This window comes from Streptomyces sp. LUP47B (assembly GCF_001746295.1).
Taxonomy (GTDB): domain Bacteria; phylum Actinomycetota; class Actinomycetes; order Streptomycetales; family Streptomycetaceae; genus Streptomyces.
In genome coordinates this window covers 230,687-286,842 of sequence record NZ_MJAH01000007.1, presented here as the reverse complement: position 1 = coordinate 286,842, position 56,156 = coordinate 230,687, and the positions used below count along the sequence as shown (strand labels likewise).

General features: G+C 70.3%; 51 protein-coding genes and 1 pseudogene (2 of these 52 running past the window's edge). 27 read left to right on the top strand and 25 right to left on the bottom strand.

The window, feature by feature from the left end; translation table 11 throughout:
* Window positions 1-609 carry the 5' portion of an IclR family transcriptional regulator gene (locus BFN33_RS23665; protein WP_069762116.1) on the bottom strand. Its footprint begins 171 nt before the window's first position, so only the first 609 of its 780 coding nucleotides appear in the window; the start codon lies at window positions 607-609; the stop codon falls past the left edge of the window.
* Window positions 610-756: 147 nt separating this feature from the next.
* Between BFN33_RS23665 and BFN33_RS23660 the strand changes: the two genes are divergently transcribed.
* From BFN33_RS23660 to BFN33_RS23635, 6 genes are all read left to right on the top strand, one after another.
* Window positions 757-1,956 carry an FAD-dependent monooxygenase gene (locus BFN33_RS23660; protein WP_069762115.1) on the top strand — a complete coding sequence of 400 codons (1,200 nt, stop codon included), beginning with the start codon at window positions 757-759 and terminating at the stop codon, window positions 1,954-1,956.
* A gap of 203 nt (window positions 1,957-2,159) precedes the next feature.
* Window positions 2,160-3,857, top strand: a complete 1,698-nt coding sequence (locus BFN33_RS23655; RefSeq protein WP_079140977.1) for a thiamine pyrophosphate-binding protein — start codon at window positions 2,160-2,162, stop codon at window positions 3,855-3,857.
* Window positions 3,858-3,891: 34 nt separating this feature from the next.
* A complete protein-coding gene (locus tag BFN33_RS23650) occupies window positions 3,892-4,710 on the top strand; it encodes an SDR family NAD(P)-dependent oxidoreductase (RefSeq protein ID WP_069762113.1) in 819 nt (272 codons plus the stop codon).
* Window positions 4,711-4,731: 21 nt separating this feature from the next.
* Window positions 4,732-5,283: a VOC family protein gene (locus BFN33_RS23645; protein WP_069762112.1), complete on the top strand. Its 552-nt coding sequence runs from the start codon at window positions 4,732-4,734 to the stop codon at window positions 5,281-5,283.
* Between the two features lie 214 nt (window positions 5,284-5,497).
* Window positions 5,498-6,829 carry a sensor histidine kinase gene (locus BFN33_RS23640; protein ID WP_256122848.1) on the top strand — a complete coding sequence of 444 codons (1,332 nt, stop codon included), beginning with the start codon at window positions 5,498-5,500 and terminating at the stop codon, window positions 6,827-6,829.
* Window positions 6,830-6,836: 7 nt separating this feature from the next.
* Window positions 6,837-7,517, top strand: coding sequence for a response regulator transcription factor (locus tag BFN33_RS23635; RefSeq protein WP_069762111.1), 681 nt, complete (start codon window positions 6,837-6,839; stop codon window positions 7,515-7,517).
* Window positions 7,518-7,607: 90 nt separating this feature from the next.
* On the opposite strand, the pseudogene BFN33_RS54510 reads toward BFN33_RS23635, so the two are convergent.
* From BFN33_RS54510 to BFN33_RS23600, 8 genes and pseudogenes are all read right to left on the bottom strand, one after another.
* A pseudogene (locus BFN33_RS54510) lies at window positions 7,608-7,934 on the bottom strand (phosphatase PAP2 family protein); the annotation flags it as partial.
* A 371-nt stretch (window positions 7,935-8,305) separates the two neighbouring features.
* Window positions 8,306-9,244 (bottom strand): dioxygenase, encoded by a 939-nt coding sequence (locus tag BFN33_RS23630; RefSeq protein ID WP_176742455.1) that lies wholly within the window; start codon window positions 9,242-9,244, stop codon window positions 8,306-8,308.
* Window positions 9,245-9,255: 11 nt separating this feature from the next.
* A complete protein-coding gene (locus BFN33_RS23625) occupies window positions 9,256-10,311 on the bottom strand; it encodes a maleylacetate reductase (RefSeq protein WP_069762109.1) in 1,056 nt (351 codons plus the stop codon).
* Window positions 10,308-10,907, bottom strand: coding sequence for a nuclear transport factor 2 family protein (locus tag BFN33_RS23620; protein WP_069762108.1), 600 nt, complete (start codon window positions 10,905-10,907; stop codon window positions 10,308-10,310). The genes BFN33_RS23625 and BFN33_RS23620 overlap by 4 nt, the downstream gene beginning before the upstream one ends.
* A 237-nt stretch (window positions 10,908-11,144) precedes the next feature.
* Window positions 11,145-12,635, bottom strand: a complete 1,491-nt coding sequence (locus BFN33_RS23615) for an aldehyde dehydrogenase (protein WP_069762107.1) — start codon at window positions 12,633-12,635, stop codon at window positions 11,145-11,147.
* A gap of 143 nt (window positions 12,636-12,778) precedes the next feature.
* Window positions 12,779-13,183 (bottom strand): nuclear transport factor 2 family protein, encoded by a 405-nt coding sequence (locus BFN33_RS23610; protein ID WP_069762106.1) that lies wholly within the window; start codon window positions 13,181-13,183, stop codon window positions 12,779-12,781.
* On the bottom strand, window positions 13,180-14,142 hold the full coding sequence (locus BFN33_RS23605; protein ID WP_069762105.1) for a PDR/VanB family oxidoreductase: 963 nt from the start codon (window positions 14,140-14,142) through the stop codon (window positions 13,180-13,182). The genes BFN33_RS23610 and BFN33_RS23605 overlap by 4 nt, the downstream gene beginning before the upstream one ends.
* A 9-nt stretch (window positions 14,143-14,151) precedes the next feature.
* Window positions 14,152-15,450: a Rieske 2Fe-2S domain-containing protein gene (locus tag BFN33_RS23600; RefSeq protein ID WP_069762104.1), complete on the bottom strand. Its 1,299-nt coding sequence runs from the start codon at window positions 15,448-15,450 to the stop codon at window positions 14,152-14,154.
* A gap of 271 nt (window positions 15,451-15,721) precedes the next feature.
* Between BFN33_RS23600 and BFN33_RS23595 the strand changes: the two genes are divergently transcribed.
* Together BFN33_RS23595 and BFN33_RS23590 are read left to right on the top strand one after the other, a co-directional pair.
* Window positions 15,722-16,363, top strand: a complete 642-nt coding sequence (locus BFN33_RS23595) for a TetR/AcrR family transcriptional regulator (protein ID WP_069762103.1) — start codon at window positions 15,722-15,724, stop codon at window positions 16,361-16,363.
* Between the two features lie 134 nt (window positions 16,364-16,497).
* The gene (locus BFN33_RS23590; RefSeq protein ID WP_069762102.1) at window positions 16,498-16,920 is read left to right on the top strand and encodes a heme-binding protein; all 423 of its coding nucleotides are present in this window, start codon (window positions 16,498-16,500) and stop codon (window positions 16,918-16,920) included.
* A 244-nt stretch (window positions 16,921-17,164) separates the two neighbouring features.
* Here the strand turns inward: BFN33_RS23590 and BFN33_RS55580 are convergent, their stop codons facing one another.
* Window positions 17,165-17,299, bottom strand: a complete 135-nt coding sequence (locus tag BFN33_RS55580; protein ID WP_370743309.1) for a hypothetical protein — start codon at window positions 17,297-17,299, stop codon at window positions 17,165-17,167.
* Window positions 17,300-17,861: 562 nt separating this feature from the next.
* On the bottom strand, window positions 17,862-18,743 hold the full coding sequence (locus BFN33_RS23580) for a LysR substrate-binding domain-containing protein (protein ID WP_069762101.1): 882 nt from the start codon (window positions 18,741-18,743) through the stop codon (window positions 17,862-17,864).
* A 71-nt stretch (window positions 18,744-18,814) separates the two neighbouring features.
* Between BFN33_RS23580 and BFN33_RS23575 the strand changes: the two genes are divergently transcribed.
* The 6 genes from BFN33_RS23575 (at window position 18,815) to BFN33_RS54505 (ending at window position 23,263) form a co-directional block, all read left to right on the top strand.
* Complete coding sequence (locus BFN33_RS23575; protein ID WP_069762100.1) at window positions 18,815-20,020, top strand: thiolase family protein; 1,206 nt, start codon at window positions 18,815-18,817, stop codon at window positions 20,018-20,020.
* Window positions 20,017-20,712: a 3-oxoacid CoA-transferase subunit A gene (locus BFN33_RS23570; protein ID WP_069762099.1), complete on the top strand. Its 696-nt coding sequence runs from the start codon at window positions 20,017-20,019 to the stop codon at window positions 20,710-20,712. The genes BFN33_RS23575 and BFN33_RS23570 overlap by 4 nt, the downstream gene beginning before the upstream one ends.
* Window positions 20,709-21,371, top strand: coding sequence for a 3-oxoacid CoA-transferase subunit B (locus BFN33_RS23565; RefSeq protein WP_069762098.1), 663 nt, complete (start codon window positions 20,709-20,711; stop codon window positions 21,369-21,371). The genes BFN33_RS23570 and BFN33_RS23565 overlap by 4 nt, the downstream gene beginning before the upstream one ends.
* 77 nt (window positions 21,372-21,448) lie before the next feature.
* A complete protein-coding gene (locus tag BFN33_RS52695) occupies window positions 21,449-21,745 on the top strand; it encodes a hypothetical protein (protein ID WP_141757992.1) in 297 nt (98 codons plus the stop codon).
* Window positions 21,746-21,752: 7 nt separating this feature from the next.
* The gene (locus tag BFN33_RS23560; protein WP_069762097.1) at window positions 21,753-22,535 is read left to right on the top strand and encodes an IclR family transcriptional regulator; all 783 of its coding nucleotides are present in this window, start codon (window positions 21,753-21,755) and stop codon (window positions 22,533-22,535) included.
* Between the two features lie 344 nt (window positions 22,536-22,879).
* Window positions 22,880-23,263, top strand: coding sequence for a ferredoxin reductase (locus BFN33_RS54505; RefSeq protein WP_069762095.1), 384 nt, complete (start codon window positions 22,880-22,882; stop codon window positions 23,261-23,263).
* Window positions 23,264-23,280: 17 nt separating this feature from the next.
* On the opposite strand, the gene BFN33_RS54500 is transcribed toward BFN33_RS54505, so the two are convergent.
* The gene (locus BFN33_RS54500) at window positions 23,281-23,538 is read right to left on the bottom strand and encodes a dioxygenase (protein ID WP_256122847.1); all 258 of its coding nucleotides are present in this window, start codon (window positions 23,536-23,538) and stop codon (window positions 23,281-23,283) included.
* A gap of 217 nt (window positions 23,539-23,755) precedes the next feature.
* Between BFN33_RS54500 and BFN33_RS23540 the strand changes: the two genes are divergently transcribed.
* Window positions 23,756-27,436 carry a family 78 glycoside hydrolase catalytic domain gene (locus BFN33_RS23540; RefSeq protein ID WP_256122846.1) on the top strand — a complete coding sequence of 1,227 codons (3,681 nt, stop codon included), beginning with the start codon at window positions 23,756-23,758 and terminating at the stop codon, window positions 27,434-27,436.
* 103 nt (window positions 27,437-27,539) lie between these two features.
* Here the strand turns inward: BFN33_RS23540 and BFN33_RS23535 are convergent, their stop codons facing one another.
* Window positions 27,540-28,748: an MFS transporter gene (locus BFN33_RS23535; protein ID WP_069762093.1), complete on the bottom strand. Its 1,209-nt coding sequence runs from the start codon at window positions 28,746-28,748 to the stop codon at window positions 27,540-27,542.
* 98 nt (window positions 28,749-28,846) lie between these two features.
* Between BFN33_RS23535 and BFN33_RS23530 the strand changes: the two genes are divergently transcribed.
* Together BFN33_RS23530 and BFN33_RS23525 are read left to right on the top strand one after the other, a co-directional pair.
* Window positions 28,847-29,401, top strand: a complete 555-nt coding sequence (locus BFN33_RS23530; protein WP_069762092.1) for a TetR family transcriptional regulator — start codon at window positions 28,847-28,849, stop codon at window positions 29,399-29,401.
* A 221-nt stretch (window positions 29,402-29,622) separates the two neighbouring features.
* Window positions 29,623-30,279 carry a hypothetical protein gene (locus tag BFN33_RS23525; protein ID WP_069762091.1) on the top strand — a complete coding sequence of 219 codons (657 nt, stop codon included), beginning with the start codon at window positions 29,623-29,625 and terminating at the stop codon, window positions 30,277-30,279.
* A 469-nt stretch (window positions 30,280-30,748) separates the two neighbouring features.
* Here the strand turns inward: BFN33_RS23525 and BFN33_RS23520 are convergent, their stop codons facing one another.
* Complete coding sequence (locus BFN33_RS23520) at window positions 30,749-31,324, bottom strand: hypothetical protein (protein ID WP_141757991.1); 576 nt, start codon at window positions 31,322-31,324, stop codon at window positions 30,749-30,751.
* Window positions 31,321-32,346, bottom strand: a complete 1,026-nt coding sequence (locus tag BFN33_RS23515) for a DUF4232 domain-containing protein (protein ID WP_069762089.1) — start codon at window positions 32,344-32,346, stop codon at window positions 31,321-31,323. Before BFN33_RS23515 ends, BFN33_RS23520 begins: the two co-directional genes overlap by 4 nt.
* Before the next feature lie 209 nt (window positions 32,347-32,555).
* Here BFN33_RS23515 and BFN33_RS23510 point away from each other — a divergent pair, with 209 nt between their 5' ends.
* On the top strand, window positions 32,556-33,155 hold the full coding sequence (locus tag BFN33_RS23510) for a hypothetical protein (protein WP_069762088.1): 600 nt from the start codon (window positions 32,556-32,558) through the stop codon (window positions 33,153-33,155).
* A 108-nt stretch (window positions 33,156-33,263) separates the two neighbouring features.
* Here BFN33_RS23510 and BFN33_RS23505 read toward each other — a convergent pair whose 3' ends face one another.
* Complete coding sequence (locus BFN33_RS23505) at window positions 33,264-33,914, bottom strand: peroxiredoxin-like family protein (RefSeq protein WP_069762087.1); 651 nt, start codon at window positions 33,912-33,914, stop codon at window positions 33,264-33,266.
* A 270-nt stretch (window positions 33,915-34,184) separates the two neighbouring features.
* Between BFN33_RS23505 and BFN33_RS23500 the strand changes: the two genes are divergently transcribed.
* Together BFN33_RS23500 and BFN33_RS23495 are read left to right on the top strand one after the other, a co-directional pair.
* Window positions 34,185-34,790, top strand: coding sequence for a TetR/AcrR family transcriptional regulator (locus BFN33_RS23500; RefSeq protein ID WP_069762086.1), 606 nt, complete (start codon window positions 34,185-34,187; stop codon window positions 34,788-34,790).
* A gap of 275 nt (window positions 34,791-35,065) precedes the next feature.
* The gene (locus tag BFN33_RS23495) at window positions 35,066-35,635 is read left to right on the top strand and encodes a hypothetical protein (protein WP_079140975.1); all 570 of its coding nucleotides are present in this window, start codon (window positions 35,066-35,068) and stop codon (window positions 35,633-35,635) included.
* Here the strand turns inward: BFN33_RS23495 and BFN33_RS23490 are convergent.
* From BFN33_RS23490 to BFN33_RS23465, 6 genes are all read right to left on the bottom strand, one after another.
* Window positions 35,617-36,201: a YrhB domain-containing protein gene (locus BFN33_RS23490; protein WP_069762085.1), complete on the bottom strand. Its 585-nt coding sequence runs from the start codon at window positions 36,199-36,201 to the stop codon at window positions 35,617-35,619. The genes BFN33_RS23495 and BFN33_RS23490 overlap by 19 nt on opposite strands.
* Window positions 36,202-36,388: 187 nt before the next feature.
* On the bottom strand, window positions 36,389-37,486 hold the full coding sequence (locus tag BFN33_RS23485) for an ABC transporter permease (protein WP_069762084.1): 1,098 nt from the start codon (window positions 37,484-37,486) through the stop codon (window positions 36,389-36,391).
* Complete coding sequence (locus BFN33_RS23480; RefSeq protein WP_069762272.1) at window positions 37,483-39,021, bottom strand: sugar ABC transporter ATP-binding protein; 1,539 nt, start codon at window positions 39,019-39,021, stop codon at window positions 37,483-37,485. Before BFN33_RS23480 ends, BFN33_RS23485 begins: the two co-directional genes overlap by 4 nt.
* Before the next feature lie 5 nt (window positions 39,022-39,026).
* The gene (locus BFN33_RS23475) at window positions 39,027-40,679 is read right to left on the bottom strand and encodes a GMC family oxidoreductase (protein WP_069762083.1); all 1,653 of its coding nucleotides are present in this window, start codon (window positions 40,677-40,679) and stop codon (window positions 39,027-39,029) included.
* Window positions 40,680-40,896: 217 nt separating this feature from the next.
* Entirely contained in the window at window positions 40,897-42,045 is a 1,149-nt protein-coding gene (locus tag BFN33_RS23470; RefSeq protein WP_069762082.1) for a substrate-binding domain-containing protein, read from the bottom strand.
* A 171-nt stretch (window positions 42,046-42,216) separates the two neighbouring features.
* The gene (locus tag BFN33_RS23465; RefSeq protein WP_069762081.1) at window positions 42,217-43,299 is read right to left on the bottom strand and encodes an NAD(P)-dependent alcohol dehydrogenase; all 1,083 of its coding nucleotides are present in this window, start codon (window positions 43,297-43,299) and stop codon (window positions 42,217-42,219) included.
* Between the two features lie 111 nt (window positions 43,300-43,410).
* Between BFN33_RS23465 and BFN33_RS23460 the strand changes: the two genes are divergently transcribed.
* From BFN33_RS23460 to BFN33_RS23430, 7 genes are all read left to right on the top strand, one after another.
* A complete protein-coding gene (locus BFN33_RS23460; RefSeq protein ID WP_069762080.1) occupies window positions 43,411-44,211 on the top strand; it encodes an SDR family NAD(P)-dependent oxidoreductase in 801 nt (266 codons plus the stop codon).
* A 222-nt stretch (window positions 44,212-44,433) separates the two neighbouring features.
* Window positions 44,434-45,303 (top strand): branched-chain amino acid ABC transporter permease, encoded by an 870-nt coding sequence (locus BFN33_RS23455; RefSeq protein ID WP_069762079.1) that lies wholly within the window; start codon window positions 44,434-44,436, stop codon window positions 45,301-45,303.
* An 11-nt stretch (window positions 45,304-45,314) separates the two neighbouring features.
* Window positions 45,315-47,864 carry an ATP-binding cassette domain-containing protein gene (locus BFN33_RS23450; protein ID WP_069762078.1) on the top strand — a complete coding sequence of 850 codons (2,550 nt, stop codon included), beginning with the start codon at window positions 45,315-45,317 and terminating at the stop codon, window positions 47,862-47,864.
* A 52-nt stretch (window positions 47,865-47,916) separates the two neighbouring features.
* Window positions 47,917-49,257 (top strand): FAD-binding protein, encoded by a 1,341-nt coding sequence (locus BFN33_RS23445; protein ID WP_079140973.1) that lies wholly within the window; start codon window positions 47,917-47,919, stop codon window positions 49,255-49,257.
* Window positions 49,258-49,301: 44 nt separating this feature from the next.
* A complete protein-coding gene (locus tag BFN33_RS23440; RefSeq protein WP_069762077.1) occupies window positions 49,302-50,870 on the top strand; it encodes an aldehyde dehydrogenase in 1,569 nt (522 codons plus the stop codon).
* A gap of 59 nt (window positions 50,871-50,929) precedes the next feature.
* A complete protein-coding gene (locus BFN33_RS23435) occupies window positions 50,930-52,063 on the top strand; it encodes an acyl-CoA dehydrogenase family protein (RefSeq protein WP_069762076.1) in 1,134 nt (377 codons plus the stop codon).
* Window positions 52,064-52,080: 17 nt separating this feature from the next.
* Complete coding sequence (locus tag BFN33_RS23430) at window positions 52,081-54,027, top strand: FAD-dependent oxidoreductase (RefSeq protein ID WP_069762075.1); 1,947 nt, start codon at window positions 52,081-52,083, stop codon at window positions 54,025-54,027.
* 44 nt (window positions 54,028-54,071) lie between these two features.
* On the opposite strand, the gene BFN33_RS23425 is transcribed toward BFN33_RS23430, so the two are convergent.
* The 3 genes in view from BFN33_RS23425 to BFN33_RS23415 are tightly spaced (each overlapping or abutting the next) and all read right to left on the bottom strand, a layout consistent with a single transcriptional unit that may run on beyond the window.
* Window positions 54,072-55,010 (bottom strand): hypothetical protein, encoded by a 939-nt coding sequence (locus BFN33_RS23425; RefSeq protein WP_069762074.1) that lies wholly within the window; start codon window positions 55,008-55,010, stop codon window positions 54,072-54,074.
* Entirely contained in the window at window positions 55,007-55,495 is a 489-nt protein-coding gene (locus BFN33_RS23420) for a hypothetical protein (RefSeq protein ID WP_069762270.1), read from the bottom strand. Before BFN33_RS23420 ends, BFN33_RS23425 begins: the two co-directional genes overlap by 4 nt.
* A protein-coding gene (locus BFN33_RS23415; protein ID WP_069762073.1) for a macrolide family glycosyltransferase crosses the window boundary here: on the bottom strand, window positions 55,495-56,156 show its 3' portion. 565 nt of this gene lie beyond the right edge of the window; only the last 662 of its 1,227 coding nucleotides appear in the window; its start codon lies off the right edge, out of view; the stop codon is at window positions 55,495-55,497. Before BFN33_RS23415 ends, BFN33_RS23420 begins: the two co-directional genes overlap by 1 nt.

The window sequence follows — 56,156 nt, the reverse complement described above, 5'->3', positions numbered from 1 at the left end:
CGACTCGGCCCCTTCGCTCAGCTCTTCCTTGACGACCACCGTCCCGGTCGAGCGACAGGACGCGAGCTGGCCACGGAGTTCGGCCGGGTCCACGATCGTTCTGGGAGTGAAGCGTCGCAGTCTTCCGGCCAGCACCTCATCGATGAACGCCGGACTGCTGTGGCTCAGCAGTACCTTGCCGACGCCCGAGCAGTGCAGGGGCAACTGGCCGCCGATCTGTGACGTCAGACCGACGGCGTTCACGGCCGACAAGCGCTCGATGATCACGGCCTGGTCTCCCTGGAGCACAGCCAGCTGCACATGCTGGCGAAGAGCCGTGTACAGGTCCTCCACGAAGGGCTGCGCGGCACTGCGCAGCGTCTCGGCGCGTGGTGCGAGGGTCCCGAGTCGCCACAACGGCAGGCCGATCGCGAAGCGGTTGTCGCTGGTGCGTTCCAGTGCGCCTGCCTCCACGAGTTCGAGCGTCAGACGCCTGGCGGTGGCGTGCGGCATGCCGGTACGCCGGACCAGATCGGCGAGGGTCAGCTCGGTGTTGTTGGGGTCGAAGGCGAACAGCAGATCCCAGAGTCGGGAGCTGACAGTGCGTCCTGGCTCGTTCGCACGAGGCATGGGCCTCTCCTTCATCCTGCGTGGCGCCGGTGACTCTACCTCCAATGTTCGTTGGATGGACGATGCTGTTCTTTCAGCGCGTACTTTGCCGAACTCTTGCAGGCAGCCAGTCACCACCTCGCCAGAGGTCAACGGGAGTGAAAGAGCATGATGACTACGGAAGCAGGCCCCAGGATCGCCATCCTCGGCGGCGGCATCGGAGGCCTCGCCGCCGCGGCCTTCCTCCGCGACAAGGGCTTTCACAGTGACGTCTACGAGCAGGCCGCAGCCCTCACCGAGGTCGGCGCCGGCCTGGTGATCGCCCCCAACGCCGCCCGCCTGCTCCGGCGTCTCGGCGTGCTGGACCGGTTCATCGAGCGCGCTGTGCAGATGGAGATCGGCTGGGAGTTCCGGCGCTGGGAGAACGGCACCGTCCTCTCCGCGGAGAACCTCCAGGACGGCTGCAAACGCCTGTACGGCGAGCACACCTACACCGCCCATCGCGCCGACCTGCTGAATGCCCTGAGGTCGGCCGTCCCCGCGGACTCGCTCCATCTCGGCAGGCGCTGCGTCGCGGTCGAGTTCGAAGGCGACCAGGCGGTGCTGCGGTTCGAGGACGGCGAAACAGTGCGCCCGGACATCCTCATCGGAGCCGACGGAGTCCACTCGCGGGTGCGCGGCGCGATCGTCGGCCCCACGCAGACCAGGGAGTCGGGCATCTGCGCCTACCGCGCCCTCGTACCGGCGCACAAGGCACCCGCATTCGCCAGGCGGCACGCCCAGACCCTCTGGATCGGCCCCGACCACCACCTCGTGCACTACCCGGTCTCCGGCGGCGACTACGTCAACCTCGTCGCCTTCGCACCGGCAGGCGCGAGCAGTGTCGAGTCATGGACGGCCACCGCGACGCTCGAGGAACTGCTCGACGAGTTCGACGGCTGGGATCCGCGTCTGGTGGAGCTGATCAGGTCGGCCGACACACCGGGACGCTGGGCGTTGCTCGACCGCGAGCCCCTCGACCACTGGCACCGCGGCAACGCGACCCTGCTGGGTGACGCGGCCCACCCGATGTTCCCGTTCTTCGCCCAGGGCGCCGCCCAGGCGATCGAGGACGCCGCCGTCCTTGCCCTCTGTCTCGCGGAGGACCCGGAGAGCCCATCGGCGGCGCTGGGACGCTACGAAGAACTCCGCCGACGCCGCACGGCACGCCTGCAGGAGATCTCCCACGGACGCTCCCACATCAACCACCTTCCGGACGGCCCCGAGCAGCAGGCCCGCGACCTGGCGTACTCGCAGGCCGACCCCCTCAGGGCCAACGGCTGGATCTACGAGTACGACCCCGAGGTCGCCGTCTCGGCCTCGGTGTGAATCAGCCCCGACGCCCAGTCCCGGCGAAGTCCGACGAGTCTCGACCTCCCCCCGTCGAACAAGGCGTTGACCATCCAACGAACACGGCCATTGCCGTCCCCCGGGCCGCGCCCGAGACTCCGGTACGCACGGACCGTGACATGGCCCCGTTTCCCCTTACTTCTGTCGAACCCCTGAGTACGTCCCGAAGGGCGGATCACCCAATGGCACCCGCAACCGGTAGTGGGCTCGTCGTGCGCACCCTGCAGCGAGCCGGAGTCAACGTCGCCTTCGGCCTGCCCGGAGCACATATCGACGGCATCCTCCAGGACGCCCTGGATGCCAAGCTCCGGATCGTCGACGTGCGCCACGAAATGAACGCCGGCCATGCGGCCGAGGGCTATGCGCGCGTCACCGGAAACCTGGGGGTCGCCGTCGTCACGGCCGGCGGCGGCTTCACCAACGTCCTGACCTCCGTCGCCAACGCCCATCTGGACCGAACCCCGGTCCTCTACGTCGTGGGCTCCGGACCTCTCGAGACGGACCAGGTCAACGACCAGCAGGCCGGCTTCGACCAGGTCGCCATGGCGGCCCCGGTGACCAAGTTCGCGCACCGCGTCACCCGCACCGAGCTGATCCCCCGCCTGGTCGCCCAGGCGATCCGTATCGCGCAGTCGGAGCCCAAGGGCCCGGTGCTCCTCGACATTCCCTGGGACGTCCTGCGCCAGCAGGTCGACGTCGACGAGGCCGAGGACTACCGCGTCGAGATCGACGGCACCGGTATCGCCCCCGCCGCCGGCGTCGACCGGATCTTCGAGGCGCTCGGCTCCGCCCAGCGGCCGATCGCGCTGGTCGGCAAGTCCTTCGTCACCGCCGAGGCACGGGCACAACTGCATGAGTTCGCCGCCCGCGCGGGAGTACCCCTCTTCTCCGACTGGGAGGGCCTCGGGGCCATCGTCGGCTCCGAGCAGCAGGTCGGCTTCGTCCAAACCTTGGCCACCGTCCCCGAGGACGAGCGGCCCGACCTGGTCCTGCTGCTGGGGCTGCGCTTCGGACTCGCCACCCAGTTCGGCACGGGCCGACTGCTCCCCAAGAGCGCGCGGATCTTCCAGATCGACCCCGACGGCCGTGAACTGGGCCGCCTGCAGGACGTCGAACTCGGCATCCAGGCCGACCCGATCGGCACGATCGGCCTGCTGAACGAGCGCCTGGGCGACAGGCCCGTGCCCTCGGGACGCGACGCCTGGCTGAGGACCCTGCGGGACATCTCGGCCACCCGGCGATCCGCGCTCGCCGCCGAAACCGAGGAGCACGAGGACGACGCGATCCACCCGTACCTCGCGGTCCGCACGATCGCCGAGAGCATCCCCGACGGCGCCAACGTGGTCGTCGACGGCGCCCTGACCGAGCTGTGGCTCTCCGAGACGATCGCCCTCGCCCCGCTGGCCCACTACCTCGGACACGGCTACCTCAGCGCGATGGGGAGCAACTTCGGCGTGGCCGTCGGAGCGCAGTACGCGACCCCCGACAAGGCGACCATCCTCGTCACCGGCGACGGCGCCGTCGGCTACAGCCTCGGCGAGTTCGACACCCTCGTTCGCGCTGGACTCCCCGTCATCGTGATCGTCCTCAACAACCAGGCCTGGGGCGCCACCCTGCACACCCAGCAGTTCTTCTTCGGACAGGACCGCGTCACCAACAACCGCCTGCAGAACGGCTCCTACAGCGGCGTCGCACGGGCTCTCGGTGCGGACGGCGTCGACGTCACGGAAATCGACCAGCTCCGCCCGGCGATCGACGCCGCTCTGGCGTCCCGCCGACCGACGTGCATCGACGTACGGGTGAGCCTCGCGCCCATTCCGCCCGAGGAGCGCGTCCTGAACGGCGGAGCTCCGTTCGGCGGCGTCGAGATCGACGCGTGAACCGCCACTCCTGATCCCCCACGAAGGAGAGTCCATGAACGACACGACTGACGCCGGAAGCAGCGACGGGGCCGTCGACGACCGGCGTCATCGATTCCACGGAAAGACCTGTCTCGTCACCGGCGGCAGCAGAGGCCTGGGTCTGGCGGCCGCACAGGCCTTCGCGCGCGAGGGCGCACGCGTGATCATCATCGCGCGGGACCCGGACCAGCTGAAGCTCGCGAGCGATCTGATCGGCGAGGGCACGATCGCCGTGGCGGCCGACCTCTCCTCAGTGGCCGGCATCAAGGCCGCCGTCACAGAGGTCGCCGCACAGGTCGACCACCTCGATGCCGCCTTCCTCAATGCCGGGCAGGCGGGCATCAAACGCCTCGACGACATGGACGAAGCCACCTGGGACATGGTGTTCGACACCAACGTCAAGGGCTCGTTCTTCCTCATGCAGGGGCTCAGGCCCTTGCTCGCACCCGGCGGGGCCGTCGTCTTCTGCGGCTCGGCGGCCGGCCGGCGGGCCAGCGCGGGGACCGCCGCCTACGGGACCAGCAAGGCCGCCCTCGAGCACCTGACACGCATCCTCGCCGCCGAAGTCATCGGCGACGGAATCCGGGTCAACATCGTCATTCCGGGCGGCATGAACACCGACATCGCCGCACGTACGACGGGCCTTCCGCCCGGCGGAGCCGAGGCCTTCCGGGAGCGGGTAAGGGTCAGCACTCCCATGCTCCGAGAAGGAGAACCGGACGAGCTCGCCGACGCCGTCCTCTTCCTGGCGTCCTCCGAAGCCAGTTACATCACGGGCGCGGCCCTCCCGGTGGACGGCGGTGCCACCGGCTTCACCCGCCCGTCGGCATAGAGACGAGCGAGGACAACCACCATGGAGTTTCCCTTCGGCCAGCCGACCGACGCCATCATCCAGTTCGCGTACACGGTCCCCGACCTCACCGCCGGAATGCGCTGGTGGACCGCCGAACTCGGCGTCGGCCCCTGGTTCGTGAACGAGAGGATCGGCGGCGCGGGCTCCACCTACCTCGGTGAGCCGGGAAGGGCCGAGTTCACCCTCGCCCTCGCCTTCTCGGGACACACGATGGTCGAGCTGATCCAAACCCTCGACGACGAGCCGTCCATCTACCGGGATGCCTACGAACGCCGTGGCTACGGCTTCCATCACATCGCCAAGGCCGTGCCGAACGTCAGCGACGAGGTCGCACGTCGTGAGGCGAGCGGAGCGTCGGTGCTTTTCCACGACCGTGTCCCGGGGGGTGAGGTCTTCTTCGTGGAGGCGGGTGAAGACGCCCCGGGCATGATCGAGCTTGTCGAGGACAACGGGACAACTCGGGGAATCTTCACATCCGTCTGGCGGGCATCGGTCGACTGGGACGGTTCGCGACCTGTGCGCGATCTCGCGGAGTTGCTGCCCGTCCGGTGACCTCGATGCCCGCATCCACAACGGGTGTCGCGTCGCCGGTGCGGATTGGACTTTCGGCAGTGGTCGGACGGTGCCCGATGTCCGTACCGTCACCTCCGTGGACATCGCAACGATCAACGGTGACACGGTTGCCGGAACTGCCCTACCTCGGCGGGCACTTGACCCCGGGACTGCTCTCACGGCGGCCACCGGGGTAGCTGCCGGTCTGAGCTTGATGAGCTTGTGGTGGGCTTTCCCGGCTGCCGTCGCCGCGTTCCTGGCAGGACGACGGCCTGGACGGACGGCGCCGACTGCGCTCGTGCTGGTCGCGATTCTCGCGGCCAGTGTGGTGGCCTTGTCCGTCGTTCCTGCCTGGCTGCCCCTGGCCGGCCGGTTTGTGGCAGTGGTGGTTGCCGCCACGATGCTGCCATGGTTCGCGGGCCGCTTCTGGTGCCAGTATCAGCAGCTTGTCCGGGCCGGCTGGGAACGTGCCGATCAGCTGCAACGCGAGCAGCAACTGATCGCCGATCAAGCCCGGTTGCGTGAACGGGCGCGGATCGCCCAGGACATGCACGACGTACTCGGCCACGACCTCAGCCTGATAGCCCTGTCGGCCGGCGCACTCAAACTCGCGCCGGACCTTGAGGAACACCACCAAAGAGCCGCCGGGGACATCCGGGCCAGAGCCGCGGCCGCGGTGGAGCGTCTCGGTGAGGTGATCGGTGTCCTGCGGGAGGAGACCGACACAACGGCGATGGCCCCCGGCAACTCCAGCATCACCAGTCTCACCTCCGAGGCTTCCGCGGCCGGCCTCACGGTGGAGTTGCGCATCGACGGCGAGGCGGACGATCTCCCGTCCGTGGTCGAACGGGCGGCTCACCGGGTCGTGCAGGAGGCTCTCACCAACGTTGCCAAGCACGCGTCCGGCGCGACCGCGACTGTCCATGTGACCCACACGGCAACAGAAACAGAGGTCGTCGTGGAGAACGGCCCGCCCTCGTCTGCGGCCGACCAGCGTCCGCGGCCTCGTAGTGGAGGGCGTGGTCTGATCGGTCTCGAAGAACGTGTGCGGTTCACCGGCGGTTCGTTCGACCACGGTCCGCGCGACGGTGGTTATGCAGTCGTCGCGCGGATCCCGCACACACCCTCGCCACCGCTGCCGCTCGTGCCGGCAGCCCCTCGCGGTGACGAGTTGCCGCAGGAACATCGCCGCGCTCGGCGCCGGGCCGGCCGGGCCCTGGTCGCCGCGGTCATGGTGCCGCTCGTGACGGGAGCGTTGTTGAGCGGGGCTCTCATGGGCTGGGAGACGCTGTCGGCGGCACAGTCGGTCCTGGACCCCCGCGACTACGCCCGCCTTCATGTGGGGCAAGATCGTGCCGAGGTGGAGCGTCTCCTGCCGGATCGGCAGACGAACCATCGACCGCTGACTGCCGAGCCGACGGGAGACGGCACAACGTGCGAGTACTACGCGATGACGGCCAACCGGTTCGACGACCGGTCCGGCGACGCCTACCAACTGTGCTTCCGGCAGGACACCTTGGTGTACCTGGACACGATCACCCCGTGAGCGTTCGATGATCCGGGTGCTGGTCGCCGACGACGAGCCGATGATCCGCGCGGGGGTGCGCGCAGTCCTTGCCACGGATCCGGACATCGAAGTCGCCGCCGAGGCCGTCGACGGGCACGACGCCGTGGAACTGGCCCGGCGCCATCGTCCCGCGGTGGCCGTGCTCGATATCCGTATGCCGGGGCTCAACGGCATCGACGCCGCCGCGGAGATCCACACCACGGTGCCGACCACGAGCGTCATCATGTTGACGACCTTCGGTGAGGACGACTACATCCTCAAGGCGCTCGGTGGTGGTGCGGCGGGCTTCCTGATCAAGTCGGGCGAGCCGGAGGAACTGATCACCGGAGTCCGCGCGGTGGCCGAAGGCGCCGCCTATCTGTCACCGAAGGTCGCGGCCCGGGTCATCGCGCACCTGGCGGCGACGGGAGTGGGCACCCTGGCCGGCCGGCGCTCCGCCGCCCGGCATCGGGTCGCCGCCCTCACCACCCGGGAAAGGGAGGTACTGGCCTTTGTCGGAAGCGGGCTGTCGAACGGCCAGATCGCCCGGCGGCTCCACGTGGTGGAGGGAACGGTCAAAGCCCATGTCAGTTCCATCCTGGCCAGGCTGGGCGTCGACAACCGGGCCGCTGCCGCGGTGGTGGCCCACGAGGCCGGGATCATTCCGCCTCAGCCTTCCCAGCCGTGATGCCGCCACCTGGGCAACGGGCAGGAACGCAAGCAGCACCGCCGCCACGACAGCGCCGCCGAGCGTCGCGCCGGCGAGCACATCGTGCGGGTAGTGAACCCCCACCAGCACGCGCAGCAGCGCGGCGGCCCCGGCCACGGGGAGCGTGATCCAGGCGAGGCGGGGCCGCAGCACGGCAAGACCGACGGCCAGGCCGACGGCGAGGGTGGCGTGGTTGCTCGGGAATGACCAGTCTCCTGACCCGGGACATTCCGCGAGGGCTTCGGCGCCCGCGCGTACCGCACGGCAAGGACGCTCCTCGTCCACCACGAGCTTCACCGCTTCGCTCACCGCATAGGCAGCGAAGGTGCCGAGGCCGGTCAGCACGGACCCGGCGATCTCCCGTGTGTCGTTGCGGCGGATTGCCGTCCCCCACATCCAGACCAGCAATATTCCGAGGATCACGAGGGTGCCCTCGGTGGCCACTTCCAGGAAGAGGCCCAGCCACGACGGCGCATCCTCCGCCGCCCTGGTCACCGAGCGGTACACGGATGCCGAAGCGCCACCCGTGACATCGACCGGACCGGCCTCGCCCAGCCCGCCGGGGGACAGCCAAGTGACGACTCCTGCGCCCACGCCCAGGACGGCCAAGGCGCCGAACTGCCGAACGGCCGGGACTTTCCTTCGCGGTTCTTGTTCCATGAGGCCCGAAGGTAGAAGCGGGGGCCCGCGTGGAACCCGGGCCGAACGGCAACTCCGGCCCTTGACGATAGTCAGGGTTGACCGCGACGGTCATGGCGGCAGGCGGGTCACACGCCCTTGGGGGCAAGGACGATGTCGAATCGCACCCGGCTCCACGTGCCGTCGATGACGCGACCGTCGGGTGTCGGCGTGCCGGCGGGCTGCCGCTCGAATCGCTTGATCAGTGAGTCCTTCACGCCGAAGACGGTGTCCTTGCGGCCGATGGGGTCGCCCTCGGGAAAGATGTGGGTCACGAGCGTGCGCGCGCCTTCGTGGGACACCATGAAGTGCAGGTGGCCGGCGCGCAGCGGTGAGCGGCCGACCGCGTCGAGCATCTTGCCGACGGGGCCGTCGTCGGGGATGGGGTACGGCGTCGGGGTGAGGCCCCAGAAGCGGTAGCCGCCGTCTGCCGCGGAGGAGAGGTGGGCCCGGCCTGCGCGCTTGCCGGCCTCGTACTGCACGTCGTACAGCCCGTCCTCGTCGGCCTCCCAGACCTCGATGAGTGCGCCGGCGAGCGGGGTGCCGTCGGTGTCGGTGACGGTGCCCTCGACCCAGCAGGGCTCGCCGGGGGCACCGAAGGCCAGGTCGTCGCCGAGTTCGATGGCGGGGGAGTCCTCGACGAAGAACGGCCCGAAGACGGTGGCCTCGGTGGCGCCCTTGTAGGCCTGGTTGTTGACGTTGATGGTCTGCATGCTCGCGCCGAGGGTGTCGGAGAGCAGGATGAACTCCTGCCGGACCTCGTCGGTGATGTGACCGGCCTTGGTGAGGAAGTCGATCGCCGTCCCCCACTCCTCCTCGGTCAGCCGGACCTCGCGGATGAAGGAGTGCAGGTGTTTGACCAGGGAGGTCATGAGTTCCTGCAGCCGCGGGTCCTGGCAGGCGTCGAAGGAGGCCACGACGTTGTCGACGAGTTGCTGCTCCACCGCCTGCTGCTCGGGCGACACCTCGCGGTAGATGGTGCCGTGGGCACCGGCCTGGGCCGAACCGGGGTTGACGTAGGTAGCCATGACGGCCTCCTTCAGTTGATCGGGTCGCCGGCCCATGCCGCCCTCAGCAGCGCGGTCAGGTTCTCGTCGGTGACAGCGACCGGGTTGTTGTCGGGGATCGCCTTCGTGATCGGCCCCAGTGCCTTGGCGATGCCGTCCTCGGGCATGCCGTGGTCGCGCAGTGCCCTCGGCGCGTCCAGTGCCTCGCGCAGGGCGGCCAGGCCGGCGCCGGCCGTCCGGGAGCCGAATGCCTGGGCGATGCGGGATTCCGCCTCGGGGGCGTGGGGGGCGTTGAAGGCCAGCACGTAGGGCAGTACGACCGCGTGGGTCTGTGCGTGCGGGAGGTTGAACATGCCGCCGAGGACATGGCAGATCTTGTGATGCATCCCGGAGCCCGCCGAGGCGAACGCGACGGCGGCGAGGTAGGCGCCGTACAGCGTCTGCTCGATGCCCTCGACGCCGGTCGAGTCGGCGGCCACCGACGGGAGACCGGTCGCGAGTGCGCGGATGCCCTCCTGCGCCAGCGCCCGGTCGATCGGGTCGGTGCGGGGTCCCCACATCGAGTCCACGCAGTGCGCCATCGCGTTCAGGCCGCTGGCCACGGTCATCTCGCCGGGCAGGGAGGTGAGCAGAGCGGCGTCGTAGACCACCGAGGCGGGCAGCACCTTGTCGTCCACGCCGGTGGTCTTGGTCTCGCCTTCGGTCAGGCCCCACACGTTGGTCGCCTCGGAGCCCGCGTAGGTGGTGGGCACCGCGACGATCGGCAGCCCGGTGGTCAGCGCCACCGCCTTGGCCAGCCCCGTGGTCGAGCCGCCGCCGACGCTGACCAGGATGTCCGCGCCCGCGTCGACCGCCGTCCGCAGGGCTCGCCCCGCGACCTCGACGGGTACGTGCATCACGACCTCTTCGTGACGCAGGACGACGGGGATCTCCTTGGCGATCGGGTCGGCCAGCTCCTTCTCGCGGTCCGACGCGATCAACATGACCTTGGAGCCGCCGAGTGCCTCGACCTCCGCCGCCACGGCGGCGGGTGACTCACCGGCGGCGAACACCACCCGCTGGGGAAGGGTCGCGTGGGTGAACTTCATCGGGCCTCCGCCAGCCATTGCTTGCCTTCGCCGTAGAGCTGCTCGACTGCTGTGCCGGTGAGGCCGGGAAGCCCGTCCTTCACCGTGAAGCCCGTCTTGGTCTGCAGGTAACCCAGGTGCCGGTAGCCGGTTGGGAACTGGCTCAGCAGGTCGGGGTCCAGTGTCAGTGAGGCAGCGGGGTCCACGACGTCGAGCCGGTCCTTCTCGTAGATCGGCTGCCGGCGTACGAGGGTCCAGCGACCCTCGTGGCGGGCGAGGAAGTCGTAGAAGCGGCCGGTGCACACGACATCGACCTCGACGCCGTCGACGCTCGCGCGCTGATTGATCGTCATCTTCGTCTGGACGATGGCCCGATCGCCGACGATGTCCGCGGTGTGGCCGCCCAGGAAGTGCAGGATGCTGACGCCGTTCTCGAAGCCCTCGCGGCTGGCCTTGATGAAGTCGGTGGCGCTGCCCTGGAACCAGGTGGCGCTCATCCGGCCGTCGAGCGGATGCCAGACCGTGGCGAAGCGGTCCCAGTCCCCGGCGTCGCGCCACAGCGCCCAGTTCTCGATGAGTTGCCGTATCTCGTGGCGGTCGTTGTCGGCCTGCGACATTGTTGACTCCTCGGAGGGGTGGAGATCCCTGGTACCAGGGGCCTCGTCAGACGGACCGGAAGAACTCCTCCAGCTCTCGGTCGAGCCGCTGGGAGGCCTCTGTCTCTCGGGCGTCCGCCAGCCATGCCGCTCCCAACGCCGGGCTGAAGGCCGCAGCAAGGCCCCACAGCCACGGAAGCAGGGGCCGGGAGCGCGGCGCACGCCGTGTCACGTGCGCCGTACGAGCTCGCCGCATCCTCAGATGGGGTAGTGGCGGGAGCCGGACTGGATGGTGATCCAGCGCAGTTCGGTGAACTCCTCCAGCGCGGCGCGGGATCCGAACCGGCCCCAGCCGCTGGCACCGACGCCGCCGAAGGGCATCTGGGGTTCGTCGTGCACGGTGGCGCCGTTGATGTGGCAGATGCCCGACTTGATGCGGCGGGCCACGTCGAGAGCGGCGGCCGCGTCCTTGCCGAAGATCGCGGCGGAGAGCCCGTACTCGGTGTCGTTGGCCACCGTGACGGCTTCGTCGGTGGAATCCACCTCGATGATCGAGACCACCGGTCCGAAGGTCTCCTCGGTGTAGATGCGCATGTCCGGAGTGACCCCGCGCAGCACGGTGGGGTGTACGAACAGGCCGTCGGCCGTGCCGCCCGCCAGGACCTGTGCACCCTTGGCGCGGGCGTCCTCGATCAGCGCGACCACGTGGTCGCGGGCGGCGCCGTGGACCAGTGGACCGACCTGCGAGGCGGGGTCGCTCGGGGGTCCGACGACGAGCTTGGTGGCGCGCTCGGCCAGGCGGGAGGAGAGCTCGTCGGCGACCGTCCTGTCCACGATGACGCGCTCGGTCGACATGCAGATCTCGCCCTGGTTCATGAAGGCACCGAAGCTGGCCGCCGCGGCGGCCTCCTCCAGATCGGCGTCGGGAAGGACCAGGAAAGGCGCCTTGCCACCGAGTTCGAGCACCACGCGGGTGAGGTGGCGGCCGCCGAGTTCGCCGATGATACGGCCGACCCGGCTGGACCCGGTGAAGTTCACGCGCGTCACGGCGCGATGGGCGATCAGTGCCTCGACGACGCTCGGGCCGTCCTCGGGCGCGTTGCTGATGAGGTTGACCGCTCCGGCGGGTACGCCGGCGTCGTGCAGCACCTGGACGATGGCGGCCTGGGTGAGCGGTGTCTGCTCGGAGGACTTCAGCACCACGGTGTTGCCCCACACCAGCGGCCACACGATGGACCGTACGCCGAGGATCAGCGGCGCGTTCCAGGGTGCGATGCCGACGACGACGCCGACCGGCTGACGTACGCCGAGGGCGGTGAGGCCGGGCACGTCCGACGGGATGACCTCGCCGACGGCCGCGTACGCCTGGGCCGCCGCCTCGACGAGCATGCCCTTCGCGACGTGCACGTTGAAGCCGCACCAGGGGAGGGTGGCACCCATCTCGCGGCTCATCGTGGCGACGATGTCGTCGGTGCGCTCGCCGAGCAGGACGGCTGCCCGCTCCAGAACCGACCGGCGCGCGGCCGGCGGGAGGCTCGACCACTCCTCAAGGGCGGCCGCCGCCGCGTCCACCGCGAGGTTGACGTCCTCGACGGAGGCTGCCGCGACCCGCGCGATCGGTTCACCGGTGAGGGCCTCGGTCGTATGGAAGTAGCGGCCGTCCCTGGCCGCGACGTGCTCGCCCGCGATGAGGAGGTCGCTGGTCCGGACCGCGCCGGACGTGGGTGCCTCTGTCTCAGTGGCTGACATGTGGTGCCTCACCTCTGTAACGGCGGCGATCGCCGCACGAACCATGTACCTCGGACTCTCCATGACCGACGGCATGCCCTGAACCCTCTTGTCCGTTCATCGAACAGCGGTGTGAGGGTCATGCCGTCGGCCGTTCCGGGACGTCAGACCGGCGGGAAACGCCTGCCCATGACCATGTGCGCCAGGCGCCAGCCCTCCGGGGTCTCCTCCCAGACCTTCGTCACCACCTCCTGCATCGGGAACGGCGCGATGCTCTCGTCGAGGACGGTGTACATCTCGTGGAAGCTCGTGGTGATCGCGGTGTTGCCACGCACAGTGATCTCGAGTTCCGTGGCCTTCGCGGCGACGGAGCGACGGCGGGTCACATGGAAGTGGGCCCAGGTCTCCCGGTCGTCGACCTTCCCGACCGGGCCATGGACGACGCGGCTGTCCTCGAGCATGAGGGGGATCAACGCTTTCTCGCCCTCGACGAGAGCCACGAGCCATGCGGCCTCTGCCTGCTCGATCGCCTGGACGGCCTCGGTGTTTGCGGGGGACGTGGTGGTCATAGGTCCAGCTCCAGAATCGGTGAGAGTGCTCGGGACGAGCACGTGGTGAACATGCCGTCGGCGCGTTCACGGTCGGTCAGGACGTCGTCGCGGTGGTCGGGCTCTCCGGCGAGTACGCGCACGATGCAGTCGCCGCAGATTCCCTGCTGGCAGGAGTAGGGGGCGTCGACGCCGGCCGCGAGCAGGACATCGAGGACGCTCTCGCCGTCCTTGATCTCGAACTCACCGCCGGTCTTGGCGAGCCGCACCGTGAAAGCCCCGCCGGCCGTGTGGGCGGCGACGTCCTCCACGGGTGCGAAGCGCTCCTTGTGGATCGCTTCGGCAGGCCATCCCGCGCCAAGGGCGGAGGAGATCACGAAGTCCATGAAGCCGCCGGGGCCACAGACGTAGAGCGCGGTGTCGGGGTCGGGCGGGCCCAAGTCGGTGGCGATGCCGAGGCGTTGCTCGTCCGGTCCGTCGTCGAAGTGGAGCCGCACGCGGGGGTTCCTCTCCAACTCGTCGAGGAACGCCGACTCCGCCCGGCTACGGGCGCAGTAGTGCAACTCGTACTCCGCGCCGCCGGCTTCGAGCGCGTGCGCCATGGCCAACAGGGGAGTCACGCCGATACCGCCGGCCACCAGCAGATGGCGACGGGCCCGGTCCGAGACGCCGAACCTGTTGCGCGGCCGCGAGATCCGCAGTCTGTCGCCCGCGCGGAGGCGGTGCATCCCCAGCGAGCCGCCGCGCGACGCCGCCTCGGCCAGCACCGCCAGCCGGTAGCGGGCGCGGTCGTGCGGCGGCCCGCACAGGGAGTACTGGCGGACCAGCCCGGCGGCACCGTCCACCAGTACGTCGACATGTGCCCCGGCGGCGAACTCCGGGAGCTCGACGCCGTCGGGACTGACCAGATCGAGCACCACGATCCGGGAGGTCGCGTCGTGCCGGGCGACCACGATGGTGTCGAGCCACTCGTTGTTCATGGTTCCCGCTCAGATGCCGGCGGCGGCCGGAGCGTCGGCGTCGTCGCCCGCCTTGCGCTTGCCGAGGCTGAACAGGCCGGACTCGGTGCGGTGGACCACCGACGGATCGCGGACGATGTTGATCGGGTCGCGCCCGGCCTCGACGTCGTCGGCCATCGCGAGCAGCATGCGGCGCAGCATGACGACGCCGCGGTCCGAGGTGGCCAGGGTCTCCTCGGAGTCCAGGGTGATCGCTCCTTGCGAACCCTGCGCCTCCGCGTCACCGGGGAACCTCTGGCGCTCCTCGTCGGTCAGCTCGTGGTTCTGCTTGCCGTTCTGAGTGATGCCGATCACGAAGCCGACCATGCGCTGGGGATCGTTCGTGCGGATCGAGAAGAAGAGCCGGTGGCTGGTGTCGTCGGAGGGCACGACCCACAGCAACTGGTCCGCCCGCTTGTCGGGGGTGACCTTCACGAAGTCGGGCAGCCCGAAGACGTTGGGAAGGTGCTGCTCCACCGCGAAGCCGTATTCGCTGACCTCGCCGTCCTCGCCCTCGACCTCGAATCGCTGGGTGTACTTCAGCCCGTGGTCGGTGCGCTCGTACGTCACACGGTCGGCGATGAGGGACGCGTCGAAGAAGTTCTCGGGGTAGCCGCCGGCCTTGCCGGTGCCCAGCATCTGGTACCCGCTGTGCGTGGAGTGCAGCCAGGTGACGTGCGTCGGGTCGGCGGAGTTCTCGTAGATGTTGAGCCAGCTGAAGTCGGTCGGCATACCGAGGACCGCGGCGTGGGGGACCGGCCAGCTGGCGAAGTACTTCTCGTCCTCCGCGGGGTTCTCCAGCACGTCGTAGCGCGGGAGTTCGGGCTTGAGCTCGGGCGGCCCCATGTAGACGAAGACCAGGCCGTAGCGCTCCTCGACGGGGTACCACGGCTGACGGGCGGCGTCGCGCCTGCGCCCCAGGGCCGGCTCGCAGGCCTGCTCGATGCAGCGGCCCTGGACGTCGAACTTCCAGCCGTGATAGCAGCAGCGGATGCCGTCGTCCTCGACGCGGCCGTAGAAGAGGCTGGCGCCGCGGTGGGTACAGCGCTCGATCACGACACCGGGGTTGCCCTGTCCGTCCCGGAAGACGACCAGGTCCTCACCGAGTACGCGGGTCTTCTGCGGCAGGGCGCCGGCGATGAGCGTCTCGGAGCTTGCGACCGGGTGCCAGTACCGGCGCAGGGCCTCGCCCATGGGGGTACCGGGGCCCACCTCGCGGAGGCGGGCGTTGTACGAGGGCTTCGGGCGGCCGTAGGCCGTGCCGGTGTCGACCTCTGAAGTGGTGGTCATCGTTCTGTCTCCCGTGCGGCTCGGGTGCACAGCAGATGGAGCATGCAGGGCTGTGGGGGAACACCTGCGAGGGCACCGTCGTGTGCGACCTCAAATAGGATTGTTGATTCACATTCGCATTTAACCAACGAGTGCGTCAAGAGTCACGTTCAGATGCTCGCCAGGCGGGGGAGCGGCCGGTCGGCGGAATACGGTGGGGCTGGAACGACGGCCGGTCGCACCGCGTACAGGGGCTGCCGGAGGCGATGTTGGCGGCGTATACGCTGGTGCGGTGAGTACCGAACCGTCCCTCGATCTGCCGCCGGCGCAGCAGGCGCGCAGCCGACTGACCCAGCAGCGGATCCTGGAAGCAGGCACGGCCCTGCTCGAAGAGGGCGGCACCGAGGCGCTCACCGTCGCGGCCGTCGCCGCCCGGGCGGGTGTCTCGGTGGGCAGCGTCTATCGGCGGTTCGGCGACAAGGACCGCCTGATCGCGGCCCTGCAGCACGACATGATCGACCAGTTCCGCGCCGACATCATCCGCCGCTTCACCCCGCTGCGCACGGATCCGGCCGCGCTGGTCGCCTCGGCGGTCACCGGACTCACCGAGACGTACCAGGCGCACGAGCGCCTGATGCGCGTCTTCCTCGCCGCGGGCGCCACCGATCCCGCGGTGGCCCGGGTCGGTTCCGAGGCAGCCATTGACGCCGTCCGGGTCTTCCGGCAGTTCCTGGAGCCGATCGTTCTGATGATCGACGCTCCGGAACCGGAGGCGCGTGTGGATGTCGTCTATCGCTTGATCTACGGGACCTGCCAGAACCGCGTGCTGTACGGCGAACTCTTCGAGTCCGACCGGCCGCTGACGTGGCGTCAGCTCACCGATGAGCTGGTGAACGTCGCCTGCCTGTACCTGCTCGGGGCCTCCGCGCAGTGAGCTCTCCATGCCGGATGCGAATGTGATCCGCACTTCACATTCGCGTCCGGCGGCTACATACTGAGCGAACTCCACGGAAGACGGCCCCTCGACCTTTCGGTCGACGAGAGGCCGGCAAGGGAAGGAACCGCTCCATGCGAGAGCCGCTCAGTTTCGAGATCGCGCACGGCGCCGCACTCGCCGCCCTGGAAGCAGGACGGGCCGAGGGCCACAAGGTGTGCGCCGTCGTGGTCAACCGAAGTGGTGTCGCGAAGGTTCTCCTCAGTGACGACGGCGTCGGCCTGCTCGGTATGGAGACCGCCCGACGCAAGGCCTACACCTCGGCCGTGAGCGGTGTCCCGACAGCCAAGTTCGCGGCCTTCGCGGCATCCCCGCAGATGCAGGTGGCACCTCCCCACCTGGTCGACGCCAACCTTCTGCCGGTCGCCGGCGGCGTGCCGATCGTGACGGCCGACGGGGAGGTCATCGGCGCCATCGGCGTGGGCGGGGCGGACGACACCACGGACGACCGCATCGCGCAGCAGGCTTGCGATTCGGTCGCGAAAGCCGTCGCGTAGGTCGTTGTCGTGCAGGGCTGCCGCCTGATGGGTGCGGCGGCTGTGCTGAGGGTCGCTGTCGCTGTCGCCGTCGCGATCCGCGGGTCCGGCTGACTTCTGAGCGCCGCCCGCTGTGCGTCACCGCGCCTCGCACGGCTGCCCCTTCGGGATGTGGCCTCGGGTGATGCGGTGAGGGCCTGCCCGCGTGGACAGGTGCGCCGCCGTACACACCTGACCATGCGAGCCCACCGGTCTCACCGCCGGCTCACTCCCGCTCGGCCTTGAGGAACGGACTCACTCCCCGGTCACCGTCGTATTGGTCCGGGGCGATGGTGTGCAGGATGCGCCGGCCGATGTGGGCGAGCTGTTTGACCTGTGCCTTGGTCAACGGGTCGAACACCAGGCGGCGTACTTCCGCGACGTGGCCGGGACCGGCGTCGACGATCTTCCGGTACCCCTCGTCGGTCAGAGCGGCCAGCGTGTAGCGGCCGTCGGCCGGATCGGGGCGGCGCTGGGCCTATCCCTTGCGTTCGAGCCGGGCCACGACCTGGGAGAGGCGGGAGAGCGAGCCCCCTCATGGTCATGCACGTCGCTGTCACCGCCGTCGCCGTCCCCGCCTACCTGCGATTCCTCCCCCTCCGCGGCGACCAGGACTGACCATGTATCCAGCAGGGGCGGCCCTCGCCACCGCCGTACGGCACCGAGAAGGAGCCGTACGACCGCGCGGGCCGACCTCGGCATCGAGGACATGCGCTTCTCCGGGGCCGGGGCCGGGGTCGGCGGCGGGGCCAGGGCCGGGATCCCTCAAGGACCGTACGCGCGGCCGGTCTTCGTCACGCACCGCCGCCCGTCCCGCATGCTGCCGACCGAGTCACCGCCCTCGGTGGCCACGGCGGCGCACGCCTTACCGGCAATCAGCAGCAAGTGTTCAGCCATGTCGTGCCGTCGGCCCCGAGTGCGTCTCAGAACATCGCCTGGATGATCCCCACGGTGCGTGCCAGGTGCGGCTCGGAGCGGTCCGCACGGTGGGCGACGGCGAGTTCCACGCGTGCGCCGGCACCGGTCAGCGGTCGGTAGGCGACGCCGTCGAGTGCCAGCGCGGTCACGGGCTCGGGCACGACGGCGACGCCGAGGCCGCCGGCCACGAGCGTGACCAGCGTCGAGGTCTCGCCGACCTCGTGGCGGATGTGCGGCTCGATGCCCGCCTCGCGCAGCAGGCCCAGGACGACGTCGTACATCACCGACCGGCGGTCTGCGGAGTGCACGATCAGGTCGGCACCGGCCAGGTCCGCCGCCCGCAGCCGTTTCCGGCGGGCGAGGGGGTGGTCGGCCGGTACGGCGACGACGAGCCGGTCCCGACGGAGCGTGTGCACGGTGAGGGAGAGGTCGGCGGCCGCGGGACGCAGCAGTGCGACGTCGATCGCGCCGGTGCGCAGCGCCTCGACCTGGTCGGGCGCGAGCATCTCCCCGCGGAAGGAGAAGTCGACGCCGGGAAGCTCCTCCGTGAGCCGCCGCGAGAGCGCGGGCAGGAGGCTGTACGTCGCCGAGCCCACGCACCCGATCGCGAGGTGACCAACCGAGCCTGCGGCGACGAGCCGTGCGTGCTGGCCGGCCTCGTCGACGTCGGCGAGGATCCCACGCGCCCGCTCGAGGTAGGCCCGGCCGGCCTCGGTGAGGTCGACGCGGCGTGTGGTGCGGTGGAGCAGTTGGACGCCGAGCTCGGTCTCCAGCTGGCGGATCTGCTGGGACAGCGGCGGCTGGGCCATGTGGAGCCGCTCGGCGGCGCGACCGAAGTGGCGCTCCTCGGCCACCGCCACGAAGTACCGCAGGTGCCGAAGATCCATACGTCGTCCATATCAATCGGCTCGGATATGAGTACTTCAGAATATCGCGGCCCGGGATTAGCGTGTGCGCCATGAGTGCTTTCCTCTACTCCGCCACACGCACGCCGTTCGGCCGCTTCAACGGCGCGCTGGCCGGCGTCCGCCCCGACGACCTCGCCGCCGCCGCGATCACCTCGACGCTCGCCCGGGTGCCGGGTCTCGACCCCGCCGCGATCGACGACGTGGTGTGGGGCAACGCCAACGGCGCCGGTGAGGAGAACCGCAACGTCGGCCGCATGGCGGCGCTGCTCGCCGGGCTCCCGGTGAGTGTGCCCGGCACCACGATCAACCGGCTGTGCGGTTCCAGCCTCGACGCTGCGATGACGGCGAGCCGCACGATCGAGTCCGGCGACGCCGAGGTGGTGCTGACCGGCGGTGTGGAGTCCATGACACGTGCGCCGTGGGTGCTGCCGAAGTCGGCGAAGCCCTTCCCGGCGGGCGACGTCACCGCGGTCTCGACCACGCTCGGCTGGCGGCTGGTCAACCCGCGGATGCCCAAGGAATGGACGGTCAGCCTCGGCGAGTCCAACGAGCAGCTCCGGGAGCGTTTCGACATCTCCCGCGAACGGCAGGACGAGTTCGCCGCCCGCTCCCACCAACTCGCCCACGCAGCATGGGAGTCGGGCTTCTACGACGACCTGGTGGTGCCGGTCGAGGGCGTCGACCTGACCCGCGACGAGGGCATCCGGGCCGGATCCACACCGGAGGTCCTGGCGGGGCTCAAGCCGGTCTTCCGTACGGCGGAGCAGGGCGGCACCATCACCGCGGGCAACGCCAGCCCGCTCAACGACGGTGCCTCCGCGGTGCTGCTGGGCAGCGAGAGTGCCGCGGCCACGATCGGGACCGACCCGATCGCCCGCATCGCGGGCCGCGGTGTGATGGCGCTGGAGCCGCAGGCCTTCGGCTACGCCCCGGTCGAGGCCGCGAACCGTGCGCTGGCCCGGGCCGGTATCGGCTGGGACCAGGTGGGCGCGGTGGAGCTGAACGAGGCCTTCGCCGTGCAGTCGCTCGCCTGCGTCGACGCGTGGAAGGTCGACCCCGCCATCGTCAACCAGAAGGGCGGCGCCATCGCGATCGGGCACCCGCTGGGCGCCTCGGGCGGTCGCGTCCTCGCCACGCTGGCCAAGGTGCTGCGCGAGACGAGGCAGCGCTACGGCGTCGCCGCGATCTGCATCGGCGTCGGCCAGGGCCTGGCCGTCGTACTCGAGAACTGCGATGTCACGGGGGCGGACCGATGAGCCGGGCGGAGATCCTCGAAAGCACCGACGCCGCGGTCGCCGGGATCGAGGACGGCTCCACGATCCTCGTCGGCGGCTTTGGTCTGGCGGGCATGCCGTTCGACCTGATCGAGGCCCTCATCCGGCAGGGTGCGAAGGACCTCACGATCGTGTCCAACAACGCCGGCAACGGTGACGTCGGACTGGCCGCGCTGCTGGCCGCAGGGCGAGTGCGCAAGGTGCTCTGCTCCTTCCCGCGCCAGGCCGACTCCTGGGTCTTCGACGGCCTCTACCGCGAAGGGAAGATCGAGCTCGAGGTGGTGCCGCAGGGCAACCTCGCCGAGCGGATGCGCGCGGCCGGCGCCGGCATCGGCGCCTTCTACTGCCCGACCGCGGTCGGCACCCCGCTCGCCGAGGGCAAGGAGGAACGGGAGATCGACGGCCGCAGGTACCTGCTCGAGTACCCCATCAAGGGCGACTACGCGCTGATCGGCGCGCACGTCGCGGACGCGATGGGCAACCTCGTCTACCGGAAGACGGCCCGCAACTTCGGACCGGTCATGGCCACGGCCGCGACGAGGACCATCGTCCAGGTCGACCAGATCGTCGAGCCCGGCAAGCTCGACCCCGAGGCCGTCGTCACCCCGTCCATCTACGTCGACCGGGTCGTCCAGGTGGCGGCCCGCCACTACACGGTGCAGGGGGCACGATGACCACCACGCCAAGCGATCAGATGCGTGCCGACCACCGGCTCTCGATGGACGAACTGGCCGCCGTCATCGCCCGCGACATTCCGTCCGGCGCCTTCGTCAACCTCGGCATCGGACAGCCCACCAAGATCGCCGACCATCTGCCGGCCGACTCCGGGGTGGTGCTGCACACCGAGAACGGCATGCTCAACATGGGCCCCAAGGCCGAGGGCGACGCGGTCGACCCCGACCTGACCAACGCCGGCAAGGTCCCGGTGACCGAACTGCCGGGAGCGGCGTACTTCCACCACGCCGACTCCTTCGCCATGATGCGCGGCGGGCACCTCGACGTCTGCGTCCTCGGCGCCTACCAGGTCGCCTTCGACGGCGACCTCGCCAACTGGACCACCGGCAAACCCGACGACATCCCCGCCGTCGGCGGCGCCATGGACCTCGCCATCGGCGCCAAGGACGTCTACGTGATGATGACGCTCTTCACCCGCTCCGGCGAACCGAAGCTCGTCCCGCACTGCACCTACCCGCTCACCGGCGTCGGCTGCGTCAGCCGCGTCTACACCGACCACGGCGTCTTCGACGTCGGCCCCGACGGCGTACGGATCCGGGAGACGTACGGCATCAGCGCCCACGAGCTCGCGGAACGCCTCGGAATCCCGCCGGCGTAGCTGCCGTTCCGGCAATGACGGCCGCAGTCCGGTCGCCGAGCTGGTGGGGCCGTGGGCCGATTACTTCGGTCGTGTTCGTGGATCCGGTCGAGGCGGCGATGCTGTGTGTGGGGGAGATGGCGGAACGCCTGGAGGAGGGGTTCGCCTCGTGGGCCGGGTGGCGGTTGGTGCCGGACGCGGTGACGGGCGTGGCGGCACCACGGGCAGGGTTACGACATGCACCTCGACTCGACGACGATCTCTGCGGGCGCCTGCTCGGGCAACGGGACGTCGGCGACGTTCAGCATGTCGAGACACGGGCGGCGCAGCGCCACCGCCCGTCGAACCGCCCGGCGACGAACGCCGGCTTGAAGTGCCGGGAAGGGACCCGATGATGGCCGGGTGAGGACACAGAACGGTGACTCGGTGCTGTCGAGGGCCGTACGCATCTTCGAGGCGTTCACGCCGGAGGAGCCGGCCCTGACCGTCTCCGAGATCTCCCGGCGAACGGGGCTGCACGTGGCGACCGCGTCGCGACTCGTGGCCGAGCTGGCGTCGTACGGCTTCCTGACCCGGGACGACGACCGCCGGGTGCGGATCGGTATGCGTCTGTGGGAGTTGGCCACCAGGGCCTCGCCCTCCCTGTCGCTGCGGAATGCGGCGATGCCGTTCATGGAGGGCGTCCATGACGTCGTAGGCCACCACGTGCAGCTAGGTGTGCTGGACGGCGACGAGGTGCTGTTCCTGGAACGGCTGACCGCGCCGGCGGCCGTCATCAACTACACCCGCATCGCGGGCCGCCTGCCCCTGCACGCCTCCTCGAGCGGCCTCGTCCTGCTCGCCCACGGACCCGCCGACCTGAGGGAACGGGTGCTCGACGGGCCTCTGGAGTGCTACACCCCGGACACTCCAGCCACCGCCGCGCGCCTGCGGGCCGTTCTGGCCGAGGTCCGCCGGCAGGGGTACGCGTACTGCCCGGGTTACGTCCACCCGGACGCGCTGGGTATCGCGGCTCCGGTGCGGAACGCGCGCGGTGACTTGGTGGCCGCGCTGGCGGTGATCGTGCCCAACGAGGCGGGGGGTTCGTCCGTCGTACCCGTGGTGCGGACGGCGGCACGTGGTGTCTCCCGCGCGCTGGGAGCCGACGGAAGTTCGTCTCTCAAGGATTCGTCTCTTACGGATTGAGAATGCCGTCACGGCCGTCTCCCGTCGCCGCGCGTCCTGCGGGCAACCTCAACGACCGGAGGCGACAACGTGGTCGGAACCTGTGCGGATGCGGACGCCGGGCCCGGCGCCGGTCCGGGACTGACAGTCTCCGCGAAGGAGCAAGTCGCCGAGGGAATCGTGTCACTCACCCTCACCCACCCGGACGGCGCCCGGCTGCCGGACTGGACGCCGGGATCGCACATCGACCTGGTGCTGCCGGACGGGACGACCCGGTAGTAGTCGCTGCGCGGCGACCGGTGGGAGGCGCACGCCTACCGGATCGCCGTGCTGAGGGAGCCCGCGGGCCGGGAGGACCCGCCCACGTGCACGACCGGCTGCGTCCGGGAGACTGCGTCGGTGTCGGCGCCCCGCGCAATCACTTCCCCCTCGTGCCGTCGGAGAAGTACCTCTTCATCGCGGGCGGGATCGGCATCACCCCGCTGCTGCCCATGGTGTGTCAGGCCGAACTGCCCTGCGTGGACTGGCAGTTGCTGTACAGCGGGCGTACATGGTCGTCGATGGCCCTTTGCGCGAAGCTCACGGCGGTTTACGGCGAGCGGGTCCATGCCGTCCCGCAGAACGAACTCGGGCTGCTGGACCCGATGGCCTGGCTGGGCGCGCCGAGGCCGGACACCAAGGTGTACTGCTGCGGCCCTGCCCCGCTGCTCGCCGCCGTCGATGCGGCCTGCGCCGGCCGGCCGCCGTAGGCCCTGCGCCCCGAGGCCTACGCCGGCCGGCCGCCGTAGGCCCTGCGCCCCGAGGCCTTCACCGCAGCCGCGCAGTCCGCGCCGGTGCGGGACACCGCCTTCGCCGCGATGGCGATGACGGCGTCGAACTCCTTCTCGGTCAGCCGTACTTCGCGGGCGAAACCGTGCAGATGGCGCACCAGCGTCTGGGTGATCTCTTTGACGCGCGGGTCCCCGGCCCGCTCGGTCTCGGCGAGCACCGCCGCGGTGAGCTGGGTCTCGTCCTCGATGATCACGTAGGCACCCCCCTCGTCACGGTCGGCTGCCGACCCGCGGCGTATCCGAAGGCCGTTCGGTCCGCGCAACGCCACCGTCCGTCCAGTGAACATCGGGGCGCCGCAGGGGGTATCACCCTGCACCGAACCATTGTGCTTGGCCCACGCCATTCGTAAGCTTTCCACTTGGAAGGTATTGAATCGTTTCAATTCCTTCTGCTCACGAAAGGAACGATCCGTGGACGAGGACAACAGAGGTGCCCTGAGCCGCCGGCACTTGATCGGCATCATGACCGCGGCGGCGGCCGGAGCCTCCCTCCCGCTCGCCGCCGCGCCGCAGGCCAGGGCGGCCGGCGGAAAGGCTGCCGCACCGGCCGGGTTGCAGGTCAACTCCCGCACCGAGCCGCTGGGAACCGAGACCGAGCCGACCTTCAGCTGGGTGCCCCCGGTGGCCAGGCAGAGCGCGTACGAGATCCGGGTCGGCACGAGGCCCGGCACCGCGGACGTCTGGCGCAGCGGCAAGGTGGCGAGCTCCGACAGCACCGCAGTCGCCTACGGCGGCGGGGTACTGACCGTGGAGCGGGCGTACTTCTGGCGGGTGCGGACCTGGGACGAGAAGGGCGCCCCCGGCCCGTGGAGCGAGCCCGCGAGGTGGGAGACGGGTCTGGCGAAGGGCGACAAGGGCTGGTCGGGTGCGCAGTGGATCGGCGGGCGTCAGCCCCAGGACCACGATTGGCGGGACCTCACCGCGACCGTCGTCTTCCGCGGCGGCACGGACCCCACCGCCGGCCTGTCCCTGCTGTTGCGCGCCGAACCCATCGGCAAGACGTGGGGCGAAGGCCTGAACTGGACCATCAGGCAGAGCGGCGACGACATGCAGCTCGTCATGACGACCCGCCATTACGCCGGCAACACCTGGATCGACGACGGCACCTCCGAGCCGGACTGGGGCGTGAACCGCTACGACCCCCAGAGCGAGACCAACCCCACCACCTCGGGCACCCGCACCGTCCCCGTCGCGACGGTCACCCTCCCCGCCTCGACCGGCCTGAGCAACAACACCTGGGCCACCCGCGACCACACCGTCCAGGTCAAGGCCGTGGGCCTCACCGTCACCACCACGGTCAACGGCATCGAGGTCGACAGCCGCACCCTCACCGGCGACCAGGTCCGCCGCCACGGCAGCTTCGGCTTCGCCGGCGGCACCAGCGCCACCATCCGCGACGTCAAGGTGACCGGCACCGGCGCCCCCGACTTCGCCGTCGACCTCACCACCGGCGCCAACCCGTTCGAGGCCGGCATCGGCACCCTCTCGGGCCTGACCTTCCCGCCGAAGAACCCCTACATCCCCGCCAAGAACGCCATTCTCCCCATCGCCAACCCGGCACCCCTGCTGCGCCGCGCCTTCACCCTGCCCCGCGGCCGCCGCGTCTCCACGGCCCGCCTGCACCTGAGCGCCGCCGGCAACGTCACCTTCACCGTGAACGGCGACCCCCTCACCGTCGACGGCAAGCGGGCGACCCGCGACCACACCAACGTGCCCCGCCTCCTGACCGACCAGAGCACCTACGACCGCACAATCCTCTACGACACCTTCGACGTCACCGCGCTGCTCCAGGACGGCCGCGAGAACGTCGTCGCCGCCGAACTCGGCCGTGGCTGGTACGGGCTGACGACCCCTCAGGAGTGGTACTGGCAGCTCGCCCCCTACAGCGGCGCGCCCCGCCTGCGCGCGAAGCTCGTCGTGACGTACACCGACGGCTCCACCACCACCCTCGTCACCGACAAGGACTGGCTCACCGCGGACGGGCCCACGACCTTCGACTCGGTCTACTCGGGCGAGAAGTACGACGCCCGCCGCGCCGAGGCGTTGGGGGAGTGGCGGGCGGTCGGCCACCGTACCGGCCGCGAGTGGCGCCCGGCCACTGTGCTGATCCCGCCGGGCAGTTGCTCCGGACCGTCCCCCGCGTACCACGGCGCGCTCCCGGCCACGACGATCCCCGACGGCTTCCGAGCTGCGGCCGTACGCGCCCACGAGGCGGAACCGGTGCTGGTCAACCAGATTCTGCGCCCGGTAGCGCTCACCGAGACGGCACCCGGCTCGGGCGTGTGGGTCCTGGACTACGGCCAGATCATGACCGGCCTCGTCCGGCTGTCCCTCACCGGCGTCCGCTCCGACAAGGAGGGCCTCACCCTCCGTATCCGGGGTGGCAACCGCATCAGCGGCGGCGACGGCACGGCCGCCTCCCCGTTCTCCGTGGAGGAGGAGAACTTCCAGCACGACGCCGATCTCCAGACGCACTACTACACGCTGGGCCGCCGTCCCACGCAGACCTGGGAACAGCAGTTCAGCCACTTCGGCTTCCGCTACCTGGAGGTCATGAACCTCGAGACCGTCCTAGGCCGGACCCCCGACCTCACCCGGGACGCGGACGTCCTGACCGTCGGCGTCGCCCGCTCCGGATTCGCCCGCACCGGCACCTTCACCACCGACAACGCCCTGCTCAACCGCCTCCAGCGCAACCTGGAGTGGGCCGAGCAGAACAACCTCGTACAGAAGCCCACCGACACCCCGTCCCGCGAGAAGAACGGCTGGACCGGCGACGCCATGGCCAGCTCCGAGTCCGAATCCCTCACCTGGGACGTCAACGCCGTCCTTACCAACTACCTGCGCCACTTCCCGGACACACAGATCTCCACCGGCCAGCTGCCCATGTTCGTCCCGATCGCCAAGGGCGGATACGGCTACAACCGCACCCCAGGCTGGAACGCCGCATGGAAGGCGGTCCCGGCCTGGGACTCGGCGTACTTCGTCATCCCCAGGGAGCTCTACACGTACTACGGCAACAGCAGCCTCTTCGCCGAGCTCTATGACCACCAGGACACACTCCTGACGTACTACGAGACGCTGTTCACCGCCGAGAACGACTACAAGTTCGAGGCCTCGCTCGGCGCCTACTCCGGCGCGGAGCCCCCCGGCAGCAACGCCGTCATCAGCCTCGCCTTCTACATCCACTTCTGCGACTACATGGACGAGGTGGGCCGCAGGCTGGGCCGTATCGAACGGGCCGTCCACTACGCCCAGTTGGCGCGCACCCTGCGCAAGGCGTTCATCGGCAACTACTGGGACACGTCACAGGGGTACTTCGCCCAGGGCAGCATCTCCAGCGAGAACGCCATGGCCATCGCCTTCGACCTGGTCCCCGGCTCCGACCTCGACTCCGGCGACCCCCGCTACCTGGCCGCCACCAAGCCGCTCGCCGAGAACAAGAAGGCCCTCGCCAAGCTGCTCGCCGACCGCATCACGGCCGCCGGACAGCACATCCAGAACGACATGTACGGCTCGCGCTACGAGTTCAACATCCTCAGCGAGTACGGCTACACGGACATCGCGCTGAAGGCCGTCACCCAGACCGGCGTGCCCGGCTACGTGTACCAGATCGCCAAGGGCGCGACCTCGCTGTGGGAGCAGTGGACCGACCGGCTCTCGGTCGACCACCACTACCGCTCCAACGTGGCCACCTGGTTCTACCAGAGCCTGGCCGGCATCAGGCCGACCTCGACCGCCTACGAGACGCTGCGCATCCGCCCGTACGTCCCCGCGGTGGCCGTCAACAGCCGGGTCCCGGAGAACACCGAGGACACCGACCTGGCGCCCGCGCTCCTCGATCATGTAAGCGCCTCGATCGACACCGTGCGCGGCACGGTGTCGTCGGAGTGGCGGCGCCGCCAGGACGGCCGGATCGACCTCGCGGTGACCATCCCGTACAACACGGAGGCCGAGATCTGGGTCCCCACCCAGGACAAGCCCGTCACCGCGCCCCGCGGTGTCACCCATGTACGTGACGACACCTCGGGCGGTGCGCCGTACAAGGTCTACCGGGCCCGGGCGGGGGCCTACCGCTTCAACGCCGGCTGACCCGGCCGCACCGACAGCCGCACCGTGCCGAGACGGCGCTCTCCGCACGGTGCGGCCTCGTTCGAGCGGGCGGTGTATCGCTTCGGCGCCTGATGGTGACTCGTCATCGAGGCAGGTCGGCCAACCGAGGCCGGGGCTCCGGGTCGCTGTGCTGCCCGCGGCGACCGGTCAGGTACGCGGTGAGGGCGAGGACCGCGGCAAGGGCGATGAGGGCGCAGACGGCACCCCAGCCCAGCTGGACGTAGGCGCGGGTGCCGAGCCAGGACCCGGCGCTGCCGCCGAGGAACGCGCAGGTCATGTAACCGGTGTTCAGACGGCTGCGGGCCTCGGGGCGCAGCGCGAAGATACGGGCCTGGTTGGCGACCTGACCGCACTGCACCGCCACGTCCAGCAGGAGCAGCCCGACCGCGAGTGCCACCAGCCCCACCACTCCGCCCAGCGAGCCGGCGGTGAGCACCGCCGCTGAGGCGAGGGCGGCCAGGATGCACCACAGGTTCACCCGGTCGGCACCGAGCCGGTCCACCCAGCGTCCGGCCGTGGGGGCGCAGAACATGCTGCCTGCCCCGATCAGGGCCAGCAGCCCCACGGCCTGGGTACCCATGCCGTAGCGGGATCCGGTGATGAGCAGAGCCAGCGCGGTCCAGGCCGCGCTGAACCCGCCGAACAGGGTGACCTGGAAGAGCACGGAGCGCCGTAGCTCCCGCTCGTCGCGCAGCATCCGCAGGGTGTCTGCGAGCAGGGTCGGGTAACGGTCGTGTACGGCCGGGGCGTTGCCCGGCAGGGCGAGGCCGAGGACCACGGCCAGCAGCCCGGTCAGCACGGCGGCGACGAGATACGGGGCGCGCCAGCCCAGGTGCTCTCCCAGCACGCCGCCGAAGGTGCGGGCCAGCAGGATGCCGCCGATCAGGCCCGCCTGAAGGGTGCCGATCACGCTGCCGCGCCGATCGGACTCGACCAGACCCGCGGCCATGGGCAGCAGGAGTTGCGGAACCACGGTGGCCACCCCCACCACGGCACCCGCCGTCAGGAGGAGGCCGGTGGCCGGGGCGAGACCGGCGACGAGGAGAGCGACACCGGTCGTCGCGAGCAGGCCGGTGATCAGCGGGCGACGGGGGAGGCGGTCGCCGAGGGGCACCAGCAGAAAGATCCCGACCGCGTATCCGAGCTGGGTCACTGTCGCCACGATCGCCGCCGTGGCCGGGGTGACGCCGAGACCGTCGGCGATGAGGGGGGTCAGGGCCTGCGGGAAGTAGACGTTCGCCACACCGACGCCGCAGGCCAGCGCCATCAGAAGAGGCAGCTTGCGGGACATCACTCATCTCCAACCGAACGAACTGGATGGTTCGGTTATCGAGCGTGGCACGCGTGCCTTGAATTCGTCAAACGAACCAGTTCGTTACCATCGGATGCATGGCATACGACTCCACGGCGACCAAAGAACGCATCCTCGCGGCGGCCACCACGGAGTTCGCCGCGCACGGAGTCGCCGGCGCCCGGGTGGACCGTATCGCCACCGCGGCCAAGGCCAACAAGCGTGCGATCTATGACTACTTCGGCGACAAGAGCAAGCTCTTCGCCGTCGTCGTCGAACGCACCCTGGCCGACCTCGCCGAAGCCGTCCCGCCCAGCGACGACCTGCCCGGCTACGCCGAGCGCCTCTTCGACTACCACCGCGCCCACCCCGAAGCCCTGCGCCTGGTGATGTGGGAGGCCTTGGAGATCGGCGACCAGCCCGTCCCGGCCGAAGAGGCCCGCACCCGCCACTACCAGGACAAGATCGACGCCGCCGAATCCGGCGGCCCGGGCGGCGACGCGCGGGCCCGCGTGTTCTTCACCCTCGCCCTGGCCGGATGGAGCATCGGCATGCCCCAGCTGCGGCGCATGGTCCTCGGCCCCGACCACAGCCTCGACGACCTCCGCGACGAGGTCGCCCGGTCGGTACGAGCCCTGTCAACGGGGGGATAGGCGCCCGCGCGGAACCGGCAACGGTGACGCAGCCACAGCGGGGGACAGGGCGCCATCAAGGGCGCTCCGGCAGGTGGCTCCTCCAAGAGCCGCCGTCGACCCCATCCCAGGACACAGCTACGTGCCGGACGACGAAGCCGGACCCCGCGCGGCGGCAGGACATCGGCATGGAGGAGCATCTGCTCAGCCACCGTGCCACCGTCTGCCTGTGAGGAACCGTCATGCGTTCTGCCCGCCATACCGCGCCGCCCATCCTGCTCATCAGCCTGCTGCTGGCAGGCTGTTCACCCGTCTCGCTCGGCACGTCGACGTCGTCCGGGACGCAGAGCCCGGTGACGGGAGCATCCGCCGGCTCTGGGCGGGCGATAGCGGTGGGGGCGGGCCCGCAGAAGCACTACACCGTGCAGAAGCAGCCGACCGCGGGCTCCTGCCATTACCGGTACCTCAAGGGAGAACCGCTGGAGGATCCGACGTGCACGCCGGGCGCGATATCCCCGGCGGTCACGCAGACGAACCTGGCCTCGACGATCTGCCGCAAGGGCGGCTACACCTCCGGGATACGCCCCTCCACGTACGTGACGGGCAAAGAGAAGAAGCTCAACGCCGCCTCCTACGGCTTCACCGGACGCATGGGAGATGCCGAGTACGACCACCTGATCAGCCTGCAGTTGGGCGGAGACCCCAACGACTACCGCAACCTGTGGGTGGAGCCGGCCGACCCCGGCCACAAGAAGGGCTCCGGCGTCAACAACGCCAAGGACCCGGTGGAGACGAAGCTGCACACCGCGGTCTGCAAGGGCACCGTCACCCTCGCCGCCGCACAGCAGGCGATCGTCACCGACTGGACCACGGCCCTGAGCACGCTGCGCATCGCCTGAAAGCGACTGGGACTTTGGATTCGGGGCCGCGCGGACAGTGGGCGCACGAAAGCCCCGGCTGGACGGGGGAGACCAGCCGGGGCCGTGTGCGGTGACGGGCGGAGGGCGGTCGCCTCTCGGCGAAAGGCTCCATGGGGCTTCAGCCGAACGATCGTCCCCATGGGCTATAGGTAGGGCCCGGGGACACTGTCCCCTCCACCAGCCACATATGAATGAACGGCCAACCAGCGCCGGTTGTTCCCCACCCCCGTCCCGCAGCCGCTGTGAGCTGCGGCACGCCCAGCAGTTCGCGGCCCTCGTCACGCAGCCCGGCGTTGGGAACCATGACTACAACGGTCCATGCCTTGGCGTCTCAGCACCGGGGCGCCGCGAAGTCGTGGGCGGCCGGCACAGGCCGTCGGTGTTCGGTGTCGGGTGCTCGCCGTGCCGGGGATACGACAGCCACGTCAATCGTCGGCCGTGACGCAGCTCATGGGGTTCCTCGAGTGGACTGAGTCAGACCGGAGCGGAACTGCCGCACGACCGTTCTCGGGTCCCGTACGGCCTGCCAAAGGCCCATCGACAGCAGCGCCAGGCTGATCGCGAAGCAGACCCAGAACACGAACTGGGCGCCGGTCGCGAGGTCGTGGGTGCTGCCGTCCTCGTAGCGGCAGTACGCCTGTGGAGGAAAGGCCCTCGAGACGCCGACGCCCCCGTAGTACATGGAGCACGGGTCCTCGCCGGGGTCCTTGATCGTGTCGTCCGCCGTGACGACCAGCAGCCAGGCCAGCGCCGTCACCGGAACCGTGACGAACACGGTCACCTTCGACCAGGTCGGCAGGCGAGGGTGGCCAAGCAGGCCGATCAGCGCGATCAATACGACCAAGTACCCCGCTGCGACGGCGACGGCGGTGAACCACCTCTCGAACACTTCCTCCAGAAGCCACACGACTCCGGCCACCGGTGGCGCGGTGAGCAGGACGACTTTGACCCCGGATGCCGTACGTGGGCGCGCGAACAGGTACACGGCAAGTGCGCACCCGATCAGGGTGAGGAGCGCGATCACGGACGCGCGGCGGCGGTGCTGGTGGCGGGGCCGGGTTCCCGGTGTGTCTCGTCCTTCCGCCACGGACCGACGCCGAGCTTTCCGGTTGTCCCGAGGTCGAGTTCCGGCATCACCATCACGGGATCGGCGGTGGGCGTGGCCCATACACGGACGTACGGCGCGTTCACCGCTGCACCGGCCTGGGCGGTGTTCCGCCAGGCCAGTTCGGCCAGCGCAGCCTCGCCCGGACGCAGGACGACCGGTTGCGGGCTGCCGTCCCCACCGAGACCGGTACTGATCTGATCGGTCCCCTGGAGGATCCGTACACCGTCCACGGTGTCGTGGTCCTCGTCCTCGAGCGTGAGCTTCGGGTATCCGTTGAGCCGAAGGGGCCCGGTGCCGCAGTTGACCAGGTGCAGGCCGACGGCGCGCAGCCCCATGGCCGCGTCGCCCTGGTCGGCGTAGAGGCGCATGCCCGACTTCGGGCACGTTCCCGAGGCGGACGATGCCTCGGATTGTGGAACGCTACGTACCTTCCTCACCTCTACGCCCGTCACCTCGGATGCGTTCCCGACCGGCTCCCCCACGGCGACGGTGCCCTTGACGGTCCGCCCGGGCGCGACCGCCTCGACGCTCTGTTCCGCGTTGTCGACCGGCCCTCCGGAGGCTGAGAGGAATCCGAAGGTCAGCGTGTATGTGGCGGTCTCCGCCTGGTGGTTGGTCAGCTCGAAGTCCGCGCTGTAGGCGACTCCCGCGCAGCCGCTGCCCGGGCCCCAGGCGTACAGCGCGGTGATCTTGACGCCGTCCTCGGCCGTACCTCCGGCGGAGGGCAGGGGCAGCGCGGTCGGTGTGCCGGAGGGACGAACGGACGGTTCTGAAGACGGCGGGCTGCCGTACCGGGAGACGTCCGACGGACACAGTGCCTCGGCCCGGACCGGGCCGCCGCCGGTACCCCCACCCGGCGAGGCGCTCTGGGAACCGCAGGCGGCGAGCAGCAGAGCAGCGGCGAGGACGGCGGGGGCTGTGCGGGAGACGGTGGACATCCGCCCACCACACCAGGGGGACACCGTCGTGGCTGTGGCGGAGGCCACACCTCCGGTCACAGCGGTGTCACAGATCACTCTGGAGCAGACCGCCTGCGCGGGGCTTCTTCCGCCGGGCCAGTGCACTCGCGAACCCGGAGTTCCACATACGGCTTCGCCGGTGTGGGCATGAATCAGCCAGGGCTGGTACCGGCACACGGGGGCGGCACATGCTCGACAGCGTCAGAAGCAACCAGAGACTGAGGCGGACCACCCAGGCATGGTTCTGGGAGGACATGTTCGACGCGGTGTCCGATTTCGTACGATCCCGCTCGGTGTGGGTGGTAGTGGGCAACGCGGGCACATTCCTCAGCGTCCTCGCCGGGTTGGTGTACTACTGGTCGCGCCCGCTCTCGTTCGCAGGCTGTGCCGTCATCCAACTCGCCTGCCTGGCCTGCCAGGCGGTCGCCATGATCCCGGTCGCGTGGCCGGGACGGGCGGCGACGCCGCGGGACGTCACCGGTTTCTCCGATCTCCACCAGGGCCTGACGGTGGCTACCGTCTGCGGTTCGTGGATCTTCGGTGTGTTTCCGGGCGCGGGACTGCTCATCGTCTTCGACGTGGACGTGAACAGCCCGCCGTGGGCTGCTGAGCTCTTCGCGGGGACAGCTCTCATGATGGCCTGTATAGCGAGCCTGATCACCGCGACGGCCGTCTCCGGCAGGGTGTGGACACAGCGCCGCGAAGCGGCCCGACCGCCGGGCGCGTCCGACTGGGAAGACGGCGGGGACAGCGCCGACGTGGACTGGGGCGGCTTCGACGGCGACTGAGCGGCGATGTCATTGGCGTCATGAGCCGGCGGGCTGACCAGGTCGCGGCCCGGCGCCGGGACAGGCGGAAGTCGGTGCTCCCGCCTTGGGTTGATCGCGCGGGTGGGCTCAGTTCAGTGCGGCGAGGGCGTCCAGGATGTCGGCCGGTTCGGCGCGGGTGGTGTAGTCGGCGTTGACGAAGGCCCAGCGGATCGCGCCGGTGCGGTCGATGACGTAGGTCGCGGGCAGCGGGAGGGTGCGCGGGTGGCCGCCGTTGACGCGCTGGAGGTCGAAGCCGAGCTTGTCGTAGACGGCGGCGAGGTCGTCGGGGAGGTCGAAGGCGAGGCCGTACTGCTTGGCGGTGTCGGAGCCGATGTCGCTGAGGACGTCGAAGGCGAGGTCGTGCTTCTCCGTGAGAGTGAGGGACTCGTCGGGGATCTGCGGGGAGACGGCCACCAGGCGGGCGCCGCGAGCGGTGATGGCGTCGTGGTGCTGTTGGAGGGAGCGCAGGGCGAGGTTGCAGTACGGGCACCAGGCGCCGCGGTAGAAGCTCAGGACGACAGGGCCGTCGGTGAGCAGGTCGTCCAGGGCCAGGGTCAGCCCGGTCGCGGAGGGGAGGGTGAAGCGTGGGGCCTGCGCGCCGACGGTCAGGGCGCGGTGGGCCTGGCCGGAGCCGGCGAGTTCGTGGCCGGCCCGTTGCATGATCTCCCGGACTTCGGCGGGGATCTGCTGTTGGCGGGCTTCGTAGAAGGTGCGCAGTTCGGCGTTGAGGGTGGTCATGGTGCTGGTTCCTCCTGTTGGCAGCCGCGGCGGGGCCGCGTGGGCGATTGGGGCGGTGTCAATCTTGAAATGGTCGTTCCAAGATACGGGTATGTGTGGTCCAGCACCAGTCATATGTTGATGTGCCAGAGGCTGGTCGATGGGTGATGGTCCGTCAGGGCGGGAGGCTTCGTGGACGCGGCCTGCCCCGCTCTGCGCCTGTCGGCACTGTGGCGGGGTGCTGAACGGGGAGTATCTTGGAATCCTCATTTCAGGATGGTGGGGTGACACATGCCGGACATCAAGCACTTCGATCCCGACACCACGTTGGAGACCGTGGTGCGGCTGTTCTGGCAGCGTGGAGTGGCCTCGACCGGGATCCAGGACGTGGTGACCGCGACCGGGCTCAACCGTTCCAGCCTGTACGCCACGTTCGGCGGCAAGCAGGAGCTCTACCTCGCCGCGCTGCGCCGCTACCTGGAGCAGCGGTCCCAGCCGACGTTTCAGCGCCTGGCTGAGGACGAGCGGGGACTGCCCGCCGTCTCCGAGTTCTTCGCCGGCCTCATCGAGGCACGCTGCTCGGGCGAGTACGCCCGCTGGGGCTGCATGGTCTCCAACGCGCACGCCGGAGCCGAGAACAGCGACCCGGAGGTGCGCGCCGTCCTGGACCAGCACCACCAGGAACTGCGTGATGCGATGTACGCGGCGCTCGTCACCGCCGGGCGCCAGGCGCAGCTGTCCTCCGGCGCGGATCCCGGCGCCTCCGCGGACCTGCTGGCACTGCTTGCCTACGGCGTCAACCTGCGCTCACGCGCCGGCGCTGACGCCGTGACACTGCGCAAGACGGTGTCCGCCGCCCTGGACTCGATCGGAGTCCGGGCGGCGGCATCGACGTAGGTGGAACTGGCTCTCGGCCGGGGTTGGTTGCAGGTCAGTTGCCGGACCTTGGGCGGGGGCACCGCGAGCGTTGGCTGGACGGCGGGCTGCCGAACGGGAAGGACGTCAGGGCCTTGGTCCTCTGGACCCAGCAACGAGGTCTCGTCTCGTCCTTCTCATGGGATTGCAGATCACGCGAAGGACCGGCTACATCGGCAGAAGTCGGTGTCTCTCGTTCGTGAACCCCCGCATCATGGTCGTCGGTGGGTTCACTAGCGAGAGGACGAGTGCGGCGGGTGTCTGAAGACGAACGGGCGGCTTTGACCGAGCTGTGGCAGCAGCGTTGGCCCAGTTGCCCTCCGGTTGGGTACAAGCTCCGTGACCCGTGTCGGGATGTCTGGGTACGTTTTCACAGCCTGCCGGAGTCGAAGCGGTACGCGGAGGACGAGAGCGAGTACACCGTCGTCCTGGAGCGTTACAACACCGTCCTCGACGAGTTGTTCGCTGGTGCGGACGTGTATGTGATCACACCGCTCTGGACGACCGAAGCCGAGGTCCCGTCATCGCAAGCCGTCACCGGGTATTGGCAGAGCCTGTTGGTGGAGGACGACCCTGACCCTGAATTCCGCACGTACTGCCACCTCTTCGCCACCCGCCGGCCCTGGTGGCGTGGCTGCATCGACGAGCTGCTCCGAGACATCGCCGACGAAAAGGTGGCAGGAGCCCTTATCACCGACACCCGCATGCAGCGCATCCACTACCCCTACGACGGTGGCGCCGACGTCTTCCTCACCACGTCCGAGGAACGGGACCGGATGCGCGATCGGCATGCCGACTGGCTTTCCCGTCACCCCTCGGGTCTCTGACCCGCTCGGATCACCGCCCCGTTCCGAACAGTCTTCACCCCAAGTACCGGGTTGAGGGGCTCGACGAGTTCCTTGGCGGCAACGGCCACCAGGCGCGCGGGCGCATTGCCGTCCAGCAACGCGGTCACGTATTCGATGGCCTCCGAGGGCGAGAACATCGGCAGCCTCTGGCGCAGTGTCCGCACGGCGTGCATGCGTCCGCGCGCAGCGGCGACTCCACGCAGCGCATCGTGCAGGTCGTCTACCGCGGTGCGCACCGGCAGCCCACGCATCCGGGCCCGGTAGTCGGTCTCCCACTCTCCGGTTACCGCAGAGACGACGCCGATCTCGTGCAGTCCCCCGTCGACGCGGTCGACCAGGTACGGCCCGTTGCCGACCAGCATGTGCCCAGGGTTCCGAGTGCGTACGAACTCCTCGGACTGCCAGGAGACGATCCACACCAGCTCATGCTCCTCGACGTCGACCACAGCCATCCGCACCGCGTGCACACTCACAGCCCGCCACTGCTGATAGTCACGCTCCAGCTGTTCTTCGACAGCCCGAACGGCGGCTTCTCGCTCGATCACGCGAGCAGCATTCCGTACCGGACCCTCTGCCGACCAGTGAATTCGCACGGCCCAGCCCCACGTGCGAGGGGCTGACAGACCTCCCTGCTCAGGAATACGACAGCCGCGGGACAAGTGCGCTCGCTCCGCCCCCGCTACCGAAGGCCACCCCGCGACACCCGCCGCCCAGCCTCATCGCGGCGATGACTCAGACGGCCGCCTCCTTACGCGGTGCGCGGCGGCGGGTCAGGCGGGTGCGGAGGCCGAGTCGTCCGCCGGTGACGACCAGGGCGACGATCAGGACGAGACCGGTGAACAGGCTGGGGGCCCACTGGGCGGAGGTCGCGAGGCCGAGGCCCACCGTGCCGGTGCCCAGCAGGAGGACGGCGATGACCGTGCCCCAGGAGTTGAAGCGGCCCGCGCGCAGCTGGGTGGCGCCGACGAACGCGGCGGCGTACGACGACAGCAGATAGGGCGTACCGGCCTCGGGAGAGCCCGAGCCGATCTGCGAGGCGAAGACGACGCCCGCGCATCCGGCGATCGCCGAGGACGCGACGAGGGTGAGGAAGCGGAGGCGGTCGGTGGGTACGCCCTGCAGGCGTGCGGCGTCCGAGTTGAAGCCCGTCGCATACAGGCGGCGCCCGGTGGCCGTGTGCTCCAGGACGAACCACAGTGCGATAGCCACTATCAGCAGGTAAAGCACCGGGATCGTGAAGCCGCCCGCGCTCTTCTGCCCGATGCTCGCGAAGGGTTCGCGCAGGAGTTTGACGCCGGTGATCGACGTGCCGTCGGTGAACATCGTGATGAATGCCTGGATGAGCGAACCGGTCGCCAGTGTCGCGATGAACGAGTCGACCCGCAGCGTCACCACGACGATTCCGTTGATCACGCCGATCACCAGGGCGGTGCCCAGGGCGAGGGCGATCGCGCCCCCGGCGCCGATGTCCGTCGACACGATCACCTTGGCGGTGATGACTCCGGTCAGCGACATCGTGTAGGCGATCGACAGGTCGAAGACGCGCGCGGCCAGCGGCGGCACCACGCTCAACGCGACCAGGCCGGTCACCGCGTTGCTGTTCAGTACCTGTTGGAACGTCTGCCAGGTGGGGAACGTGTCCGGTGCCCAGAACGAGAACACCACGATGATCACGATCCACACGTAGACCGCGCCGATGTTCGTGAAGGACAGACCCGTGAGCGCACGGCGTCCCAGTGGGGGCCGTGTCAGGGGCGCGGAGGGTGGCGCCTCGGTCGGCTCACCGACGGACGGGCCGGTGCCGGTGGAGTCGGCGGCGGTGGTGCTCATTCTTCGGTTCCTTCCATGGCATGGACGAGCGTCGGCTCGGTGATGGCATCGCCGGCGATCTCCCGTACGACCCGGCCGTCGCGCAGGACAAGGACCCGGGTGCACAGGGCGAGCAGGTCGCCCACGTCGGACGAGGAGACGATGACGCCGAGCCCTTGGGCCGCCTGCTGCTTGATCAGGTCGTAGAGCTGGAGCCGGGTGGCGATGTCGACACCGGCCGTCGGTTCGCACAGCACCAGCACCTCGGGTTCGAGAGCCAGGCAGCGGGCCATGACGACCTTCTGCTGGTTGCCGCCGCTGAGTGTGGTGATGGGGGCGTCGCGGCCGGCGGTGCGGATCCCGACCCGGCCCACCCAGTCGTCGACGACCGAGGACTCCTGCCGGCCGTCGAGGATGCGCCGGCCAGTACGCAGCCGGGACAGCAGCGGCAGCGTGAGGTTCTCGGCGACGCTGAACTCGGCGATCACGCCGTGGGCGGCCCGGTCGCCGGGCACCAGGGGGATGCCGAGGCGGGCGGCGCGGGAGGCGTCGGACCACTCCGGTGACCGGGCGGGACAGCGCAACTGCCCTTGTACGTCACCGGGCCAGGCGCCGGTCACGAAGTACGGCAGTACGTCGTGACCGGAACCGGCGAGCCCGGTGATGCCGAGGAGTTCACCGCGGGCGAGGGAGAACCCGAGTCCCCGGAGCGGGCCGCCGGTCAACTCGCGGGCCTGCAGGGCATGTTCGCCGGACCGCGCGGCCGCCGGGACCTTGAGGCGCTCGGTGGAACGCTCCGTCGCCTCGCCGGCCATGAGGGAGGCGAGGCTCTGCGGCGTCAGCCCCCGCACAGGGCGGGTGGCGATGCGCCGGCCGCCCCGGATGACAGTCACCCGGTCCGCCACCTGGAAGATCTCGTCGAGGCGGTGCGACACGTACAGCACGCTCGCGCCGCCCCGGCGTACCTCCCGCACGATGTCCAGGAGCTTGCCGACCTCACCCGGCGGGAGCACGGCGGTCGGTTCGTCCAGGACCAGCAGGCCCTGGTCGGCCTCCCAGCCCTGGAGCGCGGCGGCGATGGCCACGACCGTGCGTTGCACGGGCGTGGCGTCCACCAGAGGGCGGTGCACGTCGATGTCCAGGCCGAACCGGTGGACGAGTTCCACGGTGCGGCGCTCCTGCTCGCGCCAGCGGATGTTGCCGAGGCGGCTGCGGGCGAAGCCCCGGCTGAGCGCCAGGTTGTCCATCGCGCTCAACTCGCCCACCAGGCCCAGTTCCTGATGGACGAAGCGCAGCCGGTCGTGGTCCGAGCCGAGGTCGAAGGGCTCGCCGTCCAGGCGGGCGTCGGCTCCCGCGTCGGCCTGGTGATAGCCGGCGAGGATCTTGATGAGGGTGGACTTGCCGGAGCCGTTGGGGCCGACCAGGGCGTGGATCTCGCCGTGCGCAATGTCCAGATCGACGTCCCGCAGCGCCTGGGTCCCGCCGAAACGTTTGGACAGTCCGGTGATGCTCAGCACCGGGCCGGCCGTCGTAACCGGTGTCACCGTGTCCGTCATCCCGATCACGACCCGCCCTGGACGGCCAGGCTCTCGACGCCGGTCGTCGGGTTCGTGCGACCTGTCATGAGGGCGGCGAGCCGTTCCGCGGCGGCGATGGTCGGCAGGTTGGTGTTGGCCCGCGGCACCTCGGGGAAGACCGAGGCGTCGGCGACCCACAGCCCGTCGACGCCGAGCACGCGGCCGGTCGGGTCGACCACCGCGCGCGGGTCGTCGGGCGCGCCCATGCGGCAGGTGCCGCAGATGTGGCCGGTGTCGCCGATCGTCTCCAGCAGCCACCGGTCGATGGCGCTGTCGTCCGCGAGCGCGTCGGTGCCCGTGCCGGCGAGGTCGACGGCGATGTGCTCGAAGGCGGCGTCGAACGAACCGGACCGGATCAGCTCCAGGCAGCGGTGGACGCCGTCCCGCATCCGTGTCAGGTCTCCTGGGTCGTTGAGCAGGTTCTGTTCGATGACGGGGTGGACGTCGGGGTCGGGTGAGGCCAGGCGCAGGGTGCCGCGGGAGAACTCCTGGTTGGCCCACAGGCACAGCAGTCCCGGACCGCCCGAGGCGTGGCCGCCGCCCGCACCGCCCCAGGTGCCGCGGGCCCCGTCGGCCACCAGGTGTGAGTCGTTCATGTCGGGCATGGCGAGGGTCTGGTTGATCGACACGATCATCATGTCGTTCTCACCCGCGCCCGCGAGATCGGACGAGTAGCGCAGACAGCAGTTGGTCTGCCGTTCGTCCAGGCCGGGCCGTGCCTCGGGGCGCTGGTGGAGCCAGAACAACGCCAGCGGGTGTTCCTGCATGCCCTCACCGACCGGCAGCGACGCCACCGGCCCGCCCGGCCCGATGCCGGAACGCAGGAGGATCGAGGGGGAGTGCACGGCCCCGGCGCAGAGCACGACCCGCGCGGCGCGGACCTGCGTCCAGGTGCCGTCCACGCGCACCCGCACACCCACCGCGCGACCGCCCTCGACGATCACCTGATCGACCGTCGCGTCACCCACGATCCGCAGGTTCGGCCGCTGCCGGGCGGGCTCCAGGTAGCCGTCGTTGGCGGTGACCCGAGCACCGTCGCGGGAGTTGATGCCGTAGGGCGAAACGCCGGTGCCCGTGGGCCCGTTGTGGTCGTCGCACCACGGGTGGCCGATGCCCAGGGCGGCTTCGGCGAGCGCGTGGTCGGCGGGGCCCCAGGCCTCGCGCCCGAGCCGCTGCACCGGGATCGGCCCGTCGGCGCCGTGGTGGGGGCGGTCGCCGAAGTCCGCGTCGCTCTCCATGCGCCGCAGGTAGGGCAGCATCTCCTCGTACGACCAGCCGGGACAGCCGTAGGACGCCCAGCGGTCGTAGTCGTCGGGCAGCGCACGGATGGCGATCATCCCGTTCACCGACGACGAGCCGCCGAGCCCCCGGCCGCGCACATGCGGACGGCGCTCTTGCGCGCTGCTGCGCCGCGACTGAAGACCGGGCCACTGAAACGGTGCGCACGCCGTCTCGTCCAGCGCCCGCCAGCCGTTCATGCTGCGCATCTGGGGCGGGGCATCGGCGGACCGCCAGTCCGGTCCGGCCTCCAGGAGTACGACCTGCTGGGCGGGGTCCTCGCTCAGCCGGGCGGCCAGCACGCATCCCGCGCTGCCACCGCCGACGACCACCCAGTCGGCCTCGAGCACGTTGCCCATCACGCGCCCACCTCCGTTCGCGGGCTCTGGGGGACGGTCACGGGATGAAGGGAACGGAAACGGGTGAGATCGAGTAGCTGTGCGGACATGCGGTGACTCCCATATGCGCCTCGTCGCGCGATCGGGTCGTGAACCAAGCTGAAGTAGCTTCAGTAATGCGAAGCGTCAGTGGTGCGGTGGCGGGCCGTGGCGGGGACGCCGGGAACGGACGTGGACGTCAGCTCTTGCCCCACAGCTTCTTGAACTGGGCCTGGTAGTCCTCGACGAGCGGGAACTGCGTCTTCGTCGAGATCAGGTTGTCCTTGTCGATGAGCATGAACGGCAGCTGGGCGTCCTGTGTCACCTGCATCGACTGGCCGGTGAAGTGCCGTGCCAGCCCGTCGGCCTGCGCCCACGCGTTCTCGATGTTGTTGAACGCGACGGCGGCCTGTGTCTGACCCGATTCGATGTACTGGTAGTTCGTGGACTCGCCGACGTTGACGATCGTGTGGACCTTGTTCTGCAGTCCGGCGGCCCGCAGCGCGGCCGGCACGCCCACGTTGAGCAGGGCGAGCGAGAAGACGATGTGGGTGACCTTGGGGTGGGCGCGGACGTAGGAGACCACGCGGTCCGGCATGTCCTTGCCGATGGCGGTGATCGGCACGTCGACCTTGTCGTAGCCGCAGCCGGCGCACCACTTCTCGTAGTCGCTGCGGAAGGTGTCGGCGACCGGCTTGAGGATGCCGTAGGTCGGCAGGTCGAAGTAGACGGTGTCGGCGTCGCCCTGGCTGTCGGAGGTCACCCAGGAGGCCATGATCTTGCCCTCGATGTCCACGACGTCGGGGCCGTCGATGAGCATGCTGATGCCGTCACCCGCGGTGTCGTCGGTGGAGGACTCGACGACGGGGACGTTCATGTCCTTGAGCTGCTTCAACTGCTTGGTGAACACGCTGCGCGGGAAGCCGGAGGCGATGACGGCGTCGGGCTTGTCGCGCACAGCCTGCGTCCAGGCGGCCTGGACCGACTGCGGGGTGCCCTGGGTGGGGATCTTGTTGACGCTCCAGCCGAGCACCTTGGCGGCCTCGGTGAAGTAGTTCGCCAGGTCCTGGCAGGACTGCACGCCGCAGAGGATGAAGTCGATCTTCTTGCCGGCCGGGACCGGCTTGCCCACCGGCTGCGTGATGCCGATGCTCGTGGGGCGCTTCGAGTACTGGGCGAGGACTTGCCCTGCCGCCTTGACGCCGGCGGGGTTGCCGCCGGCCGCCTTGGCCGAGGTGCCGGCGTCGGCGTTGCCGCCGCACGCCGCCAGGGCGAGGAGCGCGGCGGTGGTGAACAGGGCCGTTGTGGCGCGGGTGCGGCCCTTGGAGCTGGTTCTGCGACGACTCATGGCACTTCTCCTGTCGACCGGGCTACGGCTGACGCCGTGCCTCCATGTCGTGCAACCTGAGTTCAGTTCAGGTGAATGTAAGCGCGCGGGGTCTGGCAGGCAACAGTCGTGCACGCGATTGATCGCGTCTCTTCAACCGGAGTCGATCGGAGGGGCGGCAGGAGGCACGTGTCAGTCGGGCAGCAGAACCGCCCGGCCTCGCACCCGCCCCCGGCGCAGCCGGCCGAACGCCTCGGGCGCCGCGGACAGGGGGAACTGCTCCGTCTCGACGTGGAGTGAGCCCGCCCGGGCCAGGGCGATGACCTCGGCGAGTTCGGGGCGGGTGCCCCAGAACGGCAGGGAGAGCCGGAAGCCCGCGGGAAGGAAACCCGGCTTGCGGACCGTCAGCCGGCCGCCGCCGCTGCCGACCACCGCGAGTTCCCCGCCGGGGCGCAGCAGTTGGACCGCGAGGGCGAACGTCGCCTCGTTGCCGACGAAGTCGAGTACGGCGTCGACTCCCACGCCGCCGGTCTCCGCCCTGAGCACCCTGGCCGTGTCGGCCCCCATCGGGACGCCGAGATGCGCGCCGGACCGCAGGGCGAGGTCCACCGCCTCCTCGCGGATGTCGACCGCCAGCACCCGGCTCGGGGTGGTCGCACGCACCATCTGGACGGCCAGGTGCCCGAGCCCGCCGACGCCGATGACCAGGGCGGTGCTGCGCTCGCCGAGTGCGTGCCGTACTCCGGCGAGGGCGTGATACGACGTGAGGCCCGCGTCGGAGAGCGGTGCCGCCTGCGTGGCGGGCAGGTCGCCGATCGGCACCAGATGGCGGGCGGAGGGGACGAGGAGGTACTCGGCCATCCCGCCGTCCCGGCCGAGCCCGGCCCCGTGCCAGCCGAGATCGCCGCGGTGGTCGCAGTAGTTGTCCCGGCCGGCCGCGCAGCGGGTGCAGTTGCCGCAGCCCCACGGGCCGTAGACGACCGCGCGTTCACCCGGCGCCGTTCGTCCGGTGCCGGTGCCGGTGCCGGTGCCGGTGTCCGTGTCGGTATCGGCGTCGGGGCCGAGGGCCGCCACACGGCCGGCGACCTCGTGGCCGAGGGTGAACGGCGGCCGGTAGGGGAGTGCCCCCTCGGCCGCGTCGACGACATGGACGTCGGACTGGCACAGCCCCGCGGCTTCGACCCGCACCAGCACCTCGGTCCCGCGCGGTACGGGGCGCTCCACCTCGGCGAGCGCCGGTTCCCGTCCCCATTCAGTAAGCCGCACCGCTTGCATGCACACCGTCCCGGGTCTTGTCAGTTGGCCGACGGTGACGGTAACAGAGGTGAAGTCAGTTCAGTAACGATTGGGTCGGCGCCGCAGTGCGGCCGAGAGGGAGTGCGCGGGATGGGTGAGAACGAGCGAGGAGCCCGGTTCGAGGACAGCGTCGTACTGGTGACGGGTGCCGCCTCCGGAATGGGAGCGGCGGTCGCCAGGCAGGTGGCCGCGGAAGGGGCGCGGGCCGTGGTCGTCGCGGACGTGAACGGTGTGGCGGCCGAGGCCGTGGCCAAGGAGCTCACGACCGGCCGTGCGGTGCGGCTGGACGTGGCCGACGCCGCCGCGGTCGACACGGCCGTCGAGGACGTACTGCGCGAACACGGGCGTCTGGACGTCGTCGTGCACGCTGCGGGCGTCGACGACCCGCAGGCCAAGCAGCTCATCGCGGACGCCCTGGTCGAGGGGCGGCCCATCGAGGTGACCGACCGGCTCGACGACCCGGCGTGGCGGCGCGTCATGCGCGTCAACCTGGACGGCACCTTCCATGTGCTGCGGGCCGCGGTGCGGGCGATGCGGCCGGTGGGGGCGGGTGCGATCGTCGTCATCGGCTCCTCCTCGGCCTTCGACACCCCGGTCGGCTATCCCCATTACGCGGCCTCCAAGGCGGGCGTGCACGCATTGAGTCAGGCGGTGGCCAAGGAGGTCATCGCGTCCGGGATCCGGGTGAACGTGGTGGCGCCCGGTCCGACGGAGACGGGGATGGCGGCGCGCACGCCCGAGGTCCTGCGCAGCGGTTTCGCCGACCCCCGGGTGCGCCCTTACGCGACGCCCGAGGAGATCGCCGACATCGCCCTGTTCCTCGCGAGCGAGGCCTCGGTGAACCTGGTCGGCGCGGTGCTGCTGGCCAACGGGGGCCGCTTCACGGCATGACCGGGCAACCGGTGGGCCGACGCGCCTCGCAGGAATCCGTTCCGTCGGGGTCGCGTCGGCCGCGGCTCTTCATGGTCGTCAGCGGTCGAATCAACTCGTGCACGGGTATTGCCCCTCCCCGGCCCGTTGCTTACGGTTCATGAATTGAGTTCAGTTTGTAATGCGCGCGGGTGCCACCGAGTGTGCCGGGCGCGCGGGTCTGGGTGCGAGGAGACGGTCGACGTGGATCAGTTCCTGCTCATCCTGGTGAGCGGTCTCGCCAGTGGTGCGGTGTACGGCCTGATGGGCCTCGGGCTGGTGATCATTTACCGGGCGACGGACGTGGTCAACTTCGCCCTCGCCAGCCTGGCGACCGTCGGCTTGTACGCGGCATTGGCGGTGAACGAGCACGGTCTGCCCCTGCTGCTGGCAGCCGTGGCCGCGATCGTCACGACCGCCGCGGTCGGCCTGGTGGCCAGGGAAGCGGTCATCAGGCCGCTCGCCCAGGGTGAACTCCTCTCCGCGCTCGTCATGACCATGGGCGTCTCGCTCATCGCGGAGAGCGCCATCAGCACGATCTGGGACGACCAGCCGCGGCTTTTCCCGAGCCTGGTGGAGGGCTCCGTATCCCTCGGGAGCGCCGCCGTACCGGCACAGAGCCTGCTGACCATCGCGGTGGCCGCCGTCGCGATGGCTCTGGTGGCGTATCTCTTCGGCCGCACCAGCATCGGCACCGCGATGCGCGCCGTCGCCGAGTCCGCCGACACGGCCCGCATCCTCGGCCTCGGTTCCCAGCGCATCGCCCGGATCGCCTGGGCGCTCGGACTCGGCCTCGCGGCGCTCGCCGCCTTCCTGTACGCGCCCCGGGCCGGACTGGTGCCGACCGTACTCAGCGCCCCGCTGTTCCGCGCCTTCGCCGGGATCTTCCTCGGCGGTCTGACCAGCATGTACGGGGCCGTCATCGGCGGACTGACCGTCGGCGTCCTGGACAACGTGGCCGCAGGTTACGTCTCGGCCGGCTACCGCGACACGTTCGTCTTCTCGTTCACCATCCTCGTGCTGCTGATCCGCCCGCAGGGGCTGTTCGGCGTACGCACCTTCCAGCGGGTCTGAGGGAGCGGTACATGTCCTTCGTCAGTCGTTCCGGCAACTCCCTCCTCAACCGTTCCACCCTCTCGCTCGTCAGTCGTTCCACCGCTGCCAGAGCGGCGCTCGGTCCGCTCGCCGCGGCCGTGCTCCTCATCGTGCTGAACACTGGGGCCATCCCGCCCTACCAGGCGTATTCCGTGGGCCTCGCGGCCGTCTATACGATCCTCGTCCTCTCCGTGAACCTGCTCGCCGGCTGGGCCGGTATCTGGTCCATCGCCCACCCCGCGTTCTTCGCCCTGGGCGCCTACTTCGCGGCATACGGCAGCACCCACGGCTGGTCACTGGAGCTCGTGCTGCTCGGCGCGACCGCGAGCGCCGCGGCCCTAGGTGCCTTCCTGGGGGCGGCGGGAGCCCGCTTCTCCATGCTGTACGTCGCGCTGCTCACGCTCGCGTTCACCATGGTGTCCCTTGAGGTCATGGGCCAGTGGACCGGCGTGACCGGCGGCGACCAGGGCATTCCGATGGAGAAACTGCACAGCGCCCTGGGTCTCGGCACGCTGGCCAGCGCCGGCACCCAGGCGCAGTACCTCGCGGTGGGCGCGGCCGGGATCGCGCTCGCCTTGGCCGCGGTGGCCCGGCCCAGCGCCCTGCGGATGCGGCTGGTGGCCGCCAAGTCCCATCCCATGGCCGCCCGTTCGATCGGGATCGCACCCGAGGCCCAGTCGGCGCTGGCCTTCGCGGTCAGTGCCGTGTTCGCCGCACTGGCGGGGGTGCTGCTCGCCCTGGTCGTCGGGTTCGTCAGCCCCGACCCCTTCTCCCTGACCCTGGCCATCGCGTTGATCTCCGCGTGCGTGCTCGGCGGCGCGGGCACGCTGCTGGGCGCGGTCGTCGGCGGCGCGTACCTGACCTGGGCCCCCACGGTGGCCGAGAGCGCGGGAGTGGCACAGCCGATCCTTCAGGGTGTCGTCCTCATCGCCGTGTTGCTGTTCCTGCCGGGCGGAGTGGTGCCCTTCCTCGGACGGACCGCGCGGCGACTGCTGCGACGTCCGTCCGCGCGCCCGGCGACACCGGTGGAGCCGACCGAGGCGCCCCCGCAGCGCGTACCGGCACCTGCGGCGAGCGCGGACGAACTGCTGCGACTCGAAGAGATCGCGGTCACCTTCGGCGGGCTCAAGGCACTCGAAGGTGCCTCCCTGTCCGTGCGGGCCGGCGAGACCCTCGCCGTCATCGGGCCCAACGGCGCCGGAAAGACAACCCTGTTGAACGTCCTGTCCGGACTCGTCGGAGGCGGACGGGTGGCGGGCAGCGCCCACTACGCGGGCAAGCCCCTGCTCAAGAGCCGTCCCACCGCGCGCCGCCGGTTCGGCATCGGACGTACCTTCCAGCACGCCGAGACGTTCCCCGAACTGACCGTCCTGGAGAACGTGCTCTGCACCCGTCGCCGTATCACCGCCCGCGACCGGGACAGGGCCGCCGAGCTCCTGGACCGCTTCGGTCTCGCGCACGTCGCCGACCGCTACCCGGCCGAACTGCCCTTCGGCCTGCACAAGCGTCTCGACCTCGCCCGGGCGCTCGCCGAGGAGCCCGGCCTGCTCATCCTGGACGAACCGTTCGGCGGCCTCGACGCCACCGAACGCACCCTGCTGACCCGGCAGATCGTGCGGCAACAGGAACACGGCACAGCCGTCGTGATCATCGATCATGTCCTCGACGACCTGTTCGCCGTCGCCCATCGGGTGGTCGCCTTCGACTTCGGCCGGCCGATCGGCGAGGGCGGCCCCGGCGAGATCCTGGACGACCCCCGCGTGCGCTCCTCCTACCTCGGGGAGGGCGGCTCACGGGACGAACTCCCCGCCCGCGACGGCGCCGAGAGCCCGGCCGTGCACCTCGACGCAGTGGAGCACGCCTACGGCGGGGTCACCGCGCTGCGCGAGGTGGGCCTCACCGTGCCCCGGGGCAGCGTGCTCGGAGTCGTCGGCGCCAACGGCGCGGGCAAGAGCACCCTGGGCCGGATCCTGCACGGCAGCCTGCCGCCCACCCGGGGCCGCCGCAGTGCCGCAGGCGACCTGCGCACCGCACTGGTGCCCGAAGGCCGTGCCCTGTTCAAGACACTGTCCCTGCGCGAGAACCTGGAGGTCGCCGCCTACGCCGCCGGCATCAGGGGAGCCGAACTGCGAGCACGGCTCGCGGAGACCACCCAGTGGCTGCCACCGCGACTGCGCGAGCGCATGGGGATACCGGCCGCCGGCCTCTCCGGAGGCGAGCAGCAGGTCCTGGCGATCGCCCGGGCCCTGATGGCACGGCCGGACCTGCTGATCGTCGACGAACCGGCACTCGGGCTGTCGCCCGCGATGGTCGACGAGGTGTACGCCCGAATCGGCCGACTCGCCCGCGAGGGTATGACGATCGTCCTGCTGGAGCAGTCCCTCGGCCGCGCCGCGTCGGCCTGCCACGAGGTGGTCGTGCTGCACGAGGGCGGCATCGCGGTCCGTGGCGAACCCGGGGACCCGACCTTCCTCGCCCGCGCCGAACAGGCCTACTTCGACGGGGAGGACGATGTCGCCGTACCCGTCCCACAGGGTTGAGCCGGCCCAAATCCCGTAGCGAGTGTTTCCCTTTGCCCTTGAGGAGAGTGGCGTGCGCACAGAAGGCGTGGATCTGCTGATCATCGGTGCCGGGATGGCGGGGCTGACCGCCGGCGCCCGCGCCGTCCGCAGCGGCCTGTCCGTCGCCATCGTCGAGATCGCCGCGGACGTCGGCGGCTCGGCACGCTTCGCCGGCTACGCGTGGACCGCGCCGAGCCACGAGGTCATGGACCAGCACAACCCGAGCGGCGACCGTGACTTGAAGCGCGCGCTGGTGGACCGCTTCGCCGAGGGCATCTCGTGGATCCGCTCCGTCGGCGTGGAGGCCAAGGACGCACAACGCGTTCTCAGCTTCGGCCGCGGGCACCAGTTCGACACCAACCACTACGTCGACACCTGCCGACGGCTGATCGTCGAAGGCGGTGGCGAACTGCTGCTGGAGACCGACACCGAGCGGCTCGTGGTCGAGCGGGGAGCCGTCGTCGGAGCGGACCTGAGAGCGGTCGACGGCACACGCAGCCAGGTGCGCGCCCACACGACACTCGTCGCGACCGGCGGCTTCCAGGGCGACCCCGCCCTCCGCACCGCGCATGTGCACCCTCACGCCGACCGGATGCAGCCGCGTTCCAACCCGCACAGCCGCGGCGGCGGTTACCGTCTGGCCACCCAGGCCGGCGCGGCCACGGGTCACGACGACGCCGGCTTCTACGGCCACCTCATTCCCGGCGGCATCCCCTTCGCCGACCCGGCCGACTTCGTCGACATGTCGCTCTACTACAGCGAGCACGCCCTGCTCCTCAACCTGCGGGGCGAGCGGTTCGTCGACGAGACGCTGGGCGACCACCTCACGGCCATGGCACTGCTGGACCAGCCCGAAAGCCGCGGCCTCCTCATCGCCGACGCCCGCGTCTTCCGCGACTGGATCATCGGCTCGTACGTCGACGGTGCCGTCGCCGTCGACAAGTTCGCCCTCGCGAGCAGGCGAGGGGGCCGTGTCGGACTCGCCGAAGACCTCGACGAACTGGCCTACCTGCCCGAGGAATGGGGCTACCACGGCGAGACCGTCCGCAACGCCGTCAAGCTGTTCAACGAGCACGCCTCGACAGGACCGGCGCCCTCGCCCGGCCGGGAGCTGGACGGCCTGCCGCTGGACGAACCGCCGTACTACGTCATCGAGACGGTGCCCGCCATCACCTTGCCCTTCCACGGCGTACGCATCGACGACCGGGCCCGCGTGCTCGGCGCAGACGGCCGTCCCATCCGCGGACTCCTCGCCGCCGGATCGGACACCGGCGGCCTGTGGCACCGCGCGTACGCCGGCGGCCTCGCCTCGGCCCTCGTCTTCGGCCTCACGGCCGCGGACACCGCCACCCAACCGACTCACCGTCCTTGACCACGCCGGTCGACGACCTCACCACCCTCTCGCAGGAGCCAGACATGACAACGATCGACCACAAGGCCTTCTTCATCGACGGGGCGTGGAGAGCAGCCTCGGGCACTGACCGCTTCGACGTGATCTCCCCGAGGTCGGAGCAGCGCATCGGAAGCGTCCCGGCCGCCTCCAGGGAGGACATCGACGCCGCGGTCGCCGCGGCCCGGCGCGCGTTCGACGAAGGGGAGTGGCCCCGGCTCACCCCAGCGGAGCGAGCCGTCCACCTCTCCCGGCTGGCCGACGGCATCGAGAGGCGGCAGACCGAGCTCGCCGAGCTGATCACCGAAGAACTCGGCTGCACGCTGTTCCTGTCGCAGGTCTACCAGGCGGTGTCGCCCGTCATGAGCTTCAACTACTCCGCGGAGATCGGCCGCAGCCTGCAGACCGCCGAGGTGCGCATCAGCGACCTGTCCCCGCTCGCGGGCAAGTCGGCGGGGGGTGGCATCATCCCGATGGCGGGTGCCAGCCTGGTCGTCAAGGAACCCGTGGGCGTGGTCGCCAGCTTCCCGGCGTACAACTTCGCGCTCCCGGCGATCGGCCAGAAGGCCGGTCCGGCGCTGATCGCGGGCTGCACCGTCATCGTCAAGGTCACCGAACCCAACCCGCTGGCGATCTTCGTGATCGGAGAGATCTGTGAGGAGATCGGCCTGCCGCCCGGTGTCCTGAACATCGTCGCGGCGCGCGCCCCGGAGTCCGAGTACCTGGTGCGCCACCCCGGTGTGGACATGGTCAGCTTCACCGGCTCGGCCGAGGTCGGCGCCAAGATCGCGGCGGCCTGCGGAGAACTCGTCCGACCGTGCGTGCTGGAGCTCGGCGGCAAGTCCGCGGCCATCGTGCTGGACGACGCGAAGCTGGAGGACGTGCTGCCCACCCTCGTCGGGGCCACCGCAGGCACCAACGCGGGCCAGAGCTGCGTCGCCCTGTCCCGACTCCTGGTCCCCGAGGCCCAGTACCGCGCCTATGCGGAGGCCCTGGCCGACGGCTTCGCGTCGCTCAAGGTCGGCGACCCCATGGAAGCCGACACCGTGGTCGGACCCCTGGTCACCTCACGCCAGCGCGAACGCGTCGAGTACTACGTGGACGTGGCACGCAAGGAGGGCGCGACGATCGCCTACGGCGGCCGCCGCCCGGCGCACCTGGACCGCGGCTGGTACTACGAGCCGACACTCGTCACCGACGCCCACAACCAGATGAGGGTCTCCAGGGAGGAGATCTTCGGACCCGTCGCCTCGCTCATTCCCCACCGCGGTGAGGACGACGCCATCCGTATCGCCAACGACAGTGACCTGGGGCTGGCGGGCTCCGTGTTCACGGCGGACGCGGCCCACGGCTTCGAGGTCGCCCGACGCGTGCGCACCGGCACCTTCTCGGTCAACACCTTCGCGGCCGACCTGGGTTCGCCGTTCGGCGGGTTCAAGAGGTCGGGAATCGGCCGCGAGCACGGCCCCTACGCGGTGGAGGAGTACCTGCAGACGAAGACGATCTCGATCGACCCCAGCCAGGAGCTTCCCGAGTCGGTCACCAGGAACGTCCCGCACGGAACGGGACCCGGCACGCGAGGCTCCGCCGGCTGACCCCAGCCCTCGTCCGGTTGCCCACTCCCTCTCCGCCACCCGAGCACGATGGAGACGTCATGTACCACCGTCACCCCGACATCGACCCCCAGCTGCTGTCCGAGACCGAGGAACAGCGTGAACTGCGCACGGTTCTACGGGACTTCTTCACCGAGGACAGCGGGCCCGAGAACGTCCGCAAGCACCTGGCCACCCCCCGCGGACACGACGAGACGCTGTGGGCGCGGCTCGCGGGCGAGATCGGAGTGCACGGGCTGGCGATTCCCGAGGAGTACGGCGGTTCGGGCTACACCTTCGCCGAACTCGCCGTCGCCCTGGAGGAGGCCGGGCGAGCGCTGTACTGCGGACCGCTGCTGCCCACCGTGGTCCTCGCCGCGCACGCCCTGCTGAACAGCGGGGACCAGCAGGCGTGCGAGCGCTATCTGCCGCGGATCGCGAACGGCACGCTCACCGCGACGGTGGCCGGGTTCGACGAGGACGGGCCTGGCGTCGGCGCAGAGCGGAGCGGCCCGGGGTGGGTGCTGCGCGGCACGGCCGACTTCGTCCTGGACGGTGCCGGCGCGGGCCTGATCGTGGTCCGCGCCCAAACCCCCGAGGGCACCCGGCTGTTCGCCTGCGAGCCGGCCGAGGACACCTGCCCGCGCACACCTCGCCGTGTCCTGGACGAGACACGCCGCCAGGCGCTGGTGGAGTTCCGTGGCGCACCGGCCACACCCGTGGGCGAGTCGGGCAAGGTGACGGCGGCCCTCGACGCCGGGCGGGCCGCGCTCGCCGCCGAGCAGGTCGGTGGCAGCGGCCACGCGCTGGACGCCACGGTCGAATTCGTCGCCCGGCGCGAGCAGTTCGGGCGCCCCATCGGCTCCTTCCAGGCGGTCAAGCACCGGCTGGCCGACGTGCTGGTCGCACTGGAGGCGGCACGCTCGGCATCCGCGTACGCGACCGCCTGCGTGGCCCTCGCGTCACCGCAACTGCCGGTGGCCGCCAGCGCCGCCGCCGCGGTCTGCTCCGAGACCTACCGCCTGGCCACGGCCGAATACGTCCAGCTGCACGGCGGGATCGGCTTCACCTGGGAGCACCCGGCACACCTGTACGTGCGCAGGGCACGCAGCAGCGAAGTGCTGTTCGGCACCACGGACCAGCACCGCACCCGGCTCGCCGAACTCGTCGGCCTCACCACGCGATCCGCGGCCTGAGCGGCACGGAGAACCCCATGACGCCGAGCACCGACCTCACCCTCGCCACGCCGTTCACCCTCGGTGATCTCACCCTGCGCAACCGCCTGGTCGCCACCGCCCACGCCACCGCCGCCGTCGCCGACGGCGCCCCCACCGACGCCGACGCGGCCTACTGGCGCCGCCTCGCGAGGGGCGGCGCCGGGATGGTGATCACCGGAGGCACCGCCGTGGCCCCCGAGTCCACCCTGCCCCAGCGCTACCTGACCGAGGCATGGCACCCCGAGATCAAGGACGCCGTACGCCGCCGGGCCGAGGCCATCACCGAAGGCGGCGCCGTCGCCATCGCGCAGCTCGTCCACTTGGGCCGCGAGACCCTCGGCGCGGGCACCTACTATCCCCCCGTCTCCGCCGCCGCCGTCCGCTCCCCGCGCGAGGCGACCGCGCCCCACCCGCTGAGCACGGAGGAAGTGCGCCGAGTCGTCGACGCCTTCCGCGTCTCGGCGGCGAACAGCGTGCAGGCCGGCTTCCACGGCGTCGAACTGCACGCCGGCCACGGCTACTTGCTCGCCCAGTTCCTCTCCCGCGTCAACAACACCCGCGACGACGAGTACGGCGACCGTATCGCCCTGCTCGCGCAGGTGATCGACGCCATCCGCACGGAGATCGGCCGACTCCCCATCGGCGTACGGGTATCGGTGGAACCCGGTGCCAACTCCGGGCTCGGCCTGGACGACCTGACCGAGCTGCTTCCGCACCTGTACGAGGCATCACCCTTCGACTACGCCAACGTCACCACCGGCGTCCGCAACACCTACGTCCCCGGCATGGCCACCACCCGCCCGCCCCTGCTGAAGTCGGTGGCCCGGCTGCGTGCGGCGGTGCCAGTGCCGTTGCTGGTCAGCCAGGGGTTCCGGTCGGTGGCCGACATCGAGCGGGCCCTGGGCTCGGGGGCCGACCTGGTGGGCATGGCCCGGCCCTTCATGGCGGACCCGGACTTCCCCCGCAAAGTGATCGCGGGCGACGAGCGCTCCGTACGCCCCTGCACGGGCTGCAACGAAGGCTGCCGGACCTTCGAGCCCACCGGATCCTGCTCGGTGAACCCGGAACTCGGCCCACCGGGAGCCACCTCCCGCCCGGCCGTACCGCTGCTGCTCACCCGGCGCGCCTCCCGCCCCGGACCCGTCGCCGTCCTCGGCGCGGGCCCCGCGGGCATGGAGTGCGCCATGGCCCTCTCCCGTACCGGTGCCGAGGTCGTCGTCTTCGACAGCGCCCGGGAGACCGGCGGCCAGGCGCGTCTCGCCGCCCGCGCCGCGCACCGCTCCGGCTGGCAGAAGCTCGTCGCCTACCAGCGCGACCAGCTCACCGACCTCGGCGTGCGCGTGCTGCTCGGTACGTCCGTGACCTCGGCCCAACTGGCCGAGTACGCCCAGGTCGTGCTCGCCACCGGCGCCGAGGAGACGGTCGTCCCAGTGCCGGGGGAGCTGCGTACGCTCACCAGCACGGCCTTCCTCACCCAGTACGCCGACCTCGTGCCGCGCGCGCCCAGGGTGGCCGTCCTGGACGACGGCTTCGGCTGGTGGCAGGGCATCAGCGCCGTCGAGAGCGCGCTGGCGGCGGGCGCCAGTGAGGTCACGGTCGTCACCCCCGGCACGGGGTTCGCGACGGGCCTCTCACCGGAGAACCGCACCCAGCTGATGAACCGCCTGGCCGGGTCGCCGCTCCGCATCGCCGCGATGAACACGGTGACGGCCACGACGGCCGGCGAACTGCGCCTGCGCAACGTCATGGACGGCCACGAGACGTTCCTCGCCACCGACCTCCTGGTGACCGTCGGCGAACGCCGCCCACGACGCCCTGACTTCACCGAGGCCGACGGCCAGACCGTCCGCGCGATCGGCGACTGCGTCGTACCGCGCCGCATCGCGCACGCCCTCGCGGAGGGGCGTGCGGCTGCGGAGGCGGTCACGTCGAAGGCGCCATGAGCAGCCGCTCGTAGGCCGACTCCGACGAGCTCTGGTCCGGGTCCTCATGGCAACGGTTCGCCTTGCGCGATGGTCGCGCTGTGGTGGGCGCGGATGATCGCGATCACGGTGTCGGCGGTGCGGTCGAGGTGGCTGCGGCCATCGGGCAGCAGAGCCGTTGGGCTGATGTAGCTCCGCGAACCGAAGTGCGTGGCCGGGTCGAGCCGATGCACGGTGATCTTCCCGGCCCGAACGGCCCGGTTCCATCCGCTACGACGGAAGAGCCGTCGGCGTTGGGGGAAGATCCAGGCACCGAGCTGCTCGATCCGGTCGTTCGCGCTGGTGAGCTGATGCAGGTGCTCGGCATGGGTGAGGTCGCCGGCTCCGTTGTGGAACCCGCCGAGCGTGATCAGCAGGAGTGGGCAGCGAAGCCGCGTGTACAGCTCGTCGACCGCGCCGGTGGCGACCTGGGCGCCGCCGCTGTAACTGAGCAGTACCACGGGCATGCCGCTGTCGGGCTGGTAGCCGGCGAGCCGGAGCTGAGTGGCGATCTGGGAGCCGACGGCCCGGTTGTACAGGGGCCGGTAGCGGCGATCGGCGGCGACGAAGGTCTGCATGACGTTGTGGAGGAACAGCAGCAGCCCGATGCGGCGTCGCAGCCACGCCCACACCGGCCGGTCGGCAAGCGGGTCGGCCAGTGGTGAATAGGGTTGTACCTGTCCCAGCACTCGCAGCTCCGGCGCTCCGGTGATCAGGGCCTCGACCAGCTGGCCGCCGTCCCGGCTGTCACGGACGCGGCGTTTGCCGATGCCGTCGAGGTAGACCAGGTAGGCACCCGGGGGACTGTCGGGGGCCGCACCCCGGGCGTAGGGGACGCCTTCCGGGAGCTCGGTGACAGGGGCCCGCCAGCCGGCACCGTAGGCCAGAACCTCGTAGCGGGCCAGCAGGGCTTCGGCCAGCAGGGCAGGACCGACCACACAGGCCCAGAGCAAGAAGTCGTTCATGCGATCGACTCTTCTGCGCTGGTGGCGCTGATCCTCACGACAAGACGCCGGACGGTCTCCACCGCGAGAGCGAGACCTGTCCCGGCGACGGCGACGCAACCGGCGGCGCTCCACCAGTCCAGCCCGCTTGCCGCGGCGAGCGGACCGACCAGACCGGTCCCGACCCCCACAAAGAGCACCAGATGGAGCAGAGGGCCGAGCAACGGAAAGGCGAGGACGGCGGCGAGCACCAGCGGGGCGACCACGCCTGGTGTCCATGCCAGGCCGGTTCCTGGCGACGGAGAGGACACCACCAACTCGGCCATGGTCCACGCGCTCAGCGGCCACAGGGCGAACACCAAACCCTCGACCAGGCCGGCGGGCAGCAGCAACGCGGCCACGAGAGTCCGCGGCATACCAGGCCGGCGCGCTACGAGAGGCAGGATGCGCCCGGCGGCCTCCGACAGCCCGGCGAACACCAGCAGGACAACGACGGCGGGGGACATCACTCGACCTCGCTGTGCCGGACCGGCGGAGACGACTGACCGGCCGAGCCGGTGGTATGCAGGTACCGCTCGAGTTCGTCGGCGGCGCGCCGATATCCCCCCGCTTCGCGCTGGGCGACCCGCAGGGTACGCGCGGCTGCCCGGAACCGGGGATCGTGGAGCAACAACTCGGCGAGGATGTTCACCGAGCCCCTGGCGACGTCCTGGGTACGGATCGACAGGCCGGCGCCGAGCTCGACGACACGCCGGGCCACCATCGGCTGATCGGCACCCTGAGGGACCACCAGCAGCGGAACCCCGGCGTACATGGCCTCGTTGACGCTGTTCATCCCGCCATGGGTGACGAACAGCGCCGCACGGGCCAGCACCTCCGGTTGCGGCACGAATCGGCGAGCGAGCACGTTGGCCGGCAACGGCCCCAGTGCCTCGGGGTCGGTCTGCCCGGTGGAGACGATCACGGTGCCGCCCAGCGGGGCGAGCTCGGTGGCCAGGCTGCGCAGCAACTGGGGGTCGGCGTTGAACACCGTGCCCAGTGAGGCGAACAGCACCGGGTCCCGCAGTTGGTCGGCCGGGAACGACGGGTCGGCCGGCCGGGCGCCGATGCATGGGCCGACGAACCGGTAGGACTGGTCGAAGCTCTCGACGGCAGGCTGGAACGTCC

What these genes read in the sequence shown, in the direction of transcription:
- BFN33_RS23500 (WP_069762086.1), top strand. Translation starts at nt 34,185, where the DNA reads ATGCCGGACATCAAGCACTTCGATCCCGACACCACGTTGGAGACCGTG.
- BFN33_RS23575 (WP_069762100.1), top strand. Translation starts at nt 18,815, where the DNA reads ATGAGTGCTTTCCTCTACTCCGCCACACGCACGCCGTTCGGCCGCTTC.
- BFN33_RS23420 (WP_069762270.1), bottom strand. Translation starts at nt 55,495, where the DNA reads ATGTCCCCCGCCGTCGTTGTCCTGCTGGTGTTCGCCGGGCTGTCGGAG.
- BFN33_RS23450 (WP_069762078.1), top strand. Translation starts at nt 45,315, where the DNA reads ATGTCCTTCGTCAGTCGTTCCGGCAACTCCCTCCTCAACCGTTCCACC.
- BFN33_RS23605 (WP_069762105.1), bottom strand. Translation starts at nt 14,142, where the DNA reads ATGAACAACGAGTGGCTCGACACCATCGTGGTCGCCCGGCACGACGCG.
- BFN33_RS23565 (WP_069762098.1), top strand. Translation starts at nt 20,709, where the DNA reads ATGACCACCACGCCAAGCGATCAGATGCGTGCCGACCACCGGCTCTCG.
- BFN33_RS23655 (WP_079140977.1), top strand. Translation starts at nt 2,160, where the DNA reads ATGGCACCCGCAACCGGTAGTGGGCTCGTCGTGCGCACCCTGCAGCGA.
- BFN33_RS23535 (WP_069762093.1), bottom strand. Translation starts at nt 28,748, where the DNA reads ATGTCCCGCAAGCTGCCTCTTCTGATGGCGCTGGCCTGCGGCGTCGGT.
- BFN33_RS23470 (WP_069762082.1), bottom strand. Translation starts at nt 42,045, where the DNA reads ATGAGTCGTCGCAGAACCAGCTCCAAGGGCCGCACCCGCGCCACAACG.
- BFN33_RS23475 (WP_069762083.1), bottom strand. Translation starts at nt 40,679, where the DNA reads ATGGGCAACGTGCTCGAGGCCGACTGGGTGGTCGTCGGCGGTGGCAGC.
- BFN33_RS23615 (WP_069762107.1), bottom strand. Translation starts at nt 12,635, where the DNA reads ATGTCAGCCACTGAGACAGAGGCACCCACGTCCGGCGCGGTCCGGACC.
- BFN33_RS23625 (WP_069762109.1), bottom strand. Translation starts at nt 10,311, where the DNA reads ATGAAGTTCACCCACGCGACCCTTCCCCAGCGGGTGGTGTTCGCCGCC.
- BFN33_RS23505 (WP_069762087.1), bottom strand. Translation starts at nt 33,914, where the DNA reads ATGACCACCCTCAACGCCGAACTGCGCACCTTCTACGAAGCCCGCCAA.
- BFN33_RS23510 (WP_069762088.1), top strand. Translation starts at nt 32,556, where the DNA reads ATGCTCGACAGCGTCAGAAGCAACCAGAGACTGAGGCGGACCACCCAG.
- BFN33_RS23580 (WP_069762101.1), bottom strand. Translation starts at nt 18,743, where the DNA reads ATGGATCTTCGGCACCTGCGGTACTTCGTGGCGGTGGCCGAGGAGCGC.
- BFN33_RS23610 (WP_069762106.1), bottom strand. Translation starts at nt 13,183, where the DNA reads ATGACCACCACGTCCCCCGCAAACACCGAGGCCGTCCAGGCGATCGAG.
- BFN33_RS23440 (WP_069762077.1), top strand. Translation starts at nt 49,302, where the DNA reads ATGACAACGATCGACCACAAGGCCTTCTTCATCGACGGGGCGTGGAGA.
- BFN33_RS23620 (WP_069762108.1), bottom strand. Translation starts at nt 10,907, where the DNA reads ATGTCGCAGGCCGACAACGACCGCCACGAGATACGGCAACTCATCGAG.
- BFN33_RS23465 (WP_069762081.1), bottom strand. Translation starts at nt 43,299, where the DNA reads ATGCAAGCGGTGCGGCTTACTGAATGGGGACGGGAACCGGCGCTCGCC.
- BFN33_RS23525 (WP_069762091.1), top strand. Translation starts at nt 29,623, where the DNA reads ATGCGTTCTGCCCGCCATACCGCGCCGCCCATCCTGCTCATCAGCCTG.
- BFN33_RS23480 (WP_069762272.1), bottom strand. Translation starts at nt 39,021, where the DNA reads ATGACGGACACGGTGACACCGGTTACGACGGCCGGCCCGGTGCTGAGC.
- BFN33_RS23515 (WP_069762089.1), bottom strand. Translation starts at nt 32,346, where the DNA reads ATGTCCACCGTCTCCCGCACAGCCCCCGCCGTCCTCGCCGCTGCTCTG.
- BFN33_RS23635 (WP_069762111.1), top strand. Translation starts at nt 6,837, where the DNA reads ATGATCCGGGTGCTGGTCGCCGACGACGAGCCGATGATCCGCGCGGGG.
- BFN33_RS23430 (WP_069762075.1), top strand. Translation starts at nt 52,081, where the DNA reads ATGACGCCGAGCACCGACCTCACCCTCGCCACGCCGTTCACCCTCGGT.
- BFN33_RS23630 (WP_176742455.1), bottom strand. Translation starts at nt 9,244, where the DNA reads ATGGCTACCTACGTCAACCCCGGTTCGGCCCAGGCCGGTGCCCACGGC.
- BFN33_RS23530 (WP_069762092.1), top strand. Translation starts at nt 28,847, where the DNA reads ATGGCATACGACTCCACGGCGACCAAAGAACGCATCCTCGCGGCGGCC.
- BFN33_RS23645 (WP_069762112.1), top strand. Translation starts at nt 4,732, where the DNA reads ATGGAGTTTCCCTTCGGCCAGCCGACCGACGCCATCATCCAGTTCGCG.
- BFN33_RS23570 (WP_069762099.1), top strand. Translation starts at nt 20,017, where the DNA reads ATGAGCCGGGCGGAGATCCTCGAAAGCACCGACGCCGCGGTCGCCGGG.
- BFN33_RS23425 (WP_069762074.1), bottom strand. Translation starts at nt 55,010, where the DNA reads ATGAACGACTTCTTGCTCTGGGCCTGTGTGGTCGGTCCTGCCCTGCTG.
- BFN33_RS23650 (WP_069762113.1), top strand. Translation starts at nt 3,892, where the DNA reads ATGAACGACACGACTGACGCCGGAAGCAGCGACGGGGCCGTCGACGAC.
- BFN33_RS23640 (WP_256122848.1), top strand. Translation starts at nt 5,498, where the DNA reads ATGAGCTTGTGGTGGGCTTTCCCGGCTGCCGTCGCCGCGTTCCTGGCA.
- BFN33_RS23590 (WP_069762102.1), top strand. Translation starts at nt 16,498, where the DNA reads ATGCGAGAGCCGCTCAGTTTCGAGATCGCGCACGGCGCCGCACTCGCC.
- BFN33_RS23600 (WP_069762104.1), bottom strand. Translation starts at nt 15,450, where the DNA reads ATGACCACCACTTCAGAGGTCGACACCGGCACGGCCTACGGCCGCCCG.
- BFN33_RS23660 (WP_069762115.1), top strand. Translation starts at nt 757, where the DNA reads ATGATGACTACGGAAGCAGGCCCCAGGATCGCCATCCTCGGCGGCGGC.
- BFN33_RS23485 (WP_069762084.1), bottom strand. Translation starts at nt 37,486, where the DNA reads ATGAGCACCACCGCCGCCGACTCCACCGGCACCGGCCCGTCCGTCGGT.
- BFN33_RS23460 (WP_069762080.1), top strand. Translation starts at nt 43,411, where the DNA reads ATGGGTGAGAACGAGCGAGGAGCCCGGTTCGAGGACAGCGTCGTACTG.
- BFN33_RS23435 (WP_069762076.1), top strand. Translation starts at nt 50,930, where the DNA reads ATGTACCACCGTCACCCCGACATCGACCCCCAGCTGCTGTCCGAGACC.